Raw genomic sequence first — 42,318 nt, forward strand, 5'->3', positions numbered from 1 at the left:
TTTATTACCATAAGTAATAGGGTATCTAAAAAGTAAAAATATAAGACATAGTAAAAACTCCTTCATTTTGAAGGAGTTTTTTTATGATTATTGTTAATCTAAATTGAGTTAAAGATCTTATTTGTTTCTTACCAATAATTCTTTTCTACTACTGATATTCAGTTTGCTATAAATGTTAGAGATATGAGTTTTCACGGTATTGATGCTTATGAAAAGTTCATTGGCAATCTCCTTATTTGTTTTTCCAGATAAGATTAATTCTTTTACAGTGTTTTCTTGTTTGCTTAAAGGAATAGCCAAAGATGAGTTCTGATCTTTTTTACGTTTTCTTATGATAAACAGAACAAGTCCAAAAATAACAATACCTGCAAGACCATTTATTAGCATGCTAATGGAGTATTTTTTTTCAGTAGTCTCCTTACGCACCAATGAAATTTTGTTTTCTAAATATAGGAACAAAGCAGGATCAATTTCGCTCGATTTTAATTCTTTTAAAAGATCTGCATAATAATTTGTATTCTCTTTAATATCTTTTTCTAATAACTTTTTGTCATCTAGTTTTTTGATACTTATCAACTTTACCAAAAGTATTTGTAGTGAATCCTTAATATAGCCTTTGGTTCTTAGAAGATACTTTTCTGTATCAAAATCATCATGCAAACTTTCAAACTTAGACTCAAATTTTTTCAATTGTTGCCATTCATTATCAGCTTTATTATTGGTGACATAGCTTTCAAAAGGAGCTACTCCTTTTTCAAAACGAATAGAATCGTTATTAGATAAAATAAATAATTTAGAATTTTTGACTTTCTTAGAGCTGATTATTTTTTTTATAGGATTGAGCTCTATTTTATATAAATGATCCTTAGCGCTAAACCATTTTTGATCAAAAGAAAAATATCCTTTTTCCGAAATATCCGAAGATGCAATAGGTGTGTATGTATAACTATTGTTGGTTTCGTCTAAGTCTACTTTACTCAAATGTACTTTTTGCTCCCAATTTTCAATAGTTTCCAAAGAAATATATCCAGAAACAATATCCTGTCCAGTAATATCTGAATTAATAAAAACTATTAATAAGAAAAGAAAAAGTTGTTTGATCATCTGCTTTATAAATATGACGACATTGTAAAAATACTAAAATATGTAATATTTGTATTTAGAAAATAAAAACCGCTTTAGAATTTAAAGCGGTTTTTAATTATATTCTTAAAGAGTTTGTACTCTTTTGCTTATTTGATCATATCGAAACTACGTTTGATAAATTCTGTAAGTTCTTCACCTTTCAAAAGATTCTGAGATAATCTCGCAAGATCCAGAGATTGTTTGATTAGGCGCTCTTTCTTTTTATCGGTTTTGGTGTCTTTTATTTGACCTATCAGTTCATGATTAGTGTTTACAATCAAATTATACATTTCAGGCATGTTACCAAACATATTCATTCCACCACCACCGGTTTGTTGCATCTCTTTCATACGACGCATAAATTCAGGTTGCGTGATCATAAAAGGAGAAGCATTACTATCCATTGCCTCTAATTGCACTGTATATGTTGAGGTAGGGATAACCTTTTCAAGATCTGTCTTAAGAACTTCTTTTTCTTCATCAGAAAGCTTGGAGATAGTTTCTTCATCTTTCTTGATTAAGTTATCAATATGATCACCATCTACACGAACAAAAGAGATATTTTCTTTGCTAGTTTCTAGTTTTTGAATTAGATGAGAAACGATAGGAGAATCTAGCAATAATACTTCATATCCTTTGTCTTTTGCACTCGCTATATATGCGTGCTGAGCATCTTTGTCAGAAGCGTATAAAACTACAAGTTTATCATCTTTATCGGTCTGATTTTCCTTTATTTTTTCTTGTAATTCTTCAAAAGTCAAATAAGTATCATCAACGGTTGGATATAAAGCAAATTTATCCGCTTTTTCAAAGAATTTTTCTTCTGATAACATTCCATATTCGATAACTACTTTGATGTCATTCCATTTCTTTTCAAAGTCTTCTCTGTCATTCTTAAATAAAGAATTTAATTTATCCGCTACCTTACGTGTAATATAGCTAGAGATCTTTTTTACTGCTCCATCTGCTTGTAAATAAGATCTAGATACGTTTAATGGAATATCTGGAGAATCTATAACACCACGAAGCATAGTAAGAAATTCTGGTACAATTCCTTCTACATTGTCCGTTACAAAAACCTGGTTTTGGTAAAGTTGAATTCTATCTTTTTGTAGATTCATATCTTGCCCAAGTTTTGGGAAGTATAAAATACCTGTTAAGTTAAAAGGGTAGTCTACGTTTAGATGAATGTTAAATAAAGGCTCTTCAAACTGCATTGGATACAGTTCCCTATAAAAGCTTTTATAATCCTCATCTTCTAGCTCAGTTGGTTGTTTTGTCCAAGCTGGATTGGGATTATTGATAATATTGTCAACCTCTTGAGTAGGAGCAGGATCTTCTTCCTTAGCATCTTCAGGTTTTGGTAAAGTTTCCGTTTTCATTCCAAATTTGATCGGAATAGGCATAAACTTATTGTATTTAACCAAAAGTTCACTAATTCTACTGTCTTCTAGGAACTCAGAATCATCTTCGCCAATATGTAATATAATTTCAGTTCCTCTTTCAGCTTTATCATGCGCCTCTATCGAATACGTCGGAGAACCGTCACAAATCCAATGAGCTGCCGGTTCTTCTTTATAGGATTTTGTAATGATTTCTACCTTTTCGGCCACCATAAAAGCAGAATAAAAACCTAATCCAAAGTGTCCTATAATTCCAGAATCCTTAGCGCTATCTTTATATTTTTCCAAAAACTCTTCGGCACCAGAAAAAGCAACTTGATTGATGTACTTTTCTACTTCGTCGGCAGTCATACCAATTCCTTGATCTATAATGCGAAGTTGCTTATTTTCTTTATCAACTTTAATTTCAATCATTGGATTGCCATATTCAATTTTGGCTTCTCCAATATTGGTTAAGTGCTTTAATTTTAATGTAGCATCCGTTGCGTTCGATATGAGCTCTCTTAAAAAGATCTCATGATCAGAATACAAGAATTTTTTTATCAAAGGAAAAATGTTTTCTACGGATACATTAATACTTCCTGTTGCCATTTTTTTATGTTTTTGTTTTAATTATCACTATTGTGTCCATACAATGGTCAAAAAAAGTACCAATTCTATATTGCTGACAAACTGACATTGTATTCAATTTATACACTTAAACGTAAGTATTAAGCAAGAGTTTCGTCTACTTAAATATGAGGGATTTAAGTTTCATTTTTTATGAAACAACTTTAACAATTTTTTTGTTTAGGTTTTTTTAAAAAAAGTTAAACAATGTTTATCTTTACCTTATAAATCAATAGTTATGGCGTCATCCAGTAAAAAACAGACCGTAGATAGTCAATTTATAATTACGAAGTATATGAATTATGTACTTGAGCATGATGAATATCCAAGATCGGTATATAAGTTTTGTAAAGCATCTAAGATAAAAGAAGAGGAGTTCTATGAATTCTTTGGCAGTTTAGATAGTGTGAATAAAGGTATCTGGAATACCTTTTTCAGTACGGCAATAGATGCTATGAACAATAATAAAGAGTATAGTGGATTATCAAGTAAAGATAAGATGCTGACTTTCTTTTTTACTTTTTTCGAGCTGTTAACCTTGAATAGAAGTTATGTGTTATTAAGCTTAAAATATCATGATATGCCGCTCAAAAACCTGACACAATTAAAAGGGTTAAGAAAGCATATTAAGAATTTTGCTAAAGAATTAATTGAAATAGACAACGACGAAAAATTATTTAGAATAGCTAAAAACCCAGTTTCAATCTATTCTGAAGGAGCTTGGTTACAGTTTCTATTTTTATTGAAATTTTGGATGGATGATGAATCTGCTGGTTTTGAAAAAACTGACATTGCGATTGAAAAATCGGTGAATACGATATTCGATTTGTTTGACAATACTCCTTTGAGTAGTGTTTTAGACTTTGGGAAATTTCTTTGGAAAGAGAAGTCAATGTGGAATTAAGGGAATACGAATCGAATTGTAATATAGAAAAGGAATATGAAGACAATAGATAAAATACCAACCTCGAAATTAGGACGAACCACAGAATTGGTAAAGACTGGTGTAAAAGTAGGAGGGAATTATCTGAAGTATTATAGTAAGAAAGCTGTTAATCCAAATTTAACTAGAGATAAATTAAATGAGGACAATGCTGCTGATATCTATGATGGATTGAAAAATTTGAAGGGTAGTGCGCTTAAAGTGGCACAAATGCTTTCAATGGAAAAAAATATACTACCTAATGCGTATGTAGAAAAGTTTTCGTTGTCTCAGTTTAGTGTGCCTCCTTTATCTGCTCCTTTGGTAAGAAAAACATTTAAAAAATATCACGGAAAATATCCGGAAGATTTATACGACACGTTTGCAACTCAATCTGTTAATGCTGCCAGTATCGGACAGGTACATAAGGCATCTAAAGACGGGAAAAAACTTGCTGTGAAAATTCAATATCCTGGAGTTGCAGACAGCATAAGTTCTGATTTGGCGATGGTAAAACCCATCGCCATCAGGATGTTCAATTTAAAGGGAAAAGATTCGGATAAGTATTTTCAGGAATTAGAAGGGAAATTACTTGAAGAAACAGACTATGTTTTAGAAGTGCAACAGAGTAAAGACATCACTAATGCTTGTTCGAAGATTGAGAATCTCAGATTTCCTAGATATTATGAGGATTTGTCTAGTAAGCGTATCATTACGATGGACTGGATGGATGGAGATCATCTTAGTGAATTTGCGAAAAAGAATGAAGATAAAAAGAAGGCTGATAAAATAGGACAAGCGCTTTGGGATTTTTATATGTATCAGATGCATATTTTAAAAGCGGTACATGCGGATCCACATCCAGGAAATTTCCTTATTGATAAAGAAGGGAATCTTATAGCAATAGATTTTGGATGTGTGAAAAAAGTTCCCTTAGAGTTTTATACTCCTTATTTTGAATTGGCAGAAAAAGAAAATATAAATAATCCTGAATTTTTTACTCAAAAAATGTTTGAACTCGAAATACTTCGAGAAGATGACTCAGTAGAGGAAAAGAAATTCTTCTCTGCATTATTTCATGAAATGCTAAGTCTTTTTACAAGACCATTTAATGAAGAGACTTTTGATTTTGCAGATGAAGGTTTTTGGAATAAAATAACCGAGTTGAGTGAAAAATATTCTAAGGATACAGAATTAAGGAAAATGAATGGTAATAGAGGAAGTAAGCATTTCCTGTATATCAATAGAACTTTCTTTGGTCTATATAACTTATTACACGATTTGAAAGCAACGATTCGTGTGAAAAATTTTGAAAAGTACCTTTAGTCAGTCGTTAAGACTGGCTTTGGTTTGTTTATTTATTGGTTAGGTTGTTAGAAAGGCATGCTGTGGTTGGCGTGCCTTTCGCTTTTTAAATGACTTTACAAGTAAAAAATACTTTTGTGGAGATTATTTGCCTTTTGTCGAAATTTGTTTCTTTTCTGCAAAGTTTATCCACTTCTCAAAGATTAGAATTCTCTAATTTTAAATTAGACAATTACACTTGCTTTAACCAAATAGCGTATAGTTAATATTAAATCAGAAAGGGAAAAAGACATGGATATTTCTTTGGAAACATTAGAAGAGAATGATGGTGAATATCATACAGAGAAATCATTTTTAGTATTTCTTGATTATCGTTTCAATGCAATTTATGTAGATGTACTAACGACTAATGCTGATGTTTTTTATAAGATACTTAATAGAAATGGACAATTACTTCAAGAGAATTATCACCTGTCCAAAAGAAATAAGATTTCCTTAGACCCTTTTCCCTCTGATTTATATATTATTGAAGTGAGTGATGGTATTCATACAATAACCAAAAAAATCTTAAGGTTTTAACCGGCAATGTTTCATTTGTTTTTATATGGAGAAATTTGAACGCACTATTGTTTTTGTATCGTATGGATGATCTAACTAATATTTGTTATGCATGCATACAATAAGATCGCTGTTTCTTTTATCAAAAACGTAAGAATACATATCTTGCTCTGCGGTTTTTTAAACAGCGAAAGTAATAAGCTATTATTGCACACAATACACACTCAATATTATAATATATGTATACTTCAAAAGTAACAGGATTAGGGAGTTATGTTCCTGAAAATGTTGTAACTAATGACGATTTATCAAAAATAATGGATACAAATGACGCTTGGATTCAGGAGCGCACAGGTATCAAAGAAAGGCGTCATATAAAAAAGGGAGATGGTAATAGTACTTCTATAATGGGAGTGAAAGCGGCCAAGATTGCTTTAGAAAGAGCAAAATTGACAAAAGATGATATTGATTTTATCATTTTTGCTACACTAAGTCCAGATATGTATTTTCCAGGTGGTGGAGTTAGAGTCCAGGATATGATGGATATGAATACTGTACCTGCTTTAGATGTAAGAAACCAATGTAGTGGCTTTGTATATGCTTTATCAGTGGCCGATCAGTTTATCAAAACAGGGATGTATAAAAATGTGCTAATCATAGGAAGCGAAAATCATAGTGGTGGATTGGATATGACAACTAGAGGAAGAGCAGTTTCTGTGATTTTTGGAGATGGAGCAGGTGCTATGGTATTGTCTCGAAATGAAAAAGAAGATAATAGTGGTGTATTATCTACTCATTTGCATAGTGAAGGAGCGCACGCTAAAGAGCTTTCTTTAGAAGGTCCAAGTACAGAACATTGGGTTCCTGAAATTATTGAAAAGAATGATCAGGAAAATATCACGTATTATCCATATATGAATGGACAATTTGTTTTTAAGAATGCGGTAGTGCGTTTTTCAGAGGTAATTAATGAAGGATTACAACAAAATAACCTTTCTCCGTCGGATATTAATATGTTGATCCCTCATCAGGCGAATCTTAGGATTTCACAGTTTGTACAAAAACAATTTAGATTGTCAGATGACCAGGTGTATAATAATATCCAGCGATATGGTAATACAACAGCAGCCTCAATTCCAATTGCATTGACTGAAGCTTGGGAAGAAGGTAAAATCAAAGAAGGAGATGTTGTGGTGTTAGCTGCTTTCGGAAGTGGATTTACATGGGGTAGTGCTGTTATCAAATGGTAAGATAATCACATATTAGATTTATATGTAAATGAAAATCGCGAAACAGTACGTTTCGCGATTTTTGTTTTACCGGGGTTATTTTTTTCTTTAAAGGCTAATTCAAATAAATTATAACCGGAATGGTACTATAATAGACGTAACAAATTGCAGAGTGTTACAAAAACACTTAATTTTTTACATTTATTTAACTTTAAGGTGTTTTGGTTTGATGATTCTTAAATTTAACAAATAAAATGCATATATTTTAATAAATTAACATATTAGTTGTATTTGTTTAAAGAATTCCTCCACCGGATTTTTCATTCGAATCTCTACGTTTTCTTCTAACTTTTCGATTTTTTCCACTACCGAAACGATACGATAAACCTAAGAATACGGTTTGTGTTTCGCCCTGAAATTGTCCATTCTGTTCAAAAGGAAAGTCACCAGAGAATCTAAAGCGCATAGTATTGAATATATCATTAAAGTTGATACTTGCTGTACCTTTCCCTCCTAAGAAATTATATCTAGCTCCTGTATTTACAAAATAAAATGGTTTTGTTTTAAACTGAATTCCTTCCTGCTCGCCACGATAAAAACCAAAGATTTGAAATGTTAGGTTTTTGGTAGCTTTGAAGTTATTATTGATTCTAAAGTTATATACTACTGCATCTACCTCACTAGATACTTGAACAGTTTCATCTACTCCATTAACTTCTACAACATCTTCTACAATACCTTTTTGTGTTTGAGCGTATAAATCAAAGCTTGCATTAAAATTCCACCATTTGGTCGGTCTATAGTTACTGGAAATTTCTATTCCGTACGCAGAATTATTATCAAAATTCTCAAACGTAAGTATTTGCCCTTCTTCAACAGTAGGATCCGTTAACAAGGTCTGATTAATCTCATCGTTGATAAGACGATAAAAAGTTCCTGCAGTTATCGACCCTCCTTGTAATTTGCGAGTGTAATTTAATTCTATTGAATTCGTAAACTGAGGATCGAGCTCTGGATTTCCTCTAGAAGTTATTCTTGGAGTACTCCATTCTCTAATAGGATTTACTTGATTTAATCCAGGTCTGTCTACTCTTCGACTATAGCTTAATTGATAGGTGTTTTTTTCGCCAGGAGTATATGTAAGGTATGCAGAAGGGTAAACTGTGAAAATATCATCTTCAAATACTTTTACATCATTAAAAATTGCCTCTACTTGATAGCTTTCTAATCGTGCTCCTAACTGATATGACCATTTTTCATAGTTCTTACCGTAGGTAGCATATATAGCATGAATATCTCTGTCATATCGATATTTAGAATCATCAAATAAGGTTGATCTGTATTCATTGTCGGTACGTCTTATACGACCTTCATATCCTAATTCTAACTTTGCTTTTTCTGATAAAGGGTTTACATAATCAAGATTAATGGTTGTGTTGGTTCTTTCATTGTTTAATATATCATCATAATTAGGAGTTAAACCGCCAGTAAAATTGAAATCATCATCGCTATCACTTTCAAAAACATTATAGTCTACTTCTAATTCAATATTATGTCCTTCTTTTTTGAAATCATGTTTGTAATCAAAATTATAGGTAGATCCAATATTATCGCTATCGTTAATCAAATTTTGGAATACGTTATTTTCTGGATTATCGAGAAAATTAATATCTGTTGTACCATTGATGTTTCCATCAAATAAATTTTGATTAGTATACAATGAGATTGTATTCTTGTCATTAATGTAGTAGTCAAAACCTACTTTAAAAAGATGCGATTTATTGTTATCCAAGAAACGAAAATCTGTTCTATAGTTTTGGTCACCTCTAAATATGAAACCCTGTTGTAGGTTTTTGGTGATATTGGCTCCATAATTTCCATAAACGTTTATTTTTCCAGTTCGGTAATTTAGGTCAATGGAGCTATTGAATCTGGCATTTTTATCCCAGTTTACACCCAGATTTATATTTCCGTTAAAACCAATGTTAGCATTTTTACGTAATACTATATTAATAATACCGCTCATTCCCTCAGGATTGTATTTAGCAGATGGATTTGTAATTAATTCTACGGATTTAATAGATGTGGATGGAATCTGCTTTAGCAATTGCGTAGGTGAAATGTTTGTTGGTTTTCCATCAATAAGTATTTGCACGTTTGGGTTACCTCGTAATGCGATATTTCCATCTTGATCCACATTAACAGATGGGATATTTTGCATGATTTCTGCTGCTGTTCCACCTGTAGTCGTAAGGTCCTTTCCGATATTAACTACTTTTCGGTCGATCTTTTGTTCGATAGTAGTTCGTTCTGCAATGATTGTTACATCATCTAGCGCCTGTGCTTCTTCTTCTAATGATATGGTTCCTACGTTGATGTCCTTGTTTTTTCTTGATATAGCTATCGGCTGACTATAACTTGTATATCCAATAAATTGTACTTTTAGTGTATAATTTCCTTTAGGTATATCGGCTATCAAAAAAGTTCCATCATCTTTTGTAATTCCACCGCTAACTACCTTGTTAGCTCCATCATTTATAACGATAGTTGCATATGGAATGGGTTGCTTTAGATTTTTGTCAATTACAGTTCCGCTTATAGTTCCAACTACAATATTATTATTGGGTTGAGCAGTAAGTAAAGAGCAACTTATTAATAGAAAAAATAAGCATGCGTTTTTTGTTCTCTTCCAAAGAGATCGATTCGTTTTTTTCATTCTGAACGTTTATTTGATTGATGTATGTTATACATTGTACTCGGTATTGCATAATATCGGTACAATTGTTTCCCTAAAATACGTTGATGACACGTATTGAAAATATGACGACCTAATCCAAAATCTGTTACATTAAATATTTTTTTTAACAATTAATTACAAAATCAAAAACCGCTCCTGGATAAGGAGCGGTCTTCTTATAATAATCAAATAGTAACACTAACCATCAACTATGAATAAAATTTGATTATTAAGTAACTAACTAACTAAATTTATGAAAAATCATATTTCTTTATCTATAAGACGTGGAGTGCAAGCCTTATGTTACACCTAATTTTTGTTTTTAACATTTTCGGGTTTATTTTTAACGTTTATGATCTGTAATCACTTTGAATTAACGTTACTTTGCGATTAAATAAATGTATATGGAGTCCAAAAAGACTTTGGTTTTAGGCGCATCTCTGAAATCTAACAGATATTCTAATCTAGCGGTACATAGATTAGTAAATCATCATCAAAATGTAGTAGCTATTGGACTTAGAGCGGGAGAAGTCGCTGATGTTACCATAGAAACTTCTTTAGTTACATTTGATGATATTCATACGGTAACCTTATATCTAAACCCAACTAGACAAGAAGCGTATTATGATTACATCATAGGACTTGATCCGCAGAGAGTAATTTTTAATCCTGGAACTGAAAACCCTGAATTTTACAAATTATTAAGAGAAGCGAATATTGAATTTGAAGTTGCTTGTACTTTAGTGTTACTTTCTACGAATCAGTATTAATCCTAAAAAGGTTAATAAACCGTTTAGGATCAAAATAAAGAACCCAAATTCGAAACCGAACCAATTTGCACTATTAATACTTATAATGTAGGATAGTATTGGTGATAAGATTGCAACAAGTGGAACAATTTTGTCTTTAACCTTCATCTTAGTAAATAAACCAAAGGCGTATAACCCTAAAAGTGGACCATAGGTATATCCTGCAAAAACAAATAATTTTGCAATTACACTTTCATCTTTAATAATATACTTGAAAGCTATAATGACAAGCACCAATATTAGTGAGAATAAAATATGATATCTTTTTCTTGCTTTGATTTGATCTTTTGGAGCTAGTTTTTTTTCTATATCCATGATGTCAATGCTAAATGAAGTCGTTAAAGAAGTCAATGCACTATCTGCACTACTATAGGCTGCAGCAATTAACCCCAATACAAAGAAAATAGCAATGCCTATTCCTAATCCACTTTGTGTTGCTATTACAGGAAATAATTGATCTTTATGAGCATCTATACCGTTTTGTGAAGCATACTGAGTAAGTAATAATCCCAATCCTAAAAATATAAAATTGACAATAGTAAGTACTATGGTAAACCAAAACATGTTTTTTTGTGCATCTTTTAAATTTCGGCAAGTGAGATTTTTTTGCATCATATCCTGATCCAAACCAGTCATTACAATGGCAATAAATGCACCTGAGATAAACTGTTTGATAAAATGATCACCACTCTTGAAATCATCAAAAAAGAAAATCTTAGAAAGGTCACTATCCAAAACATATCCTAGTATACCAGAACTGTCAATTCCTAAATCGTTCGCTACATAATAAACTGCCACTCCAACGGCAATTAACATAAATAATGTTTGTAGTGTATCTGTCCATACAATAGTTTTAATACCAGATTTGAATGTGTATAGCCAAATTAGGAGTATCGTTATTATTACGGTTACCCAAAAAGGTACTCCAATGCTGTCAAACATAATCACCTGTAAAACATTAGCCACCAGAAACAGGCGAAAACTAGCTCCTACAACTCTTGAAATTAAAAAAAATGAAGCTCCTGTTTTGTACGAAGATCTACCAAAACGTTCTTCTAGATAGGTATATATGGATGTTAAGTTGAGCTTATAATATAGAGGTAATAAAACGGTTCCAATAACAGCATATCCAACAATATATCCTAGAACTACTTGCATATAGCTAAACTGAGAAGCTTCTACCCAACCAGGAACAGAAATAAAAGTAACACCACTTAAAGAAGCTCCAATCATTCCAAAGGCAACCACATACCAAGGAGATTGACGATTTGCTTTAAAAAAAGCTTCGTTTCCTGAATTTTTTCCTGTGAAATAAGATATTAAAAGAAGTACACCAAAGTAAGCGGTGATTAATAACAGAATATGTATGGGTTGCATAAATTTTAGTTAAAACGTAAGAGCAAAATACAAATTTAAATTTTAAATAATTCAGGCTTGTTTGAGATGATTTTTAGTTGATAAATGGTTAACAAAAAAATAAAGAAATCTGTGTTCTTAATTCAGGGAAATTATTTTTTTTTGCAGCCGAATTTTAAACCTATAAAATGTACGCCTCAAAAAATAAATTAATATCCAGATATAAAGGGTTGAATTTATATCAAATTAGAAAACAAAGTCTCACATCTTTTTCAGATTTTGTATTTAGGTTATATAGTTATCATTATACAAAAAAATACAATTGGCAACCTGAAGATCAAGTACAACTTGATATGAAAGCGTCTGATGAGAAAAGGTTTTATCAGTCGATATATTTTGCTTTTATAAATGACAAAGAAGAAATCGTAGGAACCATAAAATTGACGTATAGATTAGAAGGAGATATCTTTCCTATTGAAGAAGAGTTTGATATCGATCTATCTGATGTCATTGCTCAAAGGAACTTGTCAACAAAACATATATGGCACTTGGGGAGATTGGCTATTGATTCTAAGTTACTAAAAGAAGAAAAGCATCAACTAACTGCAAAAGAGCTAATTAGTGAACTGGTTAGACAAGCATTTCAAATAGTTGATAAAAACCCTGATAGTTTGGTCATTGCTGAATCAGATGCACTGATCTATACAATATTTAGAGAAATTGGAATCAATATGCAAAAGATAGGACCAAGTCAGGAATGTTTAGGTAGTCCAACATACCCAGTAATAATGACTGGTGAGGATATACATTACTGGCTAAACGATACAGAAAACAAAAAAATGTCTAAAGTCTATAAGTAACTATTAGATGAATAGTGAACTATAGAAATTTTTAAAATAAATGGAAAGCACAAAAAAAATACCGCAAATGCATGATGAAGAACGATATCATAAAAACGTTTTGTACATCACGCCAGAACAACAAGATCGAATAAAAAATAGTAAAATAGTTTTTGGAGGAGTAGGATTAGGAAGTGTTATCGCAGAAGCAGCTTTAAGATTAGGATTTGAGAATTTTGTATTCATAGATGGAGATGAAGTGGAAGTTTCTAATCTCAATAGACAAAATTATGATTATAAAGATGTAGGGAGGTCAAAAGTGGCTTCCATTACAGAAAGGATGAAGGCGATTAATCCTAATGTAAAGATTTCATATCATCATTTATTTTTAGAACCAGATACAATTGCTGATTATGTTGATGGATGTGATATTGCTATTAATGCTATTGATTTTGATGCAGAACAAACTCCTTTTGTTTTTGATGAAGTTTGCAAGGAAAAAGGAATACCAGTGATTCATCCTCTTAATTTTGGATGGGGAGGAGCTGCATATCTAGTAACACCAGATAGTGAACAAATATATGATGTTGCTAGAAAAGAAGGAAGATTTGAGTTAGTCTTAATTCAAAATATGTTGTCCTATTTTAAAGATAGAAAAGACATGGACCTAGAATGGTTTTATGATTTTTACGAGTTATATAAACAGAATTCAAAAAAGATAACACCTCCACAATTAGTAGTGGGGTCTCATCTTGCTGCGGGATTGGTTTCTAATATATTATTTAGCCTAGTTAATAATCTTAAAGTAAAAACATTTCCAGAGCCTTATTTTTTATCGACTAGATAATACTTATTTATTTCTAGTATCACTTTCTATCATACCATCTCGTAATCGGATTACTCTATGCGCATGAGCGGCAACTTCTTCTTCATGCGTAACAAGTATTACTGTGTTTCCAGCTGCATGAATATCATCAAACAATTGCATGATTTCTAAGGAAGTTTTAGAATCTAGGTTTCCTGTCGGCTCATCGGCCAGTATGATAGAAGGTTTGTTTACCAAAGCTCTACCCACAGCAACTCTTTGGCGTTGACCTCCAGAAAGTTGATTAGGTTTGTGGTCCATTCGATCTGCAAGTCCTACGTCTGTTAATACTTCTTCGGCTCTAGCATTTCGATCTTTTTTTGAAGTTCCTGCATAAATCATTGGCAATGCTACATTATCTAATGCTGTAGTTCTTGGTAATAAATTAAAGGTTTGAAAAACAAAACCAATTTCTTTATTTCGGATTTCGGCTAATTCATCATCCGTCATTTTACTTACATCATTTCCGTTTAGATTATAAGAACCGTCAGTAGGTGTATCTAAACAACCTAGAAGATTCATAAGTGTCGATTTTCCAGATCCAGAAGGTCCCATTATTGCGATGTAATCTCCTCTTTTAATCTCTAGATCTATACCTTTAAGAACATATACTGTTTCCTGACCTAATTGAAAATTTCTAATGATACCTTTAATATCGATAACGTTTTCCATGCGATGAATTAATTATAGCGTAAGATACGATTTTAGCCTATATGACGTACTATGGATAAATTTGTTACAAGAAAATGAATTCAATTCATATAGTTTTATCAGATATCATAATTGTACTCACAAAAATCTAGTTTTTAAATCATTAAATATTAGGGGAAATTTTAGTTTAACAATTGTGTTGTTTTTGTCATAGATTAATTTTATCTTTAGAAGAGTAAGATAAAATATCGAGCAAGATAAGGGGCGTGATATTTGGAATATATAAATAGAAAACAAACAAATATTCATTTCTAATTATATAAACATGTCTATCAGCAACCCACCAATTAAAAATGCAATAGCAAATATTGCAATACTTCCTAAAAGAGTTATAACCTCTAAAAAAACACTAAACTGTTTCATTACTGATCTTAACTTTGATTTTTCCGAGTGGAATGAATATCAAAAAACCGATCTCACTTCAGATATAGATCAGGAAATAATCCACTTAAATATCCCTAAAATAATTGAATCAAGATTTTGGTTACAATTACATAGCAAAACCAAAGCTCATATCCTTACAAAATGTGTAACTCAAGAAGGGACATGGAAATGGATTACTACTGTTTTTGAAGCAAGAAAGAATGATAAAAATGAAATTATCAGTTATGTAATTGTACGAAAATTTCCTTCAGAAAGAATGATATATAAGGTAAAAACACTTTATAAAAAATTAATGAACATAGAAAAGACAATGGGAGTAGAGGTGGCTAATAGTTATTTTAACAGGTTTCTTGTTGAAAACAATAAAACGTATGATCAATATATGAAGGAACTATGCCATTCTAATGATGCTCTTATGAAGAATATCAGTTTTACAAAAACTAAAAAGAAACTTTTACCTGTTATTTCCTAATAGTAAAATGTTCCTTTGCTTGTTCAGTTCTAAAGAAAACAAATCCCAAAGAATAGATATCGACAGTAACTGTTACTTTTGAACGTTTTTGTATGCTTTCCCAGATTTTTAAGTTTTCTGTAGATGATCTTATAGAGTTTATAAGAAGTAAAGAATCATTATGCGTTTTTTCGATGATCACTTCTAGTATATCGGTGTCAGCTTTATAAGTGTCAATGTCTAAAAAGATAAGATCAAAATACTGATTTTCTTCAGTAGAGTTATGCACAGAAATGGTATTATCTAAGGATGCGATTTGAGAAATGGTATTGGATTTTTTTTCAATTACCAGGATATTTTGATAGTTAAAATATGGAATAACTCTATTGAGTATTTTTCCAGAACTTAGATTGATACCAATGTTTGGACTGCTCTGTATAATAGATTTTATCTTGTTATAAGATTTTCTTTTTTTACGATCATATAAACATTTAGTTACTAAGTTGTATATAAAAGGTGAATGTACACCATGCTGATTAGTGGATTTTAGTAAAAAAAGAAAGTATGATTTGATTCTAAATAGCATTCCTTCAATTAAAAGTGGTTGATTACAATGAAAAAGTTATTCCATTTTTTCAGAAAGCTCTAACCAACGCATTTCTTTCTCTTCAATTGCATCAATGATTTCTTTAAGTTTTGCGGATTCTTCATTGATTTTGTCTTCATCTAAATTTCCACTGGTGAAGAGTTCTTCTATTTCCTTTTTTTGGAGTTCTAATTTTTTTAGATCACGTTCGATACGGCTATACTCTTTTTGTTCATTATATGATAAAGCGCTCTTATTGTCTTTTTTCCAAGAGGATTTTGCTTTAGGTTCTTTATCATCTGTTTGAGGCTTTTCTGGAGTTCTGCTATTCTCGTAAACCCTATAATCAGAGTAGTTGCCAGGGAAATCTTCAATAATCCCTTTTCCTCTAAATACGAACAAATGATCTACAATTTTATCCATAAAATAGCGATCATGAGATACTACAATTAAGCAACCTGGAAAATCTAACAAGAAATTTTCTAAAACGTTAAGTGTCACAATGTCAAGATCATTAGTAGGCTCATCTAAGATTAGGAAGTTAGGATTTTGAATAAGTACAGTACATAGGTATAATCTTTTTCTTTCTCCTCCGCTTAGTTTTTCTACAAAATCATATTGCTTTTTCCGATCAAATAAGAAACGTTCTAATAGTTGTTGAGCAGAAATTTGGCGCCCTTTTTTTAAAGGAATATAATCACCAAATTCACGAATGACATCAATCACTTTTTGTCCTTCTTTTATAGCAATTCCCTTCTGTGTATAGTATCCAAATTTTACAGTTTCACCAATAACTATTTTACCTTGATCAGGTGTGATCCCACCGGTAATCATATTTAGAAAAGTCGATTTCCCAGTACCATTTTTTCCAATGATTCCTACACGTTCTCCTTTTTTGAATACATATTCATATTTATCTAATAGAACAAGATCGCCGAAGCTTTTAGAAACTTTATGGATTTCCAGAATTTTACTTCCCAGTCGTTCCATATTTATTTCTAATTGTACCTCATGATCATTCCTTCTTTTATGAGCACGCTCTTTGATTTCATAGAAATCATCAATTCTAGATTTGGATTTAGTGGTACGAGCTTTAGGTTGTCGTCTCATCCAATCTAGTTCTTTTTTATAAAGTTGTTTGGCTTTATTGGTTTCTATTTCTTCATTCGCTATTCTAGCTTCCTTGTTTTGTAAATAATACGCATAATTCCCTTTGTAACTATATAACCTACCATTTTCTAACTCTACAATTTCATTACATACATTTTCCAGAAAGTAGCGGTCGTGAGTAACCATAAAAAGGGTAAAGTTTTCTTTGGCGAAGTATTCTTCTAACCATTCGATCATTTCAAGATCTAAGTGGTTGGTGGGTTCATCAAGATATAATAGTTCAGGTTTACTTAAAAGAATGTTCGCAAGGGCTAATCTTTTTTTCTGACCTCCAGAAAGTTGACTTACCTTTTGGTTTAGATTCTCTAATTTTAACTTGAAAAGAATTTGTTTGTATTGTGTTTCAAAATCCCAAGCGTTTAATGCATCCATCTGCTCAAAAGCTTTTTGATAAGCTTCTGTATCATCAGGATTCTGCAAAGCCTTTTCATAGGTGTTGATTACACGTAAAATATCATTATCTGAAGCGAATATCGTTTCTTCTATAGTCAAATTAGGATCTAAGTCTGGTTCCTGAGGTAGAAAAGCTACTTTTAGATTTTTTCGATATACTACTTGACCTTCATCAGGTTCTTCATCACCAGCTACAATATTTAAAAGAGATGTTTTACCAGTTCCATTTTTGGCAACAAAACCAATTTTCTGCCCTTCATTGATTCCAAAAGAGATGTTATTAAATAACACTCGTTCTCCAAAAGATTTGGCTATATTTTCTACTGATACGTAATTCACGTGATAATGGTTGGTTTATGATTGGAAAGTCCGCAAATTAAGGACAAATATTGAATTGAGCTTTATAGAGCTGTGATTTTCTTTCTTCTTCGGGTCACGGAAAATAAAAAGATAAAAATCATTAGAAAAATAGCAACTCTAGCTAAATAATCACCTGCTCTTACATAAAAAGTAATTTTGTCATTGGTCGTAAGCGAACCTTTCAATGCTCCTTGTTCGTTATACGCTAGCGATGATATAACTTTCCCAGTTTGGTTAATAATTGCAGAAATTCCCGTATTGGCACTTCTAGCAATACTTCTTCGCGTTTCTATTGCTCTTAATTTTGCGTAGGCTAAATGTTGCTGGTGACCTTGAGTGTCATCCCACCAAGCATCATTGGTGATGATTGCTAGAAAATCTGCGTTGTTTCGCACATAACCAGTTACAAACTCTCCATAAACACTTTCATAACAAATAATTGGCGCAGCACCTAATCCTTCTTTTGTAAAGAATACTTCTCGATCAGATTGCGTAGTTTTCTTTGCTACAGTACCACCTAAATCGATCATAGCATCTCCCACTATTGGTTTGAAAACACTTTGGTATGGAAAATTTTCTACTCCTACGACTAATTTACTTTTATGATATAGTTCATCAGAGCCATCTGGTCTTACTAAAAATGCAGAGTTATAATCGTCATAAAATACCCCACTTTTATGCTCATTTGTTTGAGAGTGTGCTTTAGATGGATCTCTAAATACATCTAGTAAAGAAATCCCAGATAGGAAATTTGCTTTTGGGTAATTCTGAACAATAGAACTCGCTGTCTTTTTAGCAATAGAACTTTTAAATGTTTTTAATCTGTTATTATCAGCAAAAACTGTTTCTGGAGCAATAATAAAGTCAGTGTCCTTAGTTATTTCTTTTGAAGTGAGGGAAGTTAATAAGGCTCCAACACGATCATCGCTGGTATTGTATTTTTCAGTGTAGGGATTTATATTGGGTTGCAAAATAACAACTTCTACTGAGGTGCCATCTTCTTCATAAGTTTTTAGGATGATAAAAGAAATTACAATTGGAATGATAATGATACCCCCATTTCGTAAAGCTGATTTGTACAGTATTTCTTTATCTTTATGTTCTATAAAAAGTAAGATGCTTTTATAAAGTCCAATATTTACAATCCAAATCCATAAAGTACCTCCAAAAGTTCCTGTATATTCATACCATTGGATCCATGAGGTGAAACTAGCAAATCCATTTCCTAAATTAAGCCATGGCCAAGAAAATTGCCATTGTAGATGGAGGTATTCAAAACTCATCCATATACAAATCAGAAAGATAGTTCCAATTGTAAATGAAGCTCTTCTGGCCACAATGTGATATAGTAAAAATACCAATGCCATTAGTAATGTATTGGCAATTTCAGCAAACCACATTCCAAATGGTGTGGAGTTATAAATCCACCAAGTAGCAATCATATTCCAAATAAAGAACGCTAGAACAGCATATCCAAATACTTGAGATTTATGATATTTATTGGAACGGATTTTATATTCTACAACCAATAAAGGAACAAAACCAAAGAAAAGAAATAATGGAAAGCCATAAGTAGGCCAACCGATGGCAAGTAATAAACCTGATAAAATAACAAGCAAAATGTTCTTCATAAAAGATATTATGTCTTATAAACGAAATTAAACTTATTTCGTTACAAAACTTAAACCTAAGGCTAAAAAATAGTTATAATAGCATCAAGCTTTATCTGAAAAGACTCCAGTCTACTTTGATGGAGAATACGTTAGAATAAATGGCAGCACTTTGATCCCCAATATCAGTTAAAGCATAGTCTACTTGTATTCCTTTGTATTGAAAACCAATTCCAAAATTTGGTTGGAATCCAACATTGTCTGATCCATCAAATTGCTCGATATTTTGAAAATTTCCAACACCACCTCTAAGGTAAACGATTTTAGAGTAGTCTAGTTCAAAACCGAAAGCAGGCGTGATACTAACTGCCGAAGATGCTATGATATCATTGGTCTCAGCAAAACGAACGTTCATATCTAATTCAGTGTTTAGGCCAAATTTTCTACCTAAATCAAATTTTCTAGCTGCCCCAAACTGAAGTTTAGGGATAGTTATTTCTGTAGTTTCCGGTAATTCTTGATCTCTAATTTGTGGGATCTGATCTTCATCTGGGATACCATCACCATTAAGGTCACCAATAGCAAAATCTTCTACACTCCATGCATTAAAAGTGGTAGTGATATCTCTAACCATAATTCCGAATTGCCAATTGTTTCTTTGGTATTGTAATGCCGCATCAAAACCAAACCCCCATGAAGAAGCAAAATCTCCAATAATACGACGTATTACTTTCGCATTGGCACCAAAACTTAAACCTTCTACAGGTAATTTTCTGGCATAGGAAAATGTAAAAGCATAATCAGCAGCAGAGAATAAATTAATTCGAGTATAGTCTATGTTTCCATCAGCATCAACCAAATTTGTAGTATCAAGAATGTCATCCACACCAAAACGAATTAAAGAAAATGCAATGGCACTTTTTTCATCTAAAGGCATTCCGAAAGCTAGATAATCATAGTTCGCAATATTGGCAAAATAAGCCGCGTGCATGAAAGAAACTTGATTGTCTTCTAAATTGATTAATCCCGCAGGATTCCAATATCCAGAATTTACATCACCAGATGTGGCAACTACAGCATTCGCCATTCCTAAAGCACCAGCATCAACACCAATGTTTAGAAATTCATTAGAATATTTTCGTGTTTGTGCTGAAGAGAATGATACAGACAAACAAAATAAAACAATTATAATTCTTTTCAATCCAAGCAATTTTTGACAAATATCTCACTATTTTTCAACATTATAAACTTTATTTGCGTTTTCATATTGTGTAGTCTATGTTAATAGACGAAAATAGTTTGCTATTTTTACACAAAACATATCTATATGAAGCTGAAAAAGCAAATTCCTAACCTAATAACCCTTCTTAACCTTTTATGTGGATGTATTGCTACCATTTTTGCTGTTCAAGGAGATTTAGATGTAGCTGCATTATTTGTAGTCCTTGGGATAGGATTCGACTTTTTTGATGGATTAGCAGCAAGAGTATTAAAAGTACAAAGCGAACTTGGATTACAACTAGATTCATTGGCAGATATGGTTACTAGTGGAGTAGTACCAGGAATAGTTATATGTCAGTTATTGTCTAGAGCATCTGGAAGTACTTTGAATTTAAACCTCTATTCTGATCAAGGTTCGATATCTTATATATCTTTAATAGGTTTGCTTGTTACATTAGCTTCAGCATATCGATTGGCAAAATTTAACATAGATACAAGACAAACAACTTCCTTTATTGGATTACCAACTCCAGCTAACACCTTGTTGATCATGAGTTTGCCATTAATTCTTAGTTTTAACCCTGCAGAATGGATATCTAATATTATTTTGAATCAATGGTTTTTAATAGGGTTAACAGTATTAAGTTGTTACCTATTAAATGCTGAAATTCCATTATTTGCCTTAAAATTTAAGACTTGGGATTTTAAAGAAAACAGTATAAGATATATTTTTCTATTAATAGCATTACTACTTTTAGTAGCTCTTCATTTTACAGCAATACCGATTATAATATTATTATACGTATTAATATCCTTAGTTTTTAAAGAAGTTAGTGCAGTTTAGATAGTTGTAGAATACATGAAAAATAATTCTAATTTTTGGTTTCTCTTAGTTGGAATATTCTTNATTTGTTCGTGTACTAAGGAAATCAAAACTACTGTAAAAACAGCGAATAGTACTGTCACTTTAATTAAGGAACACGATTCATTACACTATGTGCAGATTGCTTCAGATTCCTTAACAGATAGTTGGAAATTGCCTTACCCAGTATATCAATTTCAATTAGGAGACGTCGATAGTAATGGAAAAGATGATATATTGGTTGGAGTTATAAAAACTACGCGATTTGATTCGATAAAAGGGAAACGTCTTTTTATTTTTAAAAACTACAAAGGATATGTAAGACCCTTATGGCTGGGTTCTAGATTAAGCAAACCTTTGGTTGATTTTAAGTTTGTAAAAAACAATCAAGGTAATTATGTAAGAAGTATTGAAAGAGAAAAGAGCGGGAAGTTTTTAGTAGCTGAATATCAATGGAGAAGATTTGGACTAGAATTCAAAAGATATATCAAAAGAGAAATAGATAAAACTCAAGCATCAGAAATACTCAAAAACAAAAGTTGACAAATCATAAGAATTATGAAAAAACAAATACTACTTGTAAGCCTAATTTTAGTAATAATAGGGTGTGGAAGTGATAAAAAACCTAAAGAGCAAGAAGAGATTATTAGCACATCTGATGTGGTGCAAACAACTGAGGATAGTCAACTTGAGGAAAAGGAAATTGACAATCCTGTTTTGGTAGATGGAAGGTTAGATATAGAAAAGTTAGGTGAGTCCATTGATCTTCAGATGGATATTTCATCGTTAAATTTATATGAGGTTAGAGTCTTACGAAATAGCTTTGCTGCAAAACAAGGATATTGCTTTATGAAAGGTGACCTTCGATATACTTTTGGGGCCACTAGTTGGTATAATAAGAGAATGGAAAATCGCTATTGGGCAGAACAAGGAGGTGATGATATAGCGCCAATATCATATTCTGATCAAGAAACAATTTTTATCGAAAAGCTAAAGAAGAGAGAAGAAGAATTAAAAGCGAAAAATCTATTGCAAAAAGGAAATCGACAAGTAGCAAATATGGATAACATCGTGAACCTTTTTCAGTTAGAAGAACCAGCTCCAGAACTATTGGATATGTTGGGTAAAAATGGATTTGCTATAGTGCCGAATTCTAATATTCAGTTCTTCCRCTTGTATGAACAAAATGATTATGCAGAATTTCCAAATTTTGTAACTACCGATATGTACATGCAATTGTTTCATATGTATTTCGGGTATATTCTTAAAAAGATCGAAGAAGAACAATTTATACCGATTCTCTCACAGATTTGTCAAAATATGATGAAGGATGTGGAAAGCTTAGCAAGTACTACCCAAGATCCTTCTATGGTAGAAATGGCAAACTTTAATAATACTTTTTATGCGATTGCTTATACATTGTTAACTGATCAAAAAGTTGAGGTTCCTATTGGTTTTGAACAACATTATGAGAATGAATTGTCAGCAGTCAAAAGTGCAGAAGATAAGATTTCTGAATTTTTAGAATATACCGAAGTTCGGTTTCCTTACAGTCTATTTAAACCTAGAGGACATTATACACGTACGGAATCGTTAAAAAGATATTTCTGTGCCATGATGTGGTTGCAATCTGCTCCTTTTTGTCTTGGTAATGATCTTCATTTTAAAAGAGCCTTAGTGAATGCTTCTATTCTGGGTAATAGTCCAAATTATGGAAAAGAAACACTAAAAAAGTATAAAGCAATTATGGAGCCTATTGACTTTATTATTGGTCAGGCAGATAATGTTTCTTTTTTGGATTTAGCAGAATTATTGGAAAGAGAAGAGCTTCCTTTAGAAACAGTATTACAAGATACTGAGCGTATCACAGCAATGAAAGAAGAAGTAAAGAAAATTGCCGATGTAAAAGATAAGATAAGATCGGGTGGAGGAAGCTGTAAAATAAAAATCAATTTTATTCCTCAACGGTATGTATCAGATAATGATGTGCTTCAGAATTTAGTGGATTTAAAAAGTAAAGTCTCCAAACGTCCTTACCCGCAAGGTCTGGATGTAATGGCTGCTTTTGGTAGCAATTCGGCAGAAGATCTATTGATCAACGAACTTAAGGAAGGAGAGAAATGGGAAAAATATCCTAAATTACTATCAGAGATGCAGGAAAAGATGAGTACTGTAGATTTTGGCGCTACCGTATACACAAAATGGGTACAGAGTTTACTAGAGCTTCAGAAGCCAAATGAAAGTTATCCCTATTTTATGCAAACTCCCGAATGGAATAAGAAAAATTTAAATGCTTCATTAGCTTCTTGGGCGGAGTTAAAACATGATTCTATTCTATATGCGGAACAACCAATGGCTGCGGAGTGTGGATCTGGAGAAGAAGTACCAAGTCCTTATACCGTAGGGTATGTAGAACCTAATATTGGATATTGGAATGCTGTGATTGAATTAATAGATCTTACGAAATCAATATTAGAAAGAAATCAACTTTTAGATTCCAACATTTCTCGAATAACAACAGGTTTAAGAGAAAATGCAGAGTTTTTATTATCAGCAAGTAAAAAAGAATTGACCGGCACAAAGCTATCTGTACAAGAATATGGTCAAATAGAAATTATAGGAAGTACTTTTGAATGGATTACGCTAGATCTTGTAAAACAAAAAGATCAGTATTTAGATGGTTGGCATAATGTGCAAGGACCAGATAAATCGGTGGCAGTAGTTGCTGATATTTATACTGCTAATGCAAGAAACAATCCGGATAAAGGTATTTTACATGTGGCAACTGGTAATGTAAATGATATTTACGCTGTGGTGGAAATTGAAGGCTATTTATATATTACAAAAGGAGCTGTATTTGGATATCATGAATTTCATCTACCTCTAGGAAATCGTTTAACGGATGAAGAATGGCAAGAAATGATTGAAAAAAATCAGGCTAAAGGAATGCCTGAATGGATGAAAGATATTATTGTTCCTATCCCAGTACCTAAAACGAACGAGAAAATATTTTATAGTTCTGGATGTTAGAAGTCTTAACAAAACGTTTTGGAGTATCAAAATTTATGTATAGGTTACTAATTATCTTATTATGTATTACAACCACATTTTCCGCTTGTAATTCTGACGAGACTACTGTTGTTTTTGTTGGGGATTTACTATTAGATCGTGGAGTTAGAACGAGGATTGAACATTTGGGAATGGATAATCTCTTTCATTCTTCTATAGATTCTGTTTTTACTGAAAGTGATATCGTTGTTGCTAATTTAGAGTGTCCAGCAACTTCCATTAATGCTCCTATTAATAAAAAGTTTATTTTCAGAGCAGAACCTGATTGGCTAGCATCTCTAAAAGATCATGGAATTACGCATTTGAATATGGCTAATAATCATTCTATGGATCAAGGTAGAGATGGTTTAGTGGATACTAAGAATAATATAAAACAAGCTGGTTTGATTCCTTTAGGATATGGTAAGGATATAAAGAAAGCTTGCGAACCAACATTAATAACTAACAAGCCGAGAAACATATATGTGCTGTCTTCACTTCAAGTACCTTCAGAAAACTGGGTGTTTTTGGAAGATAAACCATGTGTGTGCGAAGATTCTTTTGATGAAATTTCTAATAAAATTCTAAGGCTTAAAAATAAAGAGCCTAAAGCCATTGTCATTGTGCAATTACATTGGGGGGCAGAACACACAAAAGTTCCTTTAATATCTCAAAAACAACAAGCGTATATGTTAATAGATGCTGGAGCCGACGTTATTATTGGTCATCATTCTCATACAATACAAACAATAGAAATGTATAAGGAGAAACCTATTTATTATAGTATAGGCAATTTTATTTTTGATCAGAATAAGCCAATAAACTCAAAAGGATTATTAGTTCAATTAAAAGTAAGAGAGCAGGATATTTTTGTTTCCGATATCGAATTTGATATCAAAAATTGTAGTCCAAAATTTTAATTAAAAAGATTAATCAAAATCAATTTTCTTTTTTCTTAATTCAAAGTTCTGACCAAGGTATACCTTACGCACCATTTCGTCTTCAGCTAATTCTTCGGGAATTCCTGCTTTTAGGATGCTTCCTTCAAACATGAGGTATGTTCTGTCGGTAATAGCTAAAGTTTCCTGTACATTATGGTCGGTAATCAGAATACCAATATTTTTATTCTTTAGTTGAGCAACAATTCTCTGAATATCTTCTACGGCAACTGGATCTACTCCTGCAAAAGGTTCATCTAATAAAATAAAATTCGGATCTGTTGCCAATGCTCTAGCAATTTCAGTACGTCTTCGTTCTCCACCACTTAATAAATCACCTCTGTTCTTTCGAATATGACCTAATCCAAATTCTTCAATCAAAGACTCCATTTTATGAAGTTGCTCTTTCTTAGAGAGTTTCGTGAGTTGTAAAACACTTAGGATATTATCTTCAATGCTTAACTTTCTAAAAACAGAAGCTTCCTGTGCCAGATAACCGATTCCGTTCTGAGCACGTTTATACATTGGAAATTTTGTAATATCAGTACTGTCAAGTGATATTTTTCCTCCATTTGGCTTTACCAAACCTACAATCATATAAAAAGAAGTAGTCTTACCAGCTCCATTCGGACCCAATAAACCTACAATTTCTCCTTGATTTACTTCTAGAGAAATTCCTTTCACTACTTTTCTTCCTTTGTATGATTTTATTAAGTTGTCTGCTGTTAACTTCATATTCTGAATGACTTCTTTCGGTACTGAATGTTGCTAAAATAAGCTAATAAATTGACAAAATTAAAGTTAAGAGTTTTGTGCTTCTAAAGCATCCCAAAACTCATATGCTTTACGTAAGTGAGGAATAACAATAGTTCCTCCTACCAAAGTTGCAATACTTAATGATTCAACAACTTCTTCTTTAGTCAAACCTTCCTTATAGCAAGTCTCTAAATGGTATTTTATACAATCATCACATCTTAGAACGGTAGAAGCAACTAAACCTAATAATTCTTTAGTCTTTACATCTAATGCGCCTTTCATGAAAGCATTGGTGTCAAGATTGAAAATTCTTTTAATAATTTTATTATTGTCTTCTAGAATACGAGCGTTCATTTTCTCTCTGTATTCATTAAATTCATCAACTATAGTACTCATTTGGTTTGTGGGATTAATTCTTTGTTTTGTCTTTTGACAACTATTTTAGAAATAAAAATACTTACTTCGTATAAAATCAATATTGGAATCGCTACGATTACCTGACTAGCAATATCTGGTGGAGTTATAACCGCGGATAAAATTAGTACGATAACCAGAGCAAATTTTCGATATTTCTTTAAAAACTGAGGTGTTACAAGACCTACTTTAGTTAGGAAAAACATAATAACAGGTAGCTCAAATATCAATCCACAGGCAATTACTGAAGCTCTAACTAATGCAATATAACTGTCAATATCAAACTCGTTTAGTACTTCTTTACTCACTTGATATCCTCCCAGAAAATTTATAGAAAGTGGTGTGATAATGTAATATCCGAAAAGTACTCCTAAGAAAAATAAGAAAGAACAAATAATAATAAATCCTTTCGAATGCTTTCTTTCTTTTTCGTACAAAGCGGGAGAAATAAATTTCCAAAATTCATATAAAACATAAGGAAATGCAGCTATAAAACCTGCAGTAATAGAAGTCCATATGTGTACGGAAAATTGACCAGCTACTTTTCTACTTTGGACGCTAAAAGGTAATTCTTGGAAACATAAACTTTCATCCAACCCTAAAAGTTTAGATAAATTACAAAGTCCTTTGTACGTTGGAAAATCAGGTTTTTTAGGACCAAAAATTAACACGTCAAAAATGAATTCTTTTGCTATAAAAGCTGCAATACCAGCAATCAAAACCGCTACGGTTGCCCTAATTAGATGCCATCTCAATTCTTCAAGATGATCCAAAAAAGACATGGATTGTGGATCTTTTGTTATCTTCTTTCCCATTATAATATACCTTCTCTCATTAGATCATGAATATGCAAAAGTCCGGCATAATTACCTTTTTCCTCAGCTAAAAGTTGTGAAATACCATATTCTTCCAAGCGATCAAGTGCATCAACTGCCATAGCTTCAATATCAATTCTTTTAGGATTTGGAGACATGATATCTTTTGCAGTTAATCCAGCAAAAGAAGTATTTGTAGTTAACATTCTACGTAAATCTCCATCAGTAATGATCCCTATGATTTTATTATTTTCAGTTACTGCGGTAGCTCCCAATCTTTTTTCGGTCATTTCTACAATAACAGCATTGATATCTGAGTCTGGACTAACTTCAGGTTTCTCGTTGTTGGAAACAATATCTTGTACTCTGAGGTATAATTTTTTACCTAATGCTCCTCCAGGATGATATTTTGCAAAGTCGTTACTAGAAAAACCTTTAAGATTTAATAAGGATACGGCTACTGCATCACCCATAACTAATTGTGCCGTTGTGCTTGTTGTGGGTGCTAAATTATTTGGGCAAGCTTCTTTTTCTACATAAGCATGCAAAACAAAATCTGCCTCTTTTCCTAAGAAAGATTCTTTATTTGAAGTAATCCCAATTAAAGTATTGTTAAAGTTTTTAATTAGGGGAACTAGCACCTTTATTTCGGGAGTATTTCCACTTTTTGAAATACAAATTACCACATCATCTTTCAGAATATTACCTAAATCTCCATGAATCGCATCTGCAGCATGCATAAATACAGCAGGAGTCCCTGTAGAATTCATGGTAGCTACTATTTTTGAAGCAATTATAGCGCTTTTTCCAATTCCAGTGATGATGACACGACCATTGGAATTGTGAATGGTATTGACGGCTTCAGCAAATTCTTTATCGATAAGTTGTTCTAGATGTGCTATAGCTCTAGCTTCTTCATTAATAGTTTGTTGCGCGAAAGAAATAATCGTATCGAGGGTGTTCAAAATTTGTAAAATTTGCGTGTTATAAATAAAGATTTTAGTATCTTTAATTATGCAAAGGTATATAATACCTTAGGAATATTAAATAATGCTGAAAAAAAGCTTTCTAAATATTAGTTTGCTTATCTTTGGTAACTTTTTAAAAAAGAACAATCCACTGAATCTGAATTGGGGAAAAAGGTTTATGTGAAAGAATTATTTTTAATTTAATTGGTATATAAAAGTTTGACAATTTAATGAGTTTGAACAAAACTGACTTACAAGGAGCTTTAAAAAAGTACTTTGGTTTTAGTCAATTTAGAGGACTGCAGGAAAAGGTGATAGAAAGTATTTTGAACAAACAAAATACTTTCGTAATAATGCCTACAGGTGGTGGAAAATCCCTTTGCTACCAACTCCCTGCCTTAATGTGCGAAGGAACAGCAATCGTAGTTTCTCCGCTAATCGCATTAATGAAAAATCAAGTAGATGCTATTCGAAGTATTTCTTCCGAAGAAGGAATAGCACATGTGCTAAATTCATCCCTGAACAAATCTGAAGTAAAAAGAGTAAAGGGCGATATCGTTAATGGAGTTACTAAATTATTATATGTTGCTCCAGAATCATTGACAAAAGAGGAATATGTTGATTTTTTAAAAGAACAAAAGATTTCTTTTTTAGCGGTAGATGAGGCACATTGTATTAGCGAATGGGGTCATGATTTCAGACCTGAGTACAGAAATCTTAGAAATATTATCAAAAGAATTGGAGAAGATATTCCAATTATAGGCTTAACGGCTACTGCTACTCCTAAGGTACAAGAAGATATCTTGAAAAATTTAGGGATGAGTAATGCCGAAACTTTTAAAGCCTCTTTTAACAGACCTAATCTTTTTTATGAAATACGCCCTAAAACAAAAAATGTTGACGCGGATATTATACGTTTTGTAAAACAAAACAGTGGTAAAAGCGGAATCGTTTATTGTTTAAGTAGAAAGCGAGTAGAAGAACTAGCTCAAACCCTAGAGGTAAATGGAGTAAAAGCGGTTCCTTATCATGCTGGTTTGGATGCTAAGACCAGAGCAAAACATCAAGATATGTTCCTTATGGAAGATGTAGATGTAGTAGTTGCAACGATTGCCTTCGGAATGGGAATTGATAAACCAGATGTTCGTTTTGTAATTCATCATGATATCCCGAAAAGTATAGAGAGTTATTATCAAGAAACTGGACGTGCTGGACGTGATGGAGGAGAAGGGCACTGTTTGGCATATTATGCCTATAAAGATATTGAGAAGTTAGAGAAATTTATGAGTGGAAAACCTGTTGCAGAGCAGGAAATAGGTCATGCTTTGTTGCAAGAAGTTGTTGCTTTTGCAGAAACATCTATATCCAGACGTAAATTTATTCTGCACTATTTTGGAGAAGAATTCGATGAGGTTACTGGCGAGGGTGCTGATATGGATGATAATGTGCGTAATCCTAAAAAGAAACACGAAGCTAAGGATGAAGTGCAGTTGCTATTAAAAGTAGTTAATAAAACTGGTGAAATCTATAAGTCAAAGGATTTAGTTAATACGCTCATTGGTAAAAGCAATGCTTTAATCATTTCTCATAAAACACACGAACAACCATTTTTTGGTACCGGAAAATCAAGAGATGATAAGTATTGGATGGCACTTATTAGACAAGTGCTGGTTGCTGGATATCTAAGAAAAGATATTGAAACATATGGCGTTATTCGAATCACTGAAGAAGGAAGAAAATTCATAGAATCTCCTGTAAGTTTCATGATGACCGAAGATCATGTGTATGATGAAACTAACGATGATTCTATTATTACTGCAGCTAAATCAGGAGGAAAAGCTGGTGGAACCGATGATCGTTTGGTAGGAATGCTAAAAGATCTAAGAAAAAAAGTAGCAAAGAAATTAGGAGTACCTCCATTTGTTGTATTTCAAGATCCTTCTTTAGCTGATATGGCACTTAAATATCCAATTAGTATTGAAGAATTAGGAAATGTGCATGGAGTAGGAGAAGGAAAGGCTAAAAAATACGGAAAAGAGTTTGTGTCTCTTATCGGAAAATATGTGGAAGAAAATGATATTATGCGTCCTGATGACTTCGTTGTAAAAAGTACAGGGGCTAATAGTGGAATCAAATTATATATCATACAGAATGTAGATAGAAAACTTCCTTTAGATGATATAGCTGCTGCAAAAGGGATGGATATGCCGGAGTTTATAAAGGAAATGGAAGCAATTGTATATAGTGGGACCAAATTAAACATTACCTACTGGATCGATGAAATTTTAGATGAAGATCAACAAGAGGAGATTCATGAATATTTTATTGAAGCAGAAAGCGATAAAATTGATACTGCAATCGAAGAATTTGATGGAGATTATGATGATGAAGAGCTACGATTATATCGAATTAAATTTATTAGTGATGTAGCGAATTAGAGAATTTATTCTAAACACATATTACAAATAAAAGGCTTTGAAAATTTTCAAAGCCTTTTTGTTTTAATAAAGAAATACAAAATCTGTATTATGCCCAATCTACAATTCCATCATCACCACCATCAGTACATTGAGAGGCATTATAAATATGGATTGGGAAATTTAAAAGACAATATTGACTTGCCCCAGCGGGTTGTCTAGCAGTAGTTCCATGACAGACGTAAACACATTGACTTAATAGCATTCCTCCGTGAATTGCTCTTTGGTTTTCTTTGTTTAATTTTTCTACTCCGTTTAGGTTTAAAAGGTTTTTTAACATAAATAATAAGATTAATGATTTATATGACCTTGTATTATTTATAGACACTCAAGAAATATGTCTGCATAAGTTAATAGCATAGGGCGCTAAAATATTACCTAAAATTATGTTAAAAAATGGGGAATTTTCCTCTTTTAATTAATAAAGGGTTTTAACTTGTTGAAAGTGTGTGTAAAAGGCTTTTTTAATTTTTTAGTAAATCTAACCTGGTTTAAAAAACATTAAAAGAAACATATAAACTAGAAGTGGTTAATTCCGAATCTGGGATTAAAGTACTTTTAGAAATGTTTTTAGGAGTGTATTGTCTAAAACCAATCTTTAAACGACCTGATCCAATACCTCCACCATAAAAATAATCAGTTGTAGTATTTTCTATTTCATTTTCTGCAAAAACATTGGATTCTGTTCCGATATTAAAATCTACTGTAAGACCTCCTTCTAGAAATAGTTCGAATTTAGGGCTTAAGTAAATATGGAATCGTGGTCCAACAGCTACATTAATGCTTTTATAATCTAACTCGAATTCACTATTTGAAATAGCGAAATCTCTTCCTTCCATGGTAAAAGCTTTGTAGGTAGATTCTAAGAAAAAACTTAGATCTACTTTAGAAAATGGAATAAAGGTTTCAATAAAAACTCCATATCTAGGAACAAAAACATCATCATAATTTACATCACCAGCTGCTCCAACAATAGAATTGTGTGTAAACCCGCTTAAATCCGCCGCTGCGATAATACCGATTCTAGTTTGGTTAATTTTTTTACGAATAATGTATTCTATTTTATTACCCTTACATTCATTATATTTTTTAAAATATCGTTTAAGATCTCCTTGCGTATAAGTAAGTTTAAAAGGATCTTGATTCCCACATTTTATTTTTTCTGCTAGTTGCTCTTGATACTTATTATTTTCTTTTGGAATTACTTTCTTTCCAGGCTTCTTGCTTTCATCAGGAGTATAAAAAACTTTATAAACTAGGAGTTCAGGATATACCGTTGTTGGGTTCGTATAGAAAAAACGATGAACATCATTTTTAGAATATTGATATAAAGTGGTTTTACTTTTTAAAATCGTTCTTAAAAAGATTTTTTTGTAAGTAAGGTTTGGATCCTTTGACTTGGTAGATTTTCCAACCGTATCTCCGTTTAGATCAAATTGGAGGATATATCTTTTAAATACATAATCTTCTCCAACTCCAAATTCTTTAATATTTTCAATACTTGATGTTCTGGAAGTAGAGGAGATGTTTTTTTTCCATTGGAATTCAGTAGGATTGGTTTTCCAGGAAAGTTTTTTGATTAAGCATTCTGTTCGCTTTCCGTTATTATCAACAAAATAACCAGCTTCATAAATGCTCTGTGCCTGCATAGTGGTTATAAAAAATAAACCAACTATAAAACAAAGTAAAGATTTCATGTGTGTGACGATCTGAGTTTGCGAAGAAACAAATATAACTTTTTTATAAATAATCAGATCAGTAACATAAAAAATAAGGTGTTTTTAGATAAATAAGCTTTTTAAGTAGAAGAGAGTTCTGTTAAGGTTACAGAACTCTCTTGTTTTATTACATTTTAATCTTCTAGATCAATGAGATTACAAATAGGTAATCCAAATGTATTACAGAAAAAAGGACCTGAGTAACAGGTGTCACCTGGCTTAGGTAAAGGACAAATTGGGGACAAACCACCATTGATCTGTTTTTGCTCATTTTTATGGAGTACTATAGCTCCTTTCGATTTTAGAATGTTTTGTAACATAATATTTGGTTTTAAGTATTGGTATTATTCTTTTAGAGATTAAAAACAAGCACACACAGGATTTCCATTAAAATATATCCCTTCAAAAATACCACCACCACTTGGTCCTGTACCACATTGCCAATTTGCAGTTCCACAACAGATAGCATCCCCATTACTAGGACAAGCTTGTCCAATACCCAACATACCACCTTTGATGTTTTTTCTTTGTTTAGCGTCTAATTTTTCTACTCCTTGTAGTTCTAAAATGTTTTTTAACATAACTGTTTTATTTAAGATTAATATTCTCTATTTATTTTTTAAAGACATCCCATATGACGAATTCCATAACAATCGGGGCGACAATTATTTGGTGTACATTCTTGTGATATATCGTCATTACCATTTTCACCGCCTTGACCTATTCCATTACCAGCATGAATTGATTTTCTCTCGAAATGGTTTAATTTTTCTACTCCTTGTAATTCCAAAATGCTTTTTAACATGATTTTTGTTTTAGGTTTTTAAAATTTTTTGAATACTATTTGACATGCAAGAGTTATGATTTCATAAGGTTTTATGCATCATCTTGCCGCTATGTTAAAATTAGCGCATAGTATTTTTTCCCTAGTATTAAAAATGATCAATAAGGGTGATTATATGATAAGCGCTATGCTTTTTCGTTTAAGTAAGGTGTTTAATAAGATCGGATAACTTCGATTTGTTTCTTGTGGAAACAATCACTTTTTCTTGATCAGTAAGGATGATGGATTCTTTTTTATAAATAGAACTTATATGTTTTATGTTTATTAATGTAGATCTATTAGCTCTAAAAAAACCTTTTTTACTTAATAAGGTTTCATAATACTTGAGGGATTTGGATACCATATGTTTTTCCTTAGTATCCATCATAAAAAAAGTATAATTTCCATCAGCTTCACATCGAACGATTTTTGCTATTTCTAACGAAATATGTTCATTTCCAGTATTTACTAATAGTTTGGAATCAGAAAGGAATTCCTTGAAAAGTTCATATTTCTTTTTAGTGAAAAAGCGGTCTTTTAATTGAATGTATCTGTTAATCACATTTTTTAAACGTTCTTCATCAATAGGTTTGGTGATAAAATTAAAAGCATAGTAGGAGATTGCCTGTTCTAAAAAATCCGCATGTGCAGTAACAAAAATGACTTCAAAATTAGGATTGTATATAGCATCAAGAATTTCAAATGCAGTACCATCTAATAGTTTTATATCCATGAACACAATTTCAGGTTCGTGTTGATTGATAAGGCTAATAGCATCCTTTATATTATCAGAAAAAGCAATAATTTTAATAGAAGAAAAGTGTTGTTCAAGTAAGCTGGATAAATGCCTTCTTGCTTCTATATCATCTTCAATAAGTATTACAGGAATATCTGAAATCATTAGGAGTATAATTTGGATGTAAAAACAGTAGCTAAATTACTTATTTTTGATTTCTCCAAAACATAAATCATCGGATGAATAAGATATTGATATTATTGGTGTTTCTAGTTGCCAATCCATTATGCGCGCAACAGAAAGTTTTTACCCAAGCAGAGATTGATAGTTTTAAGCTGAGAGGCGCAAAACCTCCTCAACTTAAAGAGTTTAAAAATATGCTAGAAACTGATGAGAATTTAGTGGGTTGGATGAATTATTACCGACAAAAATGTCGGCATCATTTAGTGCAAAGAGAAGGAGATTCTATTCTTATATATGGGGAAGAAGGTTTACAGTTATTAAAAGATAAAAAACTATCTCCAGAGAAATATGATCAGGAAGGTAAATATCTGAAAGAGATTTATTTGTATATGGGAATGGCATTGGTAGATTATAAATCTAATTATAAAAAATCTACAGAATATCTTTTAAAATCGATCGATCAGATTAATAAGTATCCTGATTATAATAAAAAAGTGAATCCATGGATATTTGCAAGTTTGGCGGGGAATTATATAAATATGGGAGATAAGAAAAAGGCATTTGAGTATCGATTAGCGCTCGCAAAAGATACTGCTTATATGGCCATTCCGCAGGAAGCAGCACCTACTTATAATCATCTTGGTATTTTATATGATGAATTTGGTAAAAAGGATTCGGCATTGTATTACTACAAGAAATCTATCGAAAATCGACTAAAATATAATCACTTCTCTGGTGTAAGAGCAGCCTATAATAATATAGGAGATCTGTTCAGAGAAGAAGGAAGTCAGGATTCTGCCATCTATTATTACACGAAATCTAAAGAATCATTAGATGAGCATCCTGTAGATTATTTTTCTATATCCAAATATTTTACCTTATCTAATTATAACTATGTGTTATTAAAAAAAGGGAAATTAAATGAAGCAATTAAAGGGTTAACCACAATATTAGATTCGGTTTCTGGAATACAAAAGATTAATGAAAATGTAAAGTCCTTGAATGCAGTGACTATGGATTATTTAATCAGCGCATATACTGAGAATAATCAACCTGAGCATGCAGTTAAGGTTGCTCTTCAGAAAAGCGAATTGTTGGAAAAATATCATCAGCAAGTCTTGGATGAAAAACAAAGAGAATTAAATATTGCTTACGAAGTAAAAGAAAAAGAAGAATCTATAGAGCAGTTAGAAGCCGTAACCGAAGAACAAAAAACTATTATTAATCAACGAAATATAATAGCAGCTGTATTGCTTATTGCTCTAATATTATTAATAGGTGTTGCTTTTCTTATTCTTAGGCAAAGAAAATTGACAAATAAGTACAAGACGGCTAACTTAGAACAACGATTATTGAGATCACAATTAAATCCTCACTTTGTGTTTAATACGCTAAGTACAGTGAGTAGTTTATCCAGCAGAAAGTCAGAGAATACAGCAACCTATATTACAAAGCTGAGCGATCTCATTCGGCGAATTTTAAAAAACTCCAGAGAAGAATTTATATCGGTAGAAGATGAAGTGCAGTCGATAGAAGATTATTTGAGTCTACAATCTAATTTTTCTCAGAAGTTTAATTACCAAATCACTATTGATGAAAAAGTGGATCAAGAAACAGTTTGTATTCCGCCAATGTTTATACAGCCTTTTGTAGAGAATGCAATTGAGCATGGTTTACAAGGAGTAACAAATGGTCTTATTGACATTGCTGTAAAAAAAGATACTCATAACAAACTTTTGGAATGTAAGATTGTAGATAATGGAATTGGTTTTACGAGTTCAAACAAACTAAAAGAATTTGATGATGTTGCCTATGAATCTTTTTCAGGAAAGATTCTTGAGGAACGATTACACATTTATTCTAAATCAATGAATAAGAAAGCAAAATATACAATTAGTGAAGTGCAGGAAGGATCAGGAACAGAGGTAACGATAGCGCTACCGTATATTGAAGAATTATAAAACACGTTTCTTATTTGCGGTCAATTAGTTTAAATAATCATCAAGCATTCATCCCATAAAGTATCGAAATCTGCGCAATATTCTCTTCCAGCTTTACTACATAATACGAACATTTCTATTTGCTTTACGGGAGCAATGATTTAGAAAACAATGGAAGAATAACAGAGACGTTATTCTTCCTGCTTTGATATTAGATTATTCGCAAGCAACCTGAATTGATTGACATTCGACCTCAGTTGGTCCACATTCTCCAGTTCTTACTATGCAATCTTTTGAAAAAGGTCTGCTATCTCCAGGACAGCCTGCTTGATTTCCTGTAGGGCAGTCACACATGGACATATTGGAATTATTTCCTCCTCTAATCGCAGAACTACCAAGTCTTGAAACTACATTCTTTTTTAGAGATAAACCGCTTAATTTTTTTTTCTTCATGATTTTAATTTTAGAATAATACATTTCTGATCATTTATAGACACTCAGAACTTGTGTCTGTAAAATATAGATTGTAAAATCTGAGAAATCATGGTAGGCTGTTGTTATATCAGATTATTTGTTGTTGAGTATGATATTGTACATTAAAAATAATTAAGGTTCAATAATCTGGAAAACAAAAAGATGTAGTCGTATGTTTAAAAATGGCAAGCGTAGGAAATAAGTATTTAAGTGAAGTTTTTAATGAGTTGTGGTTTTGTTCTTGTTCTTATCTTTCTTTATTAGTAAGTATGATGAGTTCATTGATGTTTTATAAATACTTTCAATATTCATATTTGGGGAAATCTTATTGTAAAAATTCAAATATCTCTTTCATATTTGATGATTATTACAGAAATCGAATTAATCATATTTTTGTGTATCAATAGGTAACTACGTAAACACAAATCTAATTTTTTATTATATATAGTATGTTTAGAAAAAATGGCATCCTAATTCTAATTTTTTTAATCTCATTATTTAGTTTTTCTCAACAAAGAGAAGTAATTCAAACCAAGATCGATAGCTTTGAAATTTCTCCAAATACTATTGAAAAACAAGAAGAGTACAGAAAGCTCTTAGAAAGCAAACCTAATCTTTCCGGTTGGATTTATTATTACCGAAAAAAAGGTCATTACTATCTGTCTAGAAGTCAAAACGATTCTGTGTTATATTATACCGGAAAGGCAATTGAGCGATATCATGAACTAGTGGAAGTACCTTCTTTACAGGAGAGGCAAATGAAAGATATTTATTTGTATCAAGGTATTGTGCTGACCAATACTCGAAAATACAGACAATCGACAGATGCATTGTTTAAAGCTATTGATATTTCTAAAAAATATCCGAAAAGGCATCAAGGTTCTAATCCATATATCTATTCATATCTGGCTAGTAATTATATCAAAATGGGTGATAAAAAGAAAGCATTAGCATTTCGATTGCAGATTGCAAAGGATACTGTATTTATGGCGATTCCAAGAGAAGCTGGCGCTACTTATAATCGTATTGGTCTGTTGTATTTTGATAGAGGTGAAAAAGATTCTGCTGTCTATTATTATAGAAAAGCACTTAATACATATGTTGAAAGTGATAACAACGCTGGAATCAAAAGTATGTATGCTAATATCGGAAGGTGTTTTAAAGAACAAAATCAAATAGATTCAACTCTGTATTTTTATAAAAAAAGTAAGAAGTTACATGAGAAATATCCAGATGAAAACTATGGGTATGGTAAGTTGTTTATTGAAGCGAATAATGCTTTTATTTCTATAAAAGATGGTAAGTCGAAAGAAGCATTGGTTACGCTAGGTAAAGTAATGGATTCTATCAATAAAATAACCAAAATCGATGATGAGGTTGTAGGCTTGCATGATGATACCTCTGATTACTTAATAGAAGCTTATCGTAATTTGAATCAAAATGAAAAAGCTATTGAAATGGCTAGTACTAAAGATGCTTTTTTTAGAAAGTATCATCAGCAGGTGTTAGATGAACGATTAAGAGAACTGAATATAGCTTATGAAGTAAAAGAAAAAGATGAATCTATAGAGCAACTAGAAACGGTTACCGAAGAACAACAAACAATTATCAAACAAAGAACATTCATCACAATGGCATTGTTAGGGTTGTTGTTGCTAATTGTTGGAGTTGGAATATTGTTATTTAGACAACGTAAACTGAAAAGTAAATATGAAACTACTCATCTAAAACAACGATTATTAAGATCTCAACTAAACCCTCATTTTGTTTTTAATGCCTTAAATACAGTAAGTAATTTGGTTCATAAGAAATCTGATAATACGTTAACATATATTGCAAAGTTGAGTAGCTTGATTCGCTTGATTCTTAAAAATTCTAGAGAAGAGTTTGTTGCTTTAGAGGATGAATTGCAATCAGTAGAAGATTATTTAGAGTTACAATCTAACTTCTCTCAAAAATTCACCTATACCATCGAAGTAGAGGATATTATCAATCTAGAAGAAACCTTTATTCCTCCCATGTTTATTCAACCTTTTATCGAAAACTCAATTTTGCACGGACTAAATGGTATTGAGAATGGATTTATAAAAATAGACATAACTATTGATAGGGAAGAGGAACTTCTAAAATGTTATATCCAGGACAACGGTATTGGAATTACCAAATCTTCAGAAATGAAAGCAAAAGCCAATCAAGAACATCAATCTTTTTCGGGTAAAATCATTAAAGAGCGATTACAAATTTATGCCAAATCCTTAAACAAGAAAACGACCTATGTCATCAACGAAATGTCTGAAGGTACAGGTACAGAGGTGAAAGTAGTATTGCCTTATGAATTAGAGGTGTAGATCTATATTGGTTTTAACTAAAGTTTGCTTTTATTCTTAATGTGATTAGAGGTTAAAGAGGCTGAATGATCCGCTTTTTAACGCAAAATTCTGCCTCTTTAGTTTTTATTGCTACATCCGAAGACTCGATTGATTCAGAGTTGTAGCTTTTAAATATTCTAGTTGTCAGGTGATCCTGCGCAACATACTAACATCAGACCCTTTCTGAAAGTAGGAGTCCTATAACCACCAAATGGACAACTAGGAACAGCATCACAATTCGTATTAATCACGCCTCCATTGATTTTCTTTTGCGAGTCCTTGTTCAGTTTTTCAATCCCTTTGAGATTTAAAATGTTTTGTAACATAATTCTTAGTTTTAAATTTTCAAATTCCCTAAACTTTTATAGATACTTAGGTTCTGTATCTACAACTACGTGCACGAAGTGATTAAAATGTTACTTTGAGTTTTTATTTTTTTTAAAAATGAATGATACCTCCTTTATGAAAGACGTTTATAAAAATTGATGATATAAACTAAGAATTTACGGTTAGTTTTATATAGCATTATTCTTCCGACAAATAATATTCTATAGGATCATATTCATTAAATACTCAAAATCTTGTAAGAAGAAGTGTTTCTTGAATGGTATATAGTAGAAAATAGGATTAAGTGAAGCTTTTAATAAGTTCGGTAAGTTGCGGTCTAGTTCTTACCGAAACTCGAATCCTTTCTTTATTACTAAGTATAATCGCTTCTTTTTTATAAATAGAATGTATATGGCGTATATTAACCAAAGTAGACCGATTAGCCCTAAAAAAACCTTTGGGTTCTAATAGCTGTTCATAATATTTTAAAGATTCAGAAGATAGATAAGCGTTTTTTTGGATCATATGGAAACGGCAATAATTACCATCAGCTACGCACTTCATCACATCTTTTAGATCAATAACCATATGTTCGTTTCCTGTATTCAGAAATAGTTTGGAATCCGACATGAATTCTCTTAATAGTACATATTTCTGTTTAGAGAACAGACGTTCTTTCAGCTTTATATAACGTTGTAAGATTACATATAATCTATGAGGTTCAAAAGGTTTCGTTATATAGTTAAAAGCATGATAATCTAAAGACTTTTCGATGTATTCACTATGCGCAGAAATAAAGATGATTTCAAAATTATGGTTTTGTAAATTATCTAGTATATCAAAGGCATTTCCATCGATTAGCTCGATATCCATAAAAATCAATTCAGGTTCTTTAGCTTGTATGTTTTTAGCAGCATCTTTTACATTATCATACATTCCTTCAACACTAATATTAGGGAAATCTTTTTTTAATATAGCTACTAGAAACTCCTGAGCATCTTTTTCGTCTTCTACAATTATTGAAGAAATCGAATTCATCATATGGTTAGTTTTATGTATTGCCTATTTTCTATTTATAACATTTTGCAGTAATGTCTCACTACTAGTTTGTTTATCAAATGGTGTAAATGTTACTATGGTTTTTCTATTTTTTTTAATTGTGTATAAAGATTTATATTGATAACGATAAAAAATAAAAAAGTATATGAATAGATGAATTTCTTAGAAACTTTCTCCATAATGGAGAATTGATTTATAAAGATTGGTTGTTTTTGAATTTTCGTTTATATAAGAAATACAGAACCAGAATAGTAACAATCCCTAATCCAACCCATAACATCCACAAATTACTAGATTGTGGTAGCAACGTTCCTGTATCGCCAATCAATACTAGTGATGCCCAATAATGCGGAGATGCTTCTGCATCGGTATTATTATGTAGATAATTAAGTTTTGCAGTGCGTAAGGCCTCAGATTTGGTTTGTCCTTCACTTAGGTTTCTATAAAAATCAGACGTAATTGTAGCTGTGGCTTTATCATTGGTACTCCATAAAGATGGAATCACTGATTTAGCTCCAGACTGAAAAAAACCACGAGCTAAACTCATAATACCTTCACCGCTACGTACTTCTCCTAAGGATGTGTTACAGGCACTAAGCATGACTAAATCAGCATTGTTTTTTAAGGTATTTAGTTCTTTGTAATATAATTTTTCGTTTCTAAATGCAATCCATGGATTCAAGCTATCAGAAGCATTTGCGTGTGTTGCTAAATGAATGATCTTATATTTTTCCGAGTTTTTTATAAAGCTTTCTTTGGTTGCCTCTTTTTCGCTTAATATATCACCCGAATAATAAGAATTTGCAGTAGTAATCTCTTCTAAACTTTTAGATAATGTAGTTTGTTCATTATTAAAATGTACTGGTGCCACTCCTAAAAAGTCTTCCGAAGTTTTTCTTTGAACTTTTGCATTTTCCTTCATAAAGGAAAAGGAATATCCGTAACGAATCTCTGCATCTTCAATCAGATAGGAGTTTTTTGGGATGTCTGTTACTAAGGCTTCAAAAGGGATATAATTAAGTATATAATCCGCTAAAATGGTTATCTTTTTATCCTTTACTAAGCTTTGAATTTCTTTTGGGAACAAGGAGTTATGTAATGAATTAGAAAGTTTGTTATAATCTTGTATTTCTTTGGTAGTTTTAAAAGGGCGGTTTAATCGTTCTCTAAGGCTGTAGATATTTTTCTCAAATTGTTTAAGGTTATTAATCTTAAATATTTTGGTTTCTGTATTGGATATATATAATCCGTAGGCTTCAAAATCAGCTCCTGAAACATGTTTTTCCATCACATATTCTAATATCACTTCATCATTAGAAAGTGTTAGATCATTTAGCTTTGTAATGCTTGGTAAGGTACTTGATGTAAAATGGTTTGGGTATAGTGTAGAAAGTGAATCTACAAAAGAATCTAATCGTTGTTTTTCATCAAATATATGAGAAGAGATAGAATCTTTTTTGTGTTGAGAAGCAGAAGCGAGTTGATTTTGTAATGCTATGATATCAGCTTTTAAACTATTTTCTTTATCTAATAAGTTATCTGGGATTGCACTGTTTTTTTGTTCTATTTGTTGCATTAACAATAAGGCTTTTCCTTTTTCCATAAAATAAAAAGCATCATCAGTTTTATTGCTTTCATAGCACGCTTCCAGTACCATGATATATATTTCTGATGCTAAGTTTCTCCATAATAGTTTTGAAGTGCCGGAGATCTCTTCTTTTAGTAATATGTCTACCAGAACATCACAGGTATAGGCTGTTTTGATAGC

Annotated in this window: 38 protein-coding genes (1 of these 38 cut by a window edge); 15 read left to right on the forward strand and 23 right to left on the reverse strand. The window is 31.8% G+C overall.

Features of this window, described 5'->3' with window-relative positions; translation table 11 throughout:
• On the forward strand, positions 1 to 13 hold the 3' end of the coding sequence (locus GBO31_RS25500; RefSeq protein ID WP_219011459.1) for a hypothetical protein. 338 nt of this gene lie to the left of the window's left edge; the window shows 13 of its 351 coding nt (coding positions 339-351); the start codon falls outside the window, past its left edge; it ends in the stop codon at positions 11 to 13.
• A 104-nt stretch (positions 14 to 117) separates the two neighbouring features.
• Here GBO31_RS25500 and GBO31_RS27275 read toward each other — a convergent pair whose 3' ends face one another.
• A complete protein-coding gene (locus GBO31_RS27275) occupies positions 118 to 1,104 on the reverse strand; it encodes a helix-turn-helix domain-containing protein (RefSeq protein ID WP_281422493.1) in 987 nt (328 codons plus the stop codon).
• 128 nt (positions 1,105 to 1,232) lie between these two features.
• Positions 1,233 to 3,119 carry a molecular chaperone HtpG gene (gene htpG / locus GBO31_RS25510; protein ID WP_219011460.1) on the reverse strand — a complete coding sequence of 629 codons (1,887 nt, stop codon included), beginning with the start codon at positions 3,117 to 3,119 and terminating at the stop codon, positions 1,233 to 1,235.
• A 256-nt stretch (positions 3,120 to 3,375) separates the two neighbouring features.
• Between htpG and GBO31_RS25515 the strand changes: the two genes are divergently transcribed.
• The 4 genes from GBO31_RS25515 to GBO31_RS25530 all read left to right on the forward strand — a co-directional run bounded on the left by GBO31_RS25515 (position 3,376) and on the right by GBO31_RS25530 (position 7,172).
• On the forward strand, positions 3,376 to 4,041 hold the full coding sequence (locus GBO31_RS25515) for a TetR family transcriptional regulator C-terminal domain-containing protein (protein WP_219011461.1): 666 nt from the start codon (positions 3,376 to 3,378) through the stop codon (positions 4,039 to 4,041).
• 36 nt (positions 4,042 to 4,077) lie between these two features.
• The gene (locus tag GBO31_RS25520) at positions 4,078 to 5,385 is read left to right on the forward strand and encodes an ABC1 kinase family protein (protein WP_219011462.1); all 1,308 of its coding nucleotides are present in this window, start codon (positions 4,078 to 4,080) and stop codon (positions 5,383 to 5,385) included.
• 270 nt (positions 5,386 to 5,655) lie between these two features.
• Positions 5,656 to 5,943: a T9SS type A sorting domain-containing protein gene (locus GBO31_RS25525; protein WP_219011463.1), complete on the forward strand. Its 288-nt coding sequence runs from the start codon at positions 5,656 to 5,658 to the stop codon at positions 5,941 to 5,943.
• Positions 5,944 to 6,161: 218 nt separating this feature from the next.
• The gene (locus GBO31_RS25530; RefSeq protein ID WP_219011464.1) at positions 6,162 to 7,172 is read left to right on the forward strand and encodes a 3-oxoacyl-ACP synthase III family protein; all 1,011 of its coding nucleotides are present in this window, start codon (positions 6,162 to 6,164) and stop codon (positions 7,170 to 7,172) included.
• A 274-nt stretch (positions 7,173 to 7,446) separates the two neighbouring features.
• On the opposite strand, the gene GBO31_RS25535 is transcribed toward GBO31_RS25530, so the two are convergent.
• On the reverse strand, positions 7,447 to 9,867 hold the full coding sequence (locus tag GBO31_RS25535; protein WP_219011465.1) for a TonB-dependent receptor domain-containing protein: 2,421 nt from the start codon (positions 9,865 to 9,867) through the stop codon (positions 7,447 to 7,449).
• A 425-nt stretch (positions 9,868 to 10,292) separates the two neighbouring features.
• On the opposite strand from GBO31_RS25535, the gene GBO31_RS25540 reads away from it, so the two are divergent.
• Positions 10,293 to 10,658 (forward strand): CoA-binding protein, encoded by a 366-nt coding sequence (locus tag GBO31_RS25540; protein WP_219011466.1) that lies wholly within the window; start codon positions 10,293 to 10,295, stop codon positions 10,656 to 10,658.
• Here the strand turns inward: GBO31_RS25540 and GBO31_RS25545 are convergent.
• Positions 10,635 to 12,074 carry a sodium:solute symporter gene (locus GBO31_RS25545; protein ID WP_219011467.1) on the reverse strand — a complete coding sequence of 480 codons (1,440 nt, stop codon included), beginning with the start codon at positions 12,072 to 12,074 and terminating at the stop codon, positions 10,635 to 10,637. The genes GBO31_RS25540 and GBO31_RS25545 overlap by 24 nt on opposite strands.
• A gap of 167 nt (positions 12,075 to 12,241) precedes the next feature.
• On the opposite strand from GBO31_RS25545, the gene GBO31_RS25550 reads away from it, so the two are divergent.
• Together GBO31_RS25550 and GBO31_RS25555 are read left to right on the forward strand one after the other, a co-directional pair.
• On the forward strand, positions 12,242 to 12,913 hold the full coding sequence (locus GBO31_RS25550; protein WP_219011468.1) for a hypothetical protein: 672 nt from the start codon (positions 12,242 to 12,244) through the stop codon (positions 12,911 to 12,913).
• A gap of 40 nt (positions 12,914 to 12,953) precedes the next feature.
• A complete protein-coding gene (locus GBO31_RS25555; protein ID WP_219011469.1) occupies positions 12,954 to 13,739 on the forward strand; it encodes a HesA/MoeB/ThiF family protein in 786 nt (261 codons plus the stop codon).
• Positions 13,740 to 13,742: 3 nt separating this feature from the next.
• On the opposite strand, the gene GBO31_RS25560 is transcribed toward GBO31_RS25555, so the two are convergent.
• Positions 13,743 to 14,429 carry an ABC transporter ATP-binding protein gene (locus GBO31_RS25560; RefSeq protein ID WP_219011470.1) on the reverse strand — a complete coding sequence of 229 codons (687 nt, stop codon included), beginning with the start codon at positions 14,427 to 14,429 and terminating at the stop codon, positions 13,743 to 13,745.
• A 304-nt stretch (positions 14,430 to 14,733) separates the two neighbouring features.
• On the opposite strand from GBO31_RS25560, the gene GBO31_RS25565 reads away from it, so the two are divergent.
• Entirely contained in the window at positions 14,734 to 15,324 is a 591-nt protein-coding gene (locus GBO31_RS25565) for a hypothetical protein (RefSeq protein ID WP_219011471.1), read from the forward strand.
• Here GBO31_RS25565 and GBO31_RS25570 read toward each other — a convergent pair.
• The 4 genes from GBO31_RS25570 to GBO31_RS25585 form a co-directional block, all read right to left on the reverse strand.
• Positions 15,314 to 15,889, reverse strand: coding sequence for a hypothetical protein (locus GBO31_RS25570; protein ID WP_219011472.1), 576 nt, complete (start codon positions 15,887 to 15,889; stop codon positions 15,314 to 15,316). The two genes, GBO31_RS25565 and GBO31_RS25570, sit on opposite strands and share 11 nt — an antisense overlap.
• Positions 15,890 to 15,925: 36 nt before the next feature.
• Positions 15,926 to 17,791, reverse strand: a complete 1,866-nt coding sequence (locus GBO31_RS25575; RefSeq protein WP_219011473.1) for an ABC-F family ATP-binding cassette domain-containing protein — start codon at positions 17,789 to 17,791, stop codon at positions 15,926 to 15,928.
• A gap of 62 nt (positions 17,792 to 17,853) precedes the next feature.
• The gene (gene lnt, locus GBO31_RS25580; protein ID WP_219011474.1) at positions 17,854 to 19,443 is read right to left on the reverse strand and encodes an apolipoprotein N-acyltransferase; all 1,590 of its coding nucleotides are present in this window, start codon (positions 19,441 to 19,443) and stop codon (positions 17,854 to 17,856) included.
• 91 nt (positions 19,444 to 19,534) lie between these two features.
• Positions 19,535 to 20,623 (reverse strand): PorV/PorQ family protein, encoded by a 1,089-nt coding sequence (locus GBO31_RS25585; protein WP_219011475.1) that lies wholly within the window; start codon positions 20,621 to 20,623, stop codon positions 19,535 to 19,537.
• 126 nt (positions 20,624 to 20,749) lie between these two features.
• Between GBO31_RS25585 and GBO31_RS25590 the strand changes: the two genes are divergently transcribed.
• The 3 genes from GBO31_RS25590 (at position 20,750) to GBO31_RS25600 (ending at position 25,473) form a co-directional block, all read left to right on the forward strand.
• Positions 20,750 to 21,487, forward strand: coding sequence for a CDP-alcohol phosphatidyltransferase family protein (locus GBO31_RS25590; protein ID WP_219011476.1), 738 nt, complete (start codon positions 20,750 to 20,752; stop codon positions 21,485 to 21,487).
• A gap of 576 nt (positions 21,488 to 22,063) precedes the next feature.
• On the forward strand, positions 22,064 to 24,535 hold the full coding sequence (locus GBO31_RS25595; RefSeq protein ID WP_219011477.1) for a DUF3160 domain-containing protein: 2,472 nt from the start codon (positions 22,064 to 22,066) through the stop codon (positions 24,533 to 24,535).
• A 35-nt stretch (positions 24,536 to 24,570) separates the two neighbouring features.
• Positions 24,571 to 25,473: a CapA family protein gene (locus GBO31_RS25600; RefSeq protein ID WP_219011478.1), complete on the forward strand. Its 903-nt coding sequence runs from the start codon at positions 24,571 to 24,573 to the stop codon at positions 25,471 to 25,473.
• 9 nt (positions 25,474 to 25,482) lie between these two features.
• On the opposite strand, the gene lptB is transcribed toward GBO31_RS25600, so the two are convergent.
• The 4 genes from lptB to GBO31_RS25620 form a co-directional block, all read right to left on the reverse strand.
• Positions 25,483 to 26,226, reverse strand: a complete 744-nt coding sequence (gene lptB, locus GBO31_RS25605; protein ID WP_219011479.1) for an LPS export ABC transporter ATP-binding protein — start codon at positions 26,224 to 26,226, stop codon at positions 25,483 to 25,485.
• Positions 26,227 to 26,292: 66 nt separating this feature from the next.
• The gene (locus GBO31_RS25610; RefSeq protein ID WP_219011480.1) at positions 26,293 to 26,643 is read right to left on the reverse strand and encodes a carboxymuconolactone decarboxylase family protein; all 351 of its coding nucleotides are present in this window, start codon (positions 26,641 to 26,643) and stop codon (positions 26,293 to 26,295) included.
• Entirely contained in the window at positions 26,640 to 27,476 is an 837-nt protein-coding gene (tatC, locus tag GBO31_RS25615) for a twin-arginine translocase subunit TatC (protein ID WP_219011481.1), read from the reverse strand. The genes GBO31_RS25610 and tatC overlap by 4 nt, the downstream gene beginning before the upstream one ends.
• Positions 27,476 to 28,441: a KpsF/GutQ family sugar-phosphate isomerase gene (locus GBO31_RS25620; RefSeq protein WP_219011482.1), complete on the reverse strand. Its 966-nt coding sequence runs from the start codon at positions 28,439 to 28,441 to the stop codon at positions 27,476 to 27,478. The genes tatC and GBO31_RS25620 overlap by 1 nt, the downstream gene beginning before the upstream one ends.
• Before the next feature lie 233 nt (positions 28,442 to 28,674).
• On the opposite strand from GBO31_RS25620, the gene GBO31_RS25625 reads away from it, so the two are divergent.
• Complete coding sequence (locus GBO31_RS25625) at positions 28,675 to 30,882, forward strand: ATP-dependent DNA helicase RecQ (protein WP_219011483.1); 2,208 nt, start codon at positions 28,675 to 28,677, stop codon at positions 30,880 to 30,882.
• Between the two features lie 88 nt (positions 30,883 to 30,970).
• Here GBO31_RS25625 and GBO31_RS25630 read toward each other — a convergent pair whose 3' ends face one another.
• The 6 genes from GBO31_RS25630 to GBO31_RS25655 all read right to left on the reverse strand — a co-directional run bounded on the left by GBO31_RS25630 (position 30,971) and on the right by GBO31_RS25655 (position 34,363).
• A complete protein-coding gene (locus GBO31_RS25630) occupies positions 30,971 to 31,201 on the reverse strand; it encodes a hypothetical protein (protein ID WP_219011484.1) in 231 nt (76 codons plus the stop codon).
• A gap of 211 nt (positions 31,202 to 31,412) precedes the next feature.
• Positions 31,413 to 32,618 (reverse strand): hypothetical protein, encoded by a 1,206-nt coding sequence (locus tag GBO31_RS25635; protein ID WP_219011485.1) that lies wholly within the window; start codon positions 32,616 to 32,618, stop codon positions 31,413 to 31,415.
• Between the two features lie 155 nt (positions 32,619 to 32,773).
• On the reverse strand, positions 32,774 to 32,959 hold the full coding sequence (locus GBO31_RS25640; protein WP_219011486.1) for a hypothetical protein: 186 nt from the start codon (positions 32,957 to 32,959) through the stop codon (positions 32,774 to 32,776).
• Between the two features lie 39 nt (positions 32,960 to 32,998).
• Positions 32,999 to 33,220: a hypothetical protein gene (locus GBO31_RS25645; protein WP_219011487.1), complete on the reverse strand. Its 222-nt coding sequence runs from the start codon at positions 33,218 to 33,220 to the stop codon at positions 32,999 to 33,001.
• A gap of 38 nt (positions 33,221 to 33,258) precedes the next feature.
• Positions 33,259 to 33,444 carry a hypothetical protein gene (locus GBO31_RS25650; RefSeq protein ID WP_219011488.1) on the reverse strand — a complete coding sequence of 62 codons (186 nt, stop codon included), beginning with the start codon at positions 33,442 to 33,444 and terminating at the stop codon, positions 33,259 to 33,261.
• A 178-nt stretch (positions 33,445 to 33,622) separates the two neighbouring features.
• Positions 33,623 to 34,363 (reverse strand): LytR/AlgR family response regulator transcription factor, encoded by a 741-nt coding sequence (locus GBO31_RS25655; protein ID WP_219011489.1) that lies wholly within the window; start codon positions 34,361 to 34,363, stop codon positions 33,623 to 33,625.
• Between the two features lie 74 nt (positions 34,364 to 34,437).
• On the opposite strand from GBO31_RS25655, the gene GBO31_RS25660 reads away from it, so the two are divergent.
• Positions 34,438 to 36,342 (forward strand): tetratricopeptide repeat-containing sensor histidine kinase, encoded by a 1,905-nt coding sequence (locus tag GBO31_RS25660; protein WP_219011490.1) that lies wholly within the window; start codon positions 34,438 to 34,440, stop codon positions 36,340 to 36,342.
• Positions 36,343 to 36,537: 195 nt separating this feature from the next.
• Here the strand turns inward: GBO31_RS25660 and GBO31_RS25665 are convergent, their stop codons facing one another.
• Complete coding sequence (locus GBO31_RS25665) at positions 36,538 to 36,774, reverse strand: hypothetical protein (RefSeq protein ID WP_219011491.1); 237 nt, start codon at positions 36,772 to 36,774, stop codon at positions 36,538 to 36,540.
• Positions 36,775 to 37,244: 470 nt separating this feature from the next.
• On the opposite strand from GBO31_RS25665, the gene GBO31_RS25670 reads away from it, so the two are divergent.
• Complete coding sequence (locus GBO31_RS25670; RefSeq protein WP_219011492.1) at positions 37,245 to 39,143, forward strand: tetratricopeptide repeat-containing sensor histidine kinase; 1,899 nt, start codon at positions 37,245 to 37,247, stop codon at positions 39,141 to 39,143.
• A gap of 158 nt (positions 39,144 to 39,301) precedes the next feature.
• On the opposite strand, the gene GBO31_RS25675 is transcribed toward GBO31_RS25670, so the two are convergent.
• From GBO31_RS25675 to GBO31_RS25685, 3 genes are all read right to left on the reverse strand, one after another.
• The gene (locus GBO31_RS25675) at positions 39,302 to 39,490 is read right to left on the reverse strand and encodes a hypothetical protein (RefSeq protein WP_219011493.1); all 189 of its coding nucleotides are present in this window, start codon (positions 39,488 to 39,490) and stop codon (positions 39,302 to 39,304) included.
• A 301-nt stretch (positions 39,491 to 39,791) separates the two neighbouring features.
• A complete protein-coding gene (locus GBO31_RS25680; protein WP_219011494.1) occupies positions 39,792 to 40,532 on the reverse strand; it encodes a LytR/AlgR family response regulator transcription factor in 741 nt (246 codons plus the stop codon).
• Between the two features lie 211 nt (positions 40,533 to 40,743).
• Positions 40,744 to 42,318: CHAT domain-containing protein (locus GBO31_RS25685; RefSeq protein ID WP_219011495.1), on the reverse strand; the 1,575-nt coding region annotated here is incomplete at its 5' end.

Source organism: Aquimarina litoralis (assembly GCF_019295435.1).
In the GTDB taxonomy this organism is placed as follows: domain Bacteria; phylum Bacteroidota; class Bacteroidia; order Flavobacteriales; family Flavobacteriaceae; genus Aquimarina; species Aquimarina litoralis_A.

Coding starts and splice junctions, on each gene's coding strand:
- GBO31_RS27275 (WP_281422493.1), bottom strand. CDS start 1,104: ATGATCAAACAACTTTTTCTTTTCTTATTAATAGTTTTTATTAATTCA.
- htpG (WP_219011460.1), bottom strand. CDS start 3,119: ATGGCAACAGGAAGTATTAATGTATCCGTAGAAAACATTTTTCCTTTG.
- GBO31_RS25515 (WP_219011461.1), top strand. CDS start 3,376: ATGGCGTCATCCAGTAAAAAACAGACCGTAGATAGTCAATTTATAATT.
- GBO31_RS25520 (WP_219011462.1), top strand. CDS start 4,078: ATGAAGACAATAGATAAAATACCAACCTCGAAATTAGGACGAACCACA.
- GBO31_RS25525 (WP_219011463.1), top strand. CDS start 5,656: ATGGATATTTCTTTGGAAACATTAGAAGAGAATGATGGTGAATATCAT.
- GBO31_RS25530 (WP_219011464.1), top strand. CDS start 6,162: ATGTATACTTCAAAAGTAACAGGATTAGGGAGTTATGTTCCTGAAAAT.
- GBO31_RS25535 (WP_219011465.1), bottom strand. CDS start 9,867: ATGAAAAAAACGAATCGATCTCTTTGGAAGAGAACAAAAAACGCATGC.
- GBO31_RS25540 (WP_219011466.1), top strand. CDS start 10,293: ATGGAGTCCAAAAAGACTTTGGTTTTAGGCGCATCTCTGAAATCTAAC.
- GBO31_RS25545 (WP_219011467.1), bottom strand. CDS start 12,074: ATGCAACCCATACATATTCTGTTATTAATCACCGCTTACTTTGGTGTA.
- GBO31_RS25550 (WP_219011468.1), top strand. CDS start 12,242: ATGTACGCCTCAAAAAATAAATTAATATCCAGATATAAAGGGTTGAAT.
- GBO31_RS25555 (WP_219011469.1), top strand. CDS start 12,954: ATGGAAAGCACAAAAAAAATACCGCAAATGCATGATGAAGAACGATAT.
- GBO31_RS25560 (WP_219011470.1), bottom strand. CDS start 14,429: ATGGAAAACGTTATCGATATTAAAGGTATCATTAGAAATTTTCAATTA.
- GBO31_RS25565 (WP_219011471.1), top strand. CDS start 14,734: ATGTCTATCAGCAACCCACCAATTAAAAATGCAATAGCAAATATTGCA.
- GBO31_RS25570 (WP_219011472.1), bottom strand. CDS start 15,889: ATGCTATTTAGAATCAAATCATACTTTCTTTTTTTACTAAAATCCACT.
- lnt (WP_219011474.1), bottom strand. CDS start 19,443: ATGAAGAACATTTTGCTTGTTATTTTATCAGGTTTATTACTTGCCATC.
- GBO31_RS25590 (WP_219011476.1), top strand. CDS start 20,750: ATGAAGCTGAAAAAGCAAATTCCTAACCTAATAACCCTTCTTAACCTT.
- GBO31_RS25600 (WP_219011478.1), top strand. CDS start 24,571: ATGTATAGGTTACTAATTATCTTATTATGTATTACAACCACATTTTCC.
- lptB (WP_219011479.1), bottom strand. CDS start 26,226: ATGAAGTTAACAGCAGACAACTTAATAAAATCATACAAAGGAAGAAAA.
- GBO31_RS25610 (WP_219011480.1), bottom strand. CDS start 26,643: ATGAGTACTATAGTTGATGAATTTAATGAATACAGAGAGAAAATGAAC.
- tatC (WP_219011481.1), bottom strand. CDS start 27,476: ATGGGAAAGAAGATAACAAAAGATCCACAATCCATGTCTTTTTTGGAT.
- GBO31_RS25625 (WP_219011483.1), top strand. CDS start 28,675: ATGAGTTTGAACAAAACTGACTTACAAGGAGCTTTAAAAAAGTACTTT.
- GBO31_RS25630 (WP_219011484.1), bottom strand. CDS start 31,201: ATGTTAAAAAACCTTTTAAACCTAAACGGAGTAGAAAAATTAAACAAA.
- GBO31_RS25635 (WP_219011485.1), bottom strand. CDS start 32,618: ATGAAATCTTTACTTTGTTTTATAGTTGGTTTATTTTTTATAACCACT.
- GBO31_RS25640 (WP_219011486.1), bottom strand. CDS start 32,959: ATGTTACAAAACATTCTAAAATCGAAAGGAGCTATAGTACTCCATAAA.
- GBO31_RS25645 (WP_219011487.1), bottom strand. CDS start 33,220: ATGTTAAAAAACATTTTAGAACTACAAGGAGTAGAAAAATTAGACGCT.
- GBO31_RS25650 (WP_219011488.1), bottom strand. CDS start 33,444: ATGTTAAAAAGCATTTTGGAATTACAAGGAGTAGAAAAATTAAACCAT.
- GBO31_RS25655 (WP_219011489.1), bottom strand. CDS start 34,363: ATGATTTCAGATATTCCTGTAATACTTATTGAAGATGATATAGAAGCA.
- GBO31_RS25660 (WP_219011490.1), top strand. CDS start 34,438: ATGAATAAGATATTGATATTATTGGTGTTTCTAGTTGCCAATCCATTA.
- GBO31_RS25665 (WP_219011491.1), bottom strand. CDS start 36,774: ATGAAGAAAAAAAAATTAAGCGGTTTATCTCTAAAAAAGAATGTAGTT.
- GBO31_RS25670 (WP_219011492.1), top strand. CDS start 37,245: ATGTTTAGAAAAAATGGCATCCTAATTCTAATTTTTTTAATCTCATTA.
- GBO31_RS25675 (WP_219011493.1), bottom strand. CDS start 39,490: ATGTTACAAAACATTTTAAATCTCAAAGGGATTGAAAAACTGAACAAG.
- GBO31_RS25680 (WP_219011494.1), bottom strand. CDS start 40,532: ATGATGAATTCGATTTCTTCAATAATTGTAGAAGACGAAAAAGATGCT.